The organism is Paenibacillus sp. FSL R7-0216, from assembly GCF_037969915.1.
GTDB classification, from domain to species: domain Bacteria; phylum Bacillota; class Bacilli; order Paenibacillales; family Paenibacillaceae; genus Fontibacillus; species Fontibacillus rhizolycopersici.
The window spans coordinates 736,715-794,385 of the sequence record NZ_CP150222.1 but is presented as its reverse complement, the minus strand read 5'-3'; the positions used below and the strand labels follow the sequence as shown (position 1 = coordinate 794,385).

Annotated in this window: 42 protein-coding genes, 2 tRNA genes, 1 pseudogene and 2 riboswitches (2 of these 47 running past the window's edge); of the genes and pseudogenes, 19 read left to right on the top strand and 26 right to left on the bottom strand. The window is 52.1% G+C overall.

Annotated features, from left to right (window positions below; translation table 11 throughout):
- Nucleotides 1-234, bottom strand: the 5' end (the start) of a protein-coding gene (gene map, locus MKZ15_RS03315; protein WP_193416643.1) for a type I methionyl aminopeptidase. The gene continues 522 nt to the left of window position 1, outside the view; 234 of the gene's 756 nt are visible here — the first part of the coding sequence; the start codon lies at nucleotides 232-234; its stop codon lies beyond the left edge, outside the window.
- Nucleotides 235-376: 142 nt separating this feature from the next.
- Nucleotides 377-565: a hypothetical protein gene (locus MKZ15_RS03310; RefSeq protein WP_059042463.1), complete on the bottom strand. Its 189-nt coding sequence runs from the start codon at nucleotides 563-565 to the stop codon at nucleotides 377-379.
- Nucleotides 566-835: 270 nt separating this feature from the next.
- Between MKZ15_RS03310 and MKZ15_RS03305 the strand changes: the two genes are divergently transcribed.
- Both MKZ15_RS03305 and MKZ15_RS03300 read left to right on the top strand, forming a co-directional pair.
- Nucleotides 836-2,002: a glycosyltransferase gene (locus tag MKZ15_RS03305; protein WP_339819825.1), complete on the top strand. Its 1,167-nt coding sequence runs from the start codon at nucleotides 836-838 to the stop codon at nucleotides 2,000-2,002.
- Nucleotides 2,003-2,061: 59 nt separating this feature from the next.
- Nucleotides 2,062-2,400 carry a hypothetical protein gene (locus MKZ15_RS03300; protein WP_155607289.1) on the top strand — a complete coding sequence of 113 codons (339 nt, stop codon included), beginning with the start codon at nucleotides 2,062-2,064 and terminating at the stop codon, nucleotides 2,398-2,400.
- Nucleotides 2,401-2,430: 30 nt separating this feature from the next.
- Here the strand turns inward: MKZ15_RS03300 and MKZ15_RS03295 are convergent, their stop codons facing one another.
- The 9 genes from MKZ15_RS03295 to MKZ15_RS03255 all read right to left on the bottom strand — a co-directional run bounded on the left by MKZ15_RS03295 (nucleotide 2,431) and on the right by MKZ15_RS03255 (nucleotide 14,825).
- A complete protein-coding gene (locus tag MKZ15_RS03295) occupies nucleotides 2,431-3,798 on the bottom strand; it encodes a nucleobase:cation symporter-2 family protein (protein WP_339819823.1) in 1,368 nt (455 codons plus the stop codon).
- Between the two features lie 35 nt (nucleotides 3,799-3,833).
- Nucleotides 3,834-4,424 carry a xanthine phosphoribosyltransferase gene (locus tag MKZ15_RS03290; RefSeq protein ID WP_339819821.1) on the bottom strand — a complete coding sequence of 197 codons (591 nt, stop codon included), beginning with the start codon at nucleotides 4,422-4,424 and terminating at the stop codon, nucleotides 3,834-3,836.
- A gap of 174 nt (nucleotides 4,425-4,598) precedes the next feature.
- A riboswitch (purine riboswitch) is annotated at nucleotides 4,599-4,698 on the bottom strand.
- A 117-nt stretch (nucleotides 4,699-4,815) separates the two neighbouring features.
- Nucleotides 4,816-5,121: a hypothetical protein gene (locus MKZ15_RS03285; RefSeq protein WP_339819819.1), complete on the bottom strand. Its 306-nt coding sequence runs from the start codon at nucleotides 5,119-5,121 to the stop codon at nucleotides 4,816-4,818.
- Nucleotides 5,122-5,376: 255 nt separating this feature from the next.
- Complete coding sequence (locus MKZ15_RS03280) at nucleotides 5,377-6,177, bottom strand: zinc ribbon domain-containing protein (RefSeq protein ID WP_339819817.1); 801 nt, start codon at nucleotides 6,175-6,177, stop codon at nucleotides 5,377-5,379.
- Nucleotides 6,178-6,681: 504 nt separating this feature from the next.
- The gene (locus MKZ15_RS03275) at nucleotides 6,682-7,545 is read right to left on the bottom strand and encodes a hypothetical protein (RefSeq protein ID WP_339819815.1); all 864 of its coding nucleotides are present in this window, start codon (nucleotides 7,543-7,545) and stop codon (nucleotides 6,682-6,684) included.
- A 54-nt stretch (nucleotides 7,546-7,599) separates the two neighbouring features.
- Nucleotides 7,600-10,767 carry a DEAD/DEAH box helicase gene (locus MKZ15_RS03270; RefSeq protein ID WP_339819812.1) on the bottom strand — a complete coding sequence of 1,056 codons (3,168 nt, stop codon included), beginning with the start codon at nucleotides 10,765-10,767 and terminating at the stop codon, nucleotides 7,600-7,602.
- A gap of 652 nt (nucleotides 10,768-11,419) precedes the next feature.
- Entirely contained in the window at nucleotides 11,420-11,797 is a 378-nt protein-coding gene (locus tag MKZ15_RS03265) for a RidA family protein (protein ID WP_339819809.1), read from the bottom strand.
- Nucleotides 11,798-11,864: 67 nt separating this feature from the next.
- The gene (locus tag MKZ15_RS03260) at nucleotides 11,865-13,286 is read right to left on the bottom strand and encodes an ATP-binding protein (RefSeq protein WP_339819807.1); all 1,422 of its coding nucleotides are present in this window, start codon (nucleotides 13,284-13,286) and stop codon (nucleotides 11,865-11,867) included.
- Nucleotides 13,287-13,325: 39 nt separating this feature from the next.
- Nucleotides 13,326-14,825 (bottom strand): HD domain-containing phosphohydrolase, encoded by a 1,500-nt coding sequence (locus tag MKZ15_RS03255; protein ID WP_336244878.1) that lies wholly within the window; start codon nucleotides 14,823-14,825, stop codon nucleotides 13,326-13,328.
- A gap of 531 nt (nucleotides 14,826-15,356) precedes the next feature.
- On the opposite strand from MKZ15_RS03255, the gene MKZ15_RS03250 reads away from it, so the two are divergent.
- The 5 genes from MKZ15_RS03250 (at nucleotide 15,357) to MKZ15_RS03230 (ending at nucleotide 20,812) form a co-directional block, all read left to right on the top strand.
- Nucleotides 15,357-16,265 carry an FMN-binding protein gene (locus tag MKZ15_RS03250; protein ID WP_339819804.1) on the top strand — a complete coding sequence of 303 codons (909 nt, stop codon included), beginning with the start codon at nucleotides 15,357-15,359 and terminating at the stop codon, nucleotides 16,263-16,265.
- Between the two features lie 41 nt (nucleotides 16,266-16,306).
- Nucleotides 16,307-18,184: an FAD-dependent oxidoreductase gene (locus MKZ15_RS03245; protein ID WP_339819801.1), complete on the top strand. Its 1,878-nt coding sequence runs from the start codon at nucleotides 16,307-16,309 to the stop codon at nucleotides 18,182-18,184.
- Nucleotides 18,185-18,390: 206 nt separating this feature from the next.
- Nucleotides 18,391-18,846 (top strand): hypothetical protein, encoded by a 456-nt coding sequence (locus tag MKZ15_RS03240; protein WP_155608247.1) that lies wholly within the window; start codon nucleotides 18,391-18,393, stop codon nucleotides 18,844-18,846.
- A gap of 90 nt (nucleotides 18,847-18,936) precedes the next feature.
- Nucleotides 18,937-19,917, top strand: coding sequence for a polyprenyl synthetase family protein (locus tag MKZ15_RS03235; RefSeq protein WP_339819799.1), 981 nt, complete (start codon nucleotides 18,937-18,939; stop codon nucleotides 19,915-19,917).
- A 130-nt stretch (nucleotides 19,918-20,047) separates the two neighbouring features.
- Nucleotides 20,048-20,812 (top strand): hypothetical protein, encoded by a 765-nt coding sequence (locus MKZ15_RS03230; RefSeq protein ID WP_339819797.1) that lies wholly within the window; start codon nucleotides 20,048-20,050, stop codon nucleotides 20,810-20,812.
- A 47-nt stretch (nucleotides 20,813-20,859) separates the two neighbouring features.
- Here MKZ15_RS03230 and MKZ15_RS03225 read toward each other — a convergent pair whose 3' ends face one another.
- The 8 genes from MKZ15_RS03225 to MKZ15_RS03190 all read right to left on the bottom strand — a co-directional run bounded on the left by MKZ15_RS03225 (nucleotide 20,860) and on the right by MKZ15_RS03190 (nucleotide 29,159).
- Complete coding sequence (locus MKZ15_RS03225) at nucleotides 20,860-21,735, bottom strand: UbiA-like polyprenyltransferase (protein ID WP_213623620.1); 876 nt, start codon at nucleotides 21,733-21,735, stop codon at nucleotides 20,860-20,862.
- 322 nt (nucleotides 21,736-22,057) lie between these two features.
- Nucleotides 22,058-23,341, bottom strand: a complete 1,284-nt coding sequence (locus MKZ15_RS03220) for an aspartate aminotransferase family protein (protein ID WP_213623621.1) — start codon at nucleotides 23,339-23,341, stop codon at nucleotides 22,058-22,060.
- Between the two features lie 23 nt (nucleotides 23,342-23,364).
- Entirely contained in the window at nucleotides 23,365-25,389 is a 2,025-nt protein-coding gene (locus MKZ15_RS03215) for a U32 family peptidase (RefSeq protein ID WP_339819794.1), read from the bottom strand.
- A 253-nt stretch (nucleotides 25,390-25,642) separates the two neighbouring features.
- The gene (locus MKZ15_RS03210) at nucleotides 25,643-26,443 is read right to left on the bottom strand and encodes an energy-coupling factor transporter transmembrane component T (protein WP_339819791.1); all 801 of its coding nucleotides are present in this window, start codon (nucleotides 26,441-26,443) and stop codon (nucleotides 25,643-25,645) included.
- Entirely contained in the window at nucleotides 26,436-27,365 is a 930-nt protein-coding gene (locus MKZ15_RS03205; RefSeq protein ID WP_339819788.1) for an energy-coupling factor transporter ATPase, read from the bottom strand. The genes MKZ15_RS03210 and MKZ15_RS03205 overlap by 8 nt, the downstream gene beginning before the upstream one ends.
- Nucleotides 27,365-28,186 (bottom strand): ATP-binding cassette domain-containing protein, encoded by an 822-nt coding sequence (locus MKZ15_RS03200; protein WP_155608254.1) that lies wholly within the window; start codon nucleotides 28,184-28,186, stop codon nucleotides 27,365-27,367. Before MKZ15_RS03200 ends, MKZ15_RS03205 begins: the two co-directional genes overlap by 1 nt.
- A 45-nt stretch (nucleotides 28,187-28,231) precedes the next feature.
- Nucleotides 28,232-28,786, bottom strand: a complete 555-nt coding sequence (locus MKZ15_RS03195; protein ID WP_193416659.1) for a Gx transporter family protein — start codon at nucleotides 28,784-28,786, stop codon at nucleotides 28,232-28,234.
- Nucleotides 28,770-29,159, bottom strand: coding sequence for a NusG domain II-containing protein (locus tag MKZ15_RS03190; RefSeq protein ID WP_193416660.1), 390 nt, complete (start codon nucleotides 29,157-29,159; stop codon nucleotides 28,770-28,772). Before MKZ15_RS03190 ends, MKZ15_RS03195 begins: the two co-directional genes overlap by 17 nt.
- 534 nt (nucleotides 29,160-29,693) lie before the next feature.
- Here MKZ15_RS03190 and MKZ15_RS03185 point away from each other — a divergent pair.
- From MKZ15_RS03185 to MKZ15_RS03170, 4 genes are all read left to right on the top strand, one after another.
- Nucleotides 29,694-29,852: an asparagine synthase gene (locus MKZ15_RS03185; RefSeq protein WP_068782850.1), complete on the top strand. Its 159-nt coding sequence runs from the start codon at nucleotides 29,694-29,696 to the stop codon at nucleotides 29,850-29,852.
- A gap of 130 nt (nucleotides 29,853-29,982) precedes the next feature.
- On the top strand, nucleotides 29,983-31,326 hold the full coding sequence (locus MKZ15_RS03180) for a spore germination protein (protein ID WP_193416661.1): 1,344 nt from the start codon (nucleotides 29,983-29,985) through the stop codon (nucleotides 31,324-31,326).
- Entirely contained in the window at nucleotides 31,319-32,398 is a 1,080-nt protein-coding gene (locus tag MKZ15_RS03175) for a GerAB/ArcD/ProY family transporter (RefSeq protein ID WP_193416662.1), read from the top strand. Before MKZ15_RS03180 ends, MKZ15_RS03175 begins: the two co-directional genes overlap by 8 nt.
- On the top strand, nucleotides 32,395-33,483 hold the full coding sequence (locus MKZ15_RS03170) for a Ger(x)C family spore germination protein (RefSeq protein WP_339819778.1): 1,089 nt from the start codon (nucleotides 32,395-32,397) through the stop codon (nucleotides 33,481-33,483). The genes MKZ15_RS03175 and MKZ15_RS03170 overlap by 4 nt, the downstream gene beginning before the upstream one ends.
- Nucleotides 33,484-33,558: 75 nt before the next feature.
- Here MKZ15_RS03170 and MKZ15_RS03165 read toward each other — a convergent pair whose 3' ends face one another.
- Nucleotides 33,559-33,978, bottom strand: a complete 420-nt coding sequence (locus MKZ15_RS03165; RefSeq protein ID WP_193416664.1) for a hypothetical protein — start codon at nucleotides 33,976-33,978, stop codon at nucleotides 33,559-33,561.
- 160 nt (nucleotides 33,979-34,138) lie between these two features.
- Here MKZ15_RS03165 and MKZ15_RS03160 point away from each other — a divergent pair, with 160 nt between their 5' ends.
- On the top strand, nucleotides 34,139-34,714 hold the full coding sequence (locus tag MKZ15_RS03160; protein WP_339819775.1) for a cupin domain-containing protein: 576 nt from the start codon (nucleotides 34,139-34,141) through the stop codon (nucleotides 34,712-34,714).
- A gap of 915 nt (nucleotides 34,715-35,629) precedes the next feature.
- Nucleotides 35,630-36,268: an HD domain-containing protein gene (locus tag MKZ15_RS03155; protein WP_339819772.1), complete on the top strand. Its 639-nt coding sequence runs from the start codon at nucleotides 35,630-35,632 to the stop codon at nucleotides 36,266-36,268.
- A gap of 97 nt (nucleotides 36,269-36,365) precedes the next feature.
- On the opposite strand, the gene MKZ15_RS03150 is transcribed toward MKZ15_RS03155, so the two are convergent.
- Nucleotides 36,366-36,422, bottom strand: a tRNA-Thr gene (locus MKZ15_RS03150).
- Nucleotides 36,423-36,718: 296 nt separating this feature from the next.
- Nucleotides 36,719-44,296 carry a hypothetical protein gene (locus MKZ15_RS03145; RefSeq protein ID WP_339819770.1) on the bottom strand — a complete coding sequence of 2,526 codons (7,578 nt, stop codon included), beginning with the start codon at nucleotides 44,294-44,296 and terminating at the stop codon, nucleotides 36,719-36,721.
- Between the two features lie 548 nt (nucleotides 44,297-44,844).
- Here MKZ15_RS03145 and MKZ15_RS03140 point away from each other — a divergent pair.
- Nucleotides 44,845-44,975: pseudogene (locus MKZ15_RS03140) on the top strand (site-specific integrase); the annotation flags it as partial.
- A gap of 273 nt (nucleotides 44,976-45,248) precedes the next feature.
- Here MKZ15_RS03140 and MKZ15_RS03135 read toward each other — a convergent pair.
- From MKZ15_RS03135 to MKZ15_RS03125, 3 genes are all read right to left on the bottom strand, one after another.
- The gene (locus MKZ15_RS03135) at nucleotides 45,249-45,569 is read right to left on the bottom strand and encodes a DUF5131 family protein (protein WP_339819768.1); all 321 of its coding nucleotides are present in this window, start codon (nucleotides 45,567-45,569) and stop codon (nucleotides 45,249-45,251) included.
- Nucleotides 45,570-45,792: 223 nt separating this feature from the next.
- Nucleotides 45,793-45,865 (bottom strand) — tRNA-Thr (locus MKZ15_RS03130).
- Between the two features lie 71 nt (nucleotides 45,866-45,936).
- Nucleotides 45,937-46,236 (bottom strand): MTH1187 family thiamine-binding protein, encoded by a 300-nt coding sequence (locus MKZ15_RS03125; protein ID WP_155608263.1) that lies wholly within the window; start codon nucleotides 46,234-46,236, stop codon nucleotides 45,937-45,939.
- Nucleotides 46,237-46,729: 493 nt separating this feature from the next.
- Nucleotides 46,730-46,981, top strand: a riboswitch (cobalamin riboswitch).
- Nucleotides 46,982-47,158: 177 nt separating this feature from the next.
- Between MKZ15_RS03125 and MKZ15_RS03120 the strand changes: the two genes are divergently transcribed.
- From MKZ15_RS03120 to MKZ15_RS03100, 5 genes are all read left to right on the top strand, one after another.
- Entirely contained in the window at nucleotides 47,159-49,135 is a 1,977-nt protein-coding gene (locus MKZ15_RS03120; RefSeq protein WP_339819766.1) for an anaerobic ribonucleoside triphosphate reductase, read from the top strand.
- Nucleotides 49,132-49,650, top strand: coding sequence for an anaerobic ribonucleoside-triphosphate reductase activating protein (gene nrdG, locus MKZ15_RS03115; RefSeq protein ID WP_339819764.1), 519 nt, complete (start codon nucleotides 49,132-49,134; stop codon nucleotides 49,648-49,650). The genes MKZ15_RS03120 and nrdG overlap by 4 nt, the downstream gene beginning before the upstream one ends.
- Nucleotides 49,651-49,878: 228 nt before the next feature.
- Nucleotides 49,879-52,212 (top strand): ribonucleoside-diphosphate reductase subunit alpha, encoded by a 2,334-nt coding sequence (locus MKZ15_RS03110; protein WP_193416669.1) that lies wholly within the window; start codon nucleotides 49,879-49,881, stop codon nucleotides 52,210-52,212.
- A gap of 754 nt (nucleotides 52,213-52,966) precedes the next feature.
- Nucleotides 52,967-53,998, top strand: a complete 1,032-nt coding sequence (locus MKZ15_RS03105) for a ribonucleotide-diphosphate reductase subunit beta (RefSeq protein ID WP_193416670.1) — start codon at nucleotides 52,967-52,969, stop codon at nucleotides 53,996-53,998.
- Nucleotides 53,999-54,170: 172 nt separating this feature from the next.
- A complete protein-coding gene (locus tag MKZ15_RS03100; RefSeq protein WP_339819760.1) occupies nucleotides 54,171-56,189 on the top strand; it encodes a Na+/H+ antiporter in 2,019 nt (672 codons plus the stop codon).
- A gap of 214 nt (nucleotides 56,190-56,403) precedes the next feature.
- On the opposite strand, the gene MKZ15_RS03095 is transcribed toward MKZ15_RS03100, so the two are convergent.
- Nucleotides 56,404-57,671: the end of a glycoside hydrolase family 2 protein gene (locus tag MKZ15_RS03095; protein ID WP_339819758.1), read on the bottom strand. Its footprint extends 1,408 nt past the window's final position; 1,268 of the gene's 2,676 nt are visible here — the last part of the coding sequence; its start codon lies beyond the right edge, outside the window; the stop codon is at nucleotides 56,404-56,406.

Genomic DNA, 57,671 nt, shown 5'->3' with positions numbered 1-57,671 from the left:
GTGGCATACCACGTCATTAATCGACGCGCAGGTGGCAAACGGAAACCCGTGGTAGCCTTTCTGCTCTGCCGTGGCTCCCCGCTTCTCCAAAAACGACTCCACAAAGGCGTCGATCTCCAATGTTGTGATTCCCGGTCCAATCATTTTGGCGATTTCGCGGTGGCACTCGGCCAATATCCGTCCCGCCTCGCGGATCCGCTCGATGTCCTCTTTTGATTTTAAACGTACCTTCATGCTCCGGTTCTCCTCCCGCTGCCGTCCGACGATTGATTTCGTGAGTTTCCGCCTGTTTCATTAATATATGTGGGAACGGACGAAAAAAACCGCCCCGAACGCCCAAGGCGACGGAACGGCGATATGCTAACATTCAAATGGTTCAGGAAACGGACGAATCCAATTTCCCGAGCTCATGCTCAACCAGGTGGGTCAATTCCTCTTCATAGCCGCCCATAATACGATACTTGCGGACATATTCTTTCACGAACTTCTTCGGATCCTTCGGTTTGAAGATTCGGGTCATTTCCCGTAAACTTTCTTTCACTTCGTCATGACCTTTCGTTGCCATAGTGATTCCCTCCCAGAACGCTTAAGGTAAATGCTCCGATTTTGCGATGCCGAAAAGTGTAGGTTCACAATCATGAAGTCGTGCCGGCTATTCAGTTGTATGGAATGACCTCCTATTCCCTTATTGTAACATATTCAGGATCAGGTTTCAGCTTTCTTCCAATCGTACATTTTTTATCCGTTCGATCTAAACATATTTATAAACGGGAGGAAGGGGCAAACTACAAGCAACTTAAGGACATGGATTGGACTTGAAGAGGAGTGATATTTCATGACTTCCCAAACTCCGAAAATCATTATTTTATATGCCAGTTACGGGGATGGGCATTACCAAGCTTCCAAAGCGGTCGAAGCCAGCTTGCGGAGCAGAGGCGTGACCGACGTTACGCTACTCGATTTGATGGCTGAGGCCCATCCGTTGATCAACGGCATCACGAGGTTCGTGTATTTGCAAAGCTTCAAAACAATTCCCCGCCTCTACGGTTGGGTTTATAACGCCACGAAAGAAATGCCTCAGGAAGCGCCTTTGCTTGAAGTGATAAATTCGCTTGGGGCCGGGAAGCTGCAACAAACGCTGAGGGAACTTAGGCCAGATTTGATTATTCATACCTTTCCCCAATTAGCAATGCCCCGGCTGTTAAAACGGACCGGTCAGTCATTGCCGCTCGTCAACATCGTGACCGACTTTGACTTGCACGGACGATGGATTCACCCGGGGGTTGACCGTTACTACGTGGCGACCGACGACATGAAGGCAGAAATGATGAACCGCGGCATTCCCGAAGACCGTATTCGGGTGAGCGGCATTCCCGTCAAACCGGAATTTGGCCGCCAATCTAAGACCAGCGAGAAGTCCTTCCCAGAGCCACTCCAAAGACTTCTCTCGGAGCGTCCCGTCGGCAAACCCACCGTTCTGTTGATGGCCGGAGCCTACGGGTCCATGCAAGGAGTACGCGAAGTCATCGAACGGTTAACTGCCCTGGATCGTTATCGAGTCATCACGGTATGCGGGTGGAATCGCGAGCTTTACCGGGGGCTTCAGGGGCAACTCCGCCCCCATCCGGACGTTCACCTCATCGGATACGTCAAACAGGTGGCCGAGCTGATGCGGAGCAGCGACTGCATCGTGACCAAGCCGGGCGGGATTACTTTGTCCGAAGCGTTGGCCTGCCAATTGCCGATATTCATCTATCGCCCCGTTCCCGGGCAAGAGCTCAATAACGCGCGATACCTGGCGCAAAAGGGCGTAGCTTGTATCACCCGTACCCCCGCAGAGTTGGCTCAGGAAATCGACGCGCTCTTCGGGGATGAATCCCGACTGACCGAGCTACGCCAGAAAATCGAAAGCCTCCGCCGGCCACAGGCCGCGGAGGTGATAGCAGATGATATATTACAGCAATGGTTCGCGCCCGAACGGGCCGAGCTGGTTCTTACGTGAGAGGGCTCGTCATACATTTAAGGTAAGACAATCCTCTCCCGAAAGAAGGTCATGTCCTTATGTCCCCTTTTAAATCATCCACCGGCCTCTACGAAAACGTCGCCGGCTTCCTGTGTTACCTGTTTGCGTTTGTCGGCGGCGTCGCTTTTCTTGCCCTGGAGCGGCGCAGCCGATTTGTGCTGTTTCACGCCCTGCAATCGGTCATGTTGTTTGGCGGCTTAATGCTGGCCCACGCCTTGTCCGGATTCCTGCCGGTCATCGGCATTGTCGTCAATCTGTTACTGAGCTTGCTTGGCGTGACGCTTTGGATCGTGCTGATGCTGGCCACGCTCCAAGGCAGATGGTTGAAGCTGCCCTGGATCGGCGAACTGGCTGAGAGACAGTTACAAAGGATGTAGCTACTCCCTCAATCCGTCAACTGCCGATAATTAAACCGTAGCTTGGGCTGTTTCGCTTGAATCGGTCTTAACTTCAGTCATGAATGCTTTACGTTTACCCCCTAGACCGTTAAACAGCAAATTCATCACAATCGCCGTAAAGCTGCCCGCGACGATTCCATTGTCTACGAGGATCCGAAGCGCGGCGGGCAGTCGATCAAATAGTTCGGGCATCACGGTTACTCCAAGTCCCATGCCGACGGAACAAGCGATGATCAACAGGTTCTCGTGCCGGTTCAAATCCACTTGGTCGCCCAGCATCCGGATGCCGGAAGACAAGACGAGCCCGAACAACGCGATCATCGCTCCGCCGAGCACCGACGTCGGTACCAACTGTGTCAAAGCGGCTATCTTTGGCACGAAGCCGATTAGAATCAGCAAACCGCCGGCCACCACGATCACGTCGCGAGTTTTCACCCGGCTCATTTGGACAAGCCCTACATTTTGCGAATACGTCGTATACGGGAAGGAGTTAAATATTCCCCCGAGCATGATCGCAAGGCCTTCCGCACGATATCCCCGTGTTAAATCCTTATCCGTAATCTCCTTATCCACGATCTTGCCCAGAGCCATAAACACGCCGGTTGATTCCGCGACGCTGACAATTGCCACAAGAATCATAGTTAGGATCGCCGAGGCATGAAAGGTTGGTTTGCCAAAATAAAACGGCTGCACGGCATGAAACCAACTGGCTTCCCTAAGCGGCGTCAGATCCACCTTGCCGGCGAGCGCCGCCACAAGGGTCCCGGCGATCAGTCCCAGCAGGACCGAGATCGAACGTGGAAAACCCTTAGCAAAGCGGTTCATCAAGATGACGAATAACAACACCCCGAAGCCAAGCGCAAGGTTGAGCGGGCTCCCGAAGTCGGGATTCTCGCCTGGACTGCCTCCGCCAAGATCGGAGATCGCCACAGGAATCAACGTGACCCCGATAATCGTGACTACAGAGCCGGTGACAACCGGTGGGAACAAAGCTATCAGCTTACCGAACAATCCGGCGAACAAGAAGACGAATAACCCAGAGGCGATGATCGCACCGTAAATGGCGGAGACCCCCGCACCGTCCGTCAGTCCGATGGCGATCATCGGCGATACGGCCTGAAAAGCACAACCCAGCATGACCGGGAGGCCGATCCCAAACCAGCGGTTCCCCCACACCTGAAGCAATGTGGCGACGCCGCAAGCCAGCAGATCGATAGCAATCAGATAGGTCAGCTGCTGAGGCGTGAAATGTAACGCGCCCCCTACAATCAGCGGTACGATAACCGCCCCGGCATACATCGCCAGCACGTGTTGCAAGCCGAGCGATAAGGTCTTCATCGGATGACGATGTTTCTGAAATATGCGTTCACGTTCCATATGGTTCAAGTTCCTCCCCTAGGTGATAATTAATCTCATGAATGAATGGGTGCATCCTCCAAAAAGGCAACCACTCCGTCTTCCAGCGAGGCAATTCGAACGAGCGATTCGACTTGGTATCCCGCTTCCGTGAGCAGCCGAGACCCTGGCTGGAACGACTTCTCAATGACGATCCCAATGCCGGCGACAGTTGCCCCGGCTTTTTCTACGATGCGGGCCAATCCGAAGGCTGCCTCGCCGTTTGCCAAGAAATCGTCCACGATCAACACCCGGTCGTCCGCACGCAGAAACTTTTTGGACACCGTGATCTCGTTCGTTTCCCGTTTGGTGAACGAGTAGACTTTTTCCACATAAATGTTGTCCTTCAACGTCAACGACTGATGCTTGCGCGCAAAGATCATCGGGACGCCAAGCTCCAACGCCGTCATGATCGCCGGGGCGATCCCCGAGGATTCGATTGTCAACACCTTCGTAATGCCTTCGTCGGCAAAACGCCGGGCGAACTCGGCCCCCATTTCCTTCATCAGCACCGGATCCATTTGATGATTAAGAAACGAATCCACCTTCAATACCTGGTTCCCCAGCACGATCCCCTCTGCCATCACCTTGTCCTTCAGCAACTTCATTCCTGTTGTCCCCTCTCCAAATCGATGATTTCTAAATATCAGCCAAACGCAAAAAAGCCCATCCCCTGACGGAAATGGACATGTAGACAGAAAGCACCCGATGCGGACCCGAAGAACCAAGCGAAACCGGTTAATCAGGCGTTAACCTACCTGAAGCCTCCGGTTCCCGGGTTTATGCGCGGCGTTACTTTCCGTAGTCCGATCATTCCGGTGATCAGGTAGAGACATGCAGGCCGATTCCTGCACTTATACGGAAAATCCAAAGATGAACACACAATGTTAGAAGTATAACGCATCCCGCCCGGGAAGAGGAAGAGGAATTTCGAGGGATTCGTGAAAACTTTGCAAAGCCTTGCAAGATGATCGCGGATAAACGGCGTTAAAGACCAGGTTAAAGCGGTTTAGGCTCCCGCGGCAATAGGTTGGTGAGCAGCGATTTCAACTCGCCGTCTTCCTTATAGCTCTTCTCACCCGTGTCGAGGCGGCGGACCCGGATCTCGCTGTAATTCGCGCCGGCTTCCGTCGGCTTGAACACGAGGTTTTGACGATCCTCCAGACGCAGCTTATATCCCATCTCTTCGAACATTTGCAGAAAGTCGCTTTCGGCCGGATCCTTCCCAGGATCGAGAAAAAGCAACCCCCGCAAGCTCTTTACTTCATCCTTATGTACGACGTCAAAATGTACGATGCATTCCATATGCTTCACGCTCCTGAACACAGAATTATGCGGTATAGCATCCCCTGCAAGGGGTGGAAGCATCCGCCGAAGCAGTGCATTCCCCTGGACCGGGGCGCCGCAAAAATAAAACCGGCATGACAGCTGCGGAGCGCTTCGATCGCTTTGCCCCTGGGCCGCCGTACCGGCGAATACCGCATGCTTACTTATTACTACGAAGGAGTGCTCTCCCGCGCCTGTTTACTTTATGACAACCTGATGAACTTTCGTTCCGCCTTAAATTTGTTCAGAGCCGCAATGCGGACACCATTTCGTGCCTTTCACTAACGTAGAAGAACAAATTTGGCATTTGACCGTGGTCACGCCACCGATCACCACTTCCACTTCCGAATTCTCGGTTTGTGGCGCAGCGGCGTTCTGCGACCAGCTGCGAATGCGCCGATCTAACTCTTCCTGGCGTTTGCGCTCCCGCTCCAGTTCGCGCTGCCGACGCTCCTCATCCTCGGGGCCAACCGGCTCCACCGGTTCAGACACCTGCTCCGGTTCCCGCGACTCCGTCTTCTCGCGAACCAGGGAAGCGGCAAGCACCAGCGTATCCATCTCGCCCACCGCCATCGACTCCATGACGGGCGGCTCGAAGCTAACCGCTGCCTCGCTCACTACCGGTGGTTGTACCGGTTCCGGAGCAGGCTTCAGCAGCTCCGCCGGGACGGATGGCTTAGCCTTGACCAGCTTATGCCCGCAATATTGGCAGAACAGGGCATCCTCCGCTACGTTCCGACCGCAGGCACCGCACAAGCGTTCATTTTTGAGCTCGGCGATTTTTAGCCGAATCTCATCGCGCTCTTCCGTCAGCAGATCACAGGTCTTGGCCAACTCGAGCATCTCTTTTTCCGCTGTTGCCATGTCCTTTTTCCGGTAAGCCTCATAAAACACTTCGCCCATTTTTTGAAAATATAAACCGAGTTCACGTTCGATATTTGAAATTTGGGTGTTCAGTTTACCGATCTCCACGACATTTTGCGCGCGATCGGTAACCTTGCCCGCACCGTCTTTCAACCGTTGTAAAATATTCATGACATGATTCCTCCCCGCGAAATATTCATTATCATACCAGATTTTGCCCCCCCATGAAACCGTCCTGCGACTCAGGAAGCGGCTTCTCCGGGTTTCCATTGGCGCCACGTTCCAAATCCGGGACAGCATGTTGTAATTTGTACAACATATGGGACACGGACGCGGGGATAGAACCTGAAATGTTGCTTTTGTTACAACATTTTTGTCCAGTTCAGCAACTGCAGGGGAGAAATGTTGCAAAAACTGCACAATTTCGACTGATACGTGAGCATGAAGGCTCAAATGTTGCAGGAAGTGCAACATTTCCGCCATTTCAGAGGCGGATGGGCCGAAAATGTTGCAGGAAATGCAACATTGGGTGCGGGGAGTGTCCTAAGGTGCGCATGGAGTGAGGGCAAAAGAGACAGCCGACCGCAGCGGTTGGCGGGTTCGGGGGCCTATCGCGGAGTGAGGCTCTAGCGGAGCCGGGCCTCACGAGGGGCCGTGCTGACCGTGCAGGGCAGGTCAGCGCGGCTTACGGCGCAGCGGGGCGGCAAGCTCCTCCGCCCGCTGCATGACCCGTTCGGCGACGAGCGACAGCCCCGTCGCCGCCCCCCGCACGCCGGGCAGCAGCGCAGCCCACGGCGCCGGGTCCGGGCCCGGCGGCGCGCTGGCCGCAGCCGGGCCCGCGGGGCCGAGTTCCACGTCGACGTCGTGGAACTCCGGCCCGGGCTCGTGCAGCCGGCCTTGCTCGGCTGCCTCCGCCAGCCGCTCGGCCAGCGGCTGGCCGCCCGGGCCGGCGGCCTCGCGCCGGGCGGCTTCGCGCGGCCCGGCGGCACGGCGCAGCGCCGCCTCGGCGTCCGCCAGCGGCGCATCGGCGGCCCAGGCCGCCCAGACGGCGGCGAGCAGCGCCTCGCGCGTCCAGCCGAGCCGGCTCAGCCGCAGCTCGGCGTCGGCCGCCCAGGCCGTCCGTGCGGCGGCCAGCGCTGGCGCGAGCCGGGCGCAGCCCGGGTCGCCGCACGCGCAGCGCGCGCCTGGGCTTGGCGTAGCGCCAACGCCAGCGCCGCTCTCGCCGCTCCCTGGCCCTTCGCCGCCGCGGCCCTCCGCGCCTACGAGCTCGCCCGCAGCTTCGCCTTCGCCAAGCGGCCACGGCGCGCGCTCCGCCGGCAGCTGCTTCGCGATGCCACCGGCCCCATGCTCGGCCAGCGCCGCCGCCAGGCGTGGCCGTTCCGCCAACCGCCGCAGCAGCGCCTGCTTCTCCCGCTCCGCCGATGGAGCCACCGGGATCAACACAACATGATCCGGTTCCAGCTCCACCCGCAGCCCATTCGCTTCATAGCGGACCCGCGGCTCTCCGGGTTCCAGCGCAACCGTCTTGGGCCTGGTCATGTGTATTCCTCCTCGTAGCAAGATATTTGTCTTCCTATGCGTGAACTCTTATTTTCAGCCGAACGCTCCTTCCGGAAACAGCCCGCCTTCCTGCAACACGATCAAGCTCCGCAGCTCCTCATCGCTCATTTCCGTCAGCCATTGCTCGCCAGAGCCAACCACCTGCTCGGACAGCGACTTTTTCCGCTCGATTAATTCGTCGATCCGCTCCTCCAGCGTTCCTTGGCAAATCAGCTTATGCACCTCAACGTTCTTCTGCTGTCCGATCCGGAACACCCGGTCCGTCGCCTGGTTCTCCACGGCCGGGTTCCACCACCGGTCATAGTGGACGACGTGGTTAGCCCGAGTCAGGTTGAGACCGACCCCACCCGCCTTCAGCGATAACACGAAGATCGGTGAGCCCTCGCCGTCCTGAAATGCCCGCACCATGGTATCCCTGTCCGCCTTCGGCACTCCGCCGTGAAGAAAAAACGGCCGGACGCCGTACCGCTCTGCAAGCCGCTCCTTCAGCAGCTCGCCCATCCGCACGTATTGGGTGAAAATCAACGCGGCTTCCCCACTGTCCATAATCAGATCGAGTAATTCGCCGAGCCGCTCCATCTTGCCCGAGCGCCCGAAAGCGACCGACTCCGATGTCCGGACTCCTTGAACCAGCTCGGGATGATCGCAGATTTGCTTCAGCCGCGTCAAGGAAGATAGCACCAAACCCTTGCGGGCAATGCCGTTATGGTTGCCGATCCGACCAAGCAGCTCCGCCGTCACCGTTTGGTATAAGCGGGCTTGTTCGACGGTTAGCGAGCAGTAGGATTTCAGCTCGATTTTCTCCGGCAGGTCCTTGCGGATGTCCGGATCGCTCTTGAGACGGCGCAGCAAGAACGGGGCGACCAGCTTCCGCAGCTTCTGCAGCTCAGCCGTTTGCTGCTCTCCCCCGGCTCCGGTATAACGTGTCCGAAACGAAGCGTGCGTGCCCAGGTACCCGGGATTGAGAAACTGAAAGATCGACCATAGCTCACTCAGCCGGTTTTCGACAGGGGTGCCCGTCATGGCGATCCGATGCGGCGCACTGAGCTTCATCACGCTTTGCGCCTGCTTGGTGCCATAATTTTTGATATATTGGGCTTCGTCCAGCACGACCGTCGTCCAATCCGCCGACCGGAGTTCCTTGGCATCTCGACCAGCCAACTGATACGTTGTCAGGATGACGTCGCATGCCTGGTACTCCTGCAGAAAGCGCTCGTCGCGGTAGCGGTCGCTCCCATGATGCACGTACAGGCGCAGCCCCGGAGCAAAACGGGTGAACTCGCGCTGCCAGTTGCCCAGCAGAGAGGTTGGGCAAATGATCAGGCTTTTCCCCCTCGTCTGCGAGGCGTCATCCAACAGCACGGAGATGACCTGGACCGTTTTTCCCAAGCCCATATCGTCGGCCAGCAAGGCGCCGAACCCGAGCTCGCGCATTGTGGTCAGCCACTGGTATCCCCTCTCTTGATAGGGCCGCAGCGTCCCGTTCAACCCGGGGGGCACAGGCCGCGGCCGAGGTTGACGGACCGCAGCACCGGTCATCAACAGGGATAACATCCCGGTGGTTTCGATCCCGGCGATATCTACGCCTTCCAGTTGGATATCCTCCTCACCGGAAGCTAAATGCATCAATTCCCGGAAGGTCAGGGTTCCATTCTCATGGCGCTTCATAAACTTGAGCACCTGACGAATTTCCTTCACATCTACTTCAATCCATTCGCCGCGAAAAAAAACGAGTGGCAGCTTCGCCGACGCCAACTCGGCCAGTTCTTCCCGGGTCAGTTCGCGGTCGCCAAGCAGCGCCTCCGCTTCAAAAGCGACCAGTTGGTCCACGCCCAGCTTCGACATTCCCGCCGTCCCGCTATCCGGCAATCCACCCGCAAAACCCTGGGTTTTGATACGAATGCTGGCGGGACGACGCCCCTCTCGGGTCCAGCGGCTTGGCATTTGCACGGTTACTCCGTGCTTTCGCAGCGCCGGTACCGACTTGCTTAAGAACGCAAACACTTCTTCCGGTTCCAGGATGAGTTCCTGCGGACGCGGGGCCTCCAGGGCAGCGGCGACTTCCCGGGATACGTCAGCCCCCTTGTTCAACCGCAGCAGGAAATTCTCCTGCACATTCCGGTACAGGAGACCGTGAATTTCCATGTCCGGCTCGGGGTAACTCCAGATAAGTCCAGCCGGCAGCAGCACGCGGGTGTCCTCGGCTCCTTCAGCCCAAAGGCTAAGCCGCCAGGTCGAAGTCGCTGCCGCAGCTCGATCCTCCTCCGTCGTTTCGCCGCCCCCTTGGTAAGGCTCCACGCGAAGACATAAGCGCAAGCTTCCGGTCGCCAGACCGTCGGCCTCGGGTTCCTCGGCCCGGGGACGTCCGCCTCCGGCAGCGGCAACGTCCGCACTCAGCTGCTCTAGCTCCGCCGCACTCCCTTGAATATCTGCGGGTTGCCCACCGGTTAGTAGGCCGTTCCACCACAGCTCGGATAGTGGCGAGGAACCCCGGTGATAGTCCGCCCGGCTGGGATTCAGCTTCCGCCCTAAATCCTGAACCGCCCCGCGCGTTTCGTGATCGATCATTGCGGTTAAAAACGAGTGCAGAACCGCCATCTGCCGGTCCTCTAGCGATCCCTCGTCTTCGGAGGATGCCCCGGCCCCCGTTTGAACCGCGGCTAAGCAAATCGGCGGCATCGCACCGGCAAGTCGCTGAAACCGGGCCGCATCCTCCGGCTCTGTCAGCGATGGCCCCCAGGCTGCCCGCATTTGCCCCTGCGCCCCGCGCCGCCGTCCGGTGGCAGCCACCGGGCGTATGTTCGGCGCGATCCGGCCGCGCAGCAGCAGTTCCAAGGCAAACCGGGCTGCTTTGCTCCAATAGCCCATTTCTGCTCCCGGTTTAATCCCTTGCTCCTCCCAGACCGATTCGTCCCATTGCAGCAGCAGGCGCCACGCCTCGGGTACGGGCAAAGCCAATCCCTCCAGCGACCGTCCGACTAAACTCCGCCGTTCTCCGCTCTTATAGGACCTCCGCACGGAAGAGACTGGATACCTGACCTCCGCGAGTCGCAGTACGGCATGCTGAAAAGGGCGGACTCCCGGCTCCAGCTCCTTGCGCCGGAGCACTGCGGTCCATGCATCCACCTTCGACTCCGATACTTCTCCGGAGAAGCAAAACAATATGTCGCCCAACCATATTCCGTAAAGACGTTGATTCATGATGATCTCCCGTCGGTTATCCTGATTCCTACCAAAATTCATTACTAACATCTTATACGAAAAACGCCGCTTATAAAACCGTCTTCCCTCCCGCCTTCTCTACTTCGCCAGAAGTGCCCTGATCTTTAGAAGAACCAACCGTGAGGTACGATCCATCGCACAACTTTAGTGCCGGCCTATTGTATTCGGTTTTTCGTATCTAATACCGTGCTAATGTCAATAAATTCTGCAATGTATTCGAAATTTCATACAGATTGTCGTCTAATGTCCCTTTAATGGGCAAATAAGTATGAAATTTCATATGCATTCCGTTGAAATCTCCGAATTTGCCCCAATGTGTTCGGTTTTTCGCATACATTAGCGCCTTACGTCCCTTACGCCCTTTCGGCTATCGTCTTCCTTACCGACTTTCGCCCTTTCCGCCTCATCGCCTTCCCCACCGCCATACATCTTTTCCGCCTCATTGCCTTCCCTATCGCCTTACACCTTTTCCGCCTCATCGCCATTCGCCATATTGCCATATCGCCTCATTCTTCGGGACCCTCCGACATTCAGGCAACTAGCGGTAATTCTTCTTGCGATAAAAAAGCCGCCGAAAGGCTTTCGCCTCCGGCAGCTTTCCCGACTCAACGAGCCGGATCTTGGGCTTTCGTTATTTGACCGCGATAACCTCGATTTCAACCAGGCCGTCCTTTGGCAGGCGCGCTACTTCAACAGCGCTGCGTGCAGGAAATGGCTCGGCAAAAAACGAGCCGTACACTTCGTTCACCTTCGCAAAATCATTCATGTCCTTCAGAAATACGGTCGTCTTGATGACCTTGTCCAATCCGCTCCCAGCAGCAGCCAGCACGGCCTGTACGTTCCGCAACGATTGTGCGGCCTGCGCTTCGACCCCTTCCGCGAGCTGACCGGTTTCCGGTACCAGCCCCAACTGACCGGAAGTAACGATCAGATCACCCAGCTGAATCCCTTGCGAATACGGGCCAATCGCACCCGGCGCGGACGTCGTGGAAATTACATGTTTCTCCATAACCTGTCATCCCATCCTTTCTACACCCATTTTAACGATAACCGGTCCCTTACGGCAACCCAGACAACTAACTTACCTCGCCGTTATGTTCCCGGGCTGGTTTTAACGGTAAATAGAAAGAAAACGCGCTGCCCTGGCCTTCCTTGCTGGTCATGCAAATGTGACCGCCCAGCAGTCGGGCCAGGTTACTGCTGATCGAAAGGCCCAATCCGGTCCCCCCGTATCGCCGGCTAATCGAACCGTCCGCCTGCTGAAACGCCTCGAAGACAGCCAACTGCTTGTCCTCGGCTACACCGATGCCCGTGTCCGATACGGTGAAGACGATCCATTCCGTTTCAGACGTATCGTCCGCCGGCGCTTTGCGGATATCCAGTTCCACCTGCCCCTTATGCGTGAACTTAAATGCGTTGGACAGCAAGTTTCGCAGGATTTGTATGATCCGCTGCGGATCGGAGATGATTGAATCGGGTAAGCCCGCTTCCTGCGTAATCTTGAATTCGATATTCTTCTGGGCGGCAACCCGCTCGAATTGTGCCTGCATCCAGACGGGAAGCTCGGCCAACACTACTTCTTCGGCCGTAATCTCCAGCCGCCCCGCCTCGACCTTGGACAAATCCAGAATGTCGTTGATAATCTGCAGCAGCTCATGTCCAGATTTATGAATAATGCGGCCGTATTCCGAGATCTCCTCTCCGGCCTCGTCCGATTCTCCGATCATTTCCGCCAGATTGATGATGCTGTTTAGCGGCGTACGCAGTTCATGTGACATCGTCGCCAGAAACTCCGATTTGTAACGGGAAGCTTGAGCTAGTTGCTTGGCCCGATCCTCCAGCCCGATCTTGGCCTTGTGCAGCTCATCCGTCTGTTTGCGAAGCAGCTCGTTGGCGTACTTCAGCTCCAGATTTTGCCTCGCTCCAAGTTGGAAATCGCGAAGAATCAAGGCAAACAGCAGGCTGAGTACGATGCTCATCGGCAGCGCAACCGGCATGACTTCAAACAAATAACGCTGCGCCGGCATGACACCGAATAAGGTGATGTTTAGACTATTCACCAAATTCACGACCAGAATCGTGACCATGCCTTTAACAACAAAGCGATGATGGGTGCGTCGCATCCAAATGTTTAAGCCGGCACAAACAAAGCCCAGGAGCGTTAGGTTCAGCAAGCCTACCATCGCCGCTTCGCTGTAGCCTAACGTCAACCGGGCCAAACCGATGCCGATCCCGATCAAGACCATTGTCAGCGGACTCGAATACACAAAAGCCGCAATAATCAGCGGTACCACGCGTAAATCATACAAAACGTCGTCCGCAAACCGGAAACCAAACTTCATGCAGATCCAGCCCGCTAAAATCATTAATAGAACGGACAGCACGTAAAGGGTGTTCTGCGACATTTTTCTCAAACCGTATTTATATAGGATATTGGCCAAATATGCCACTGTGATCAACAAACACAGATTCAACACAAAGGTATTACCGATCCCCATATCCCCACTCCTGTTGCCGAATCGGCTAGCTACTGAAGATCAGCCGGATTCTTTACTTTGGTTGTCCCGCCGATAATACTGCACGAACAATTCGGCGAAATACGGATCCCATTGGGTTCCGCGGCCTTGCTCCAGAATCTCGATGGCTTGGTCTCGCTCCAACCCCTTACGGTAAGGCCGGTCGGAGGTCATGGCATCAAAGGCGTCAGCCACGGCGATAATCCGTCCGAACAGCGAGATCTCTTCCCCGGCCAATCCATCCGGATAACCTCCTCCATCGTAACGTTCATGATGCGACCGGACCCCAGGCAAATAGGGAGCCATTGCATCCGCAGGCTCCACCTGCTTCAAAATCGCCTCTCCGAGCACAGGGTGCTGCTTCACCTGCTCCCATTCCTCTTCGGTCAAACGGCCTTCCTTCAACAAAACGGCATCGCGAATGCCGATCTTGCCGATATCATGGAGCAGTGCCGACTTACGCAATTCATCGATACGCTCCTCGGACAAATGGGCCAGTTGGCCGATTTTGACGGCGTATTCCGCAACTCGCAGGGAATGGCCGGCCGTATATGGATCGCGGGCATCCAGCGCTGCCGCCAGAGTAGCGAAATAGCTATCCACCAACTGGCTGTTCAGGGCCGCCTGGGTTTGCAACCCCCGCAACATATGATTAAATCCCGAGACCAGCCTCGAGAACTCGTCGGAAAACAAGTCGCTTGCTCCCGTTCGGATGTGGCCGGACTTCACTTCGGCCATCCGTTCGTATAAATGTTGAATAGGCAGCATAATTTCACGCGCCAGCAGCCGAGAGCCGATCAACGCAAAGACGATGCTCACGGCCAAAATATACCCGGCCCATTGCCAATAGGTATAGGCCCCATGGCCATAGTCCTCGAGTCGAAATTGCATCGATAAGCTGTACAGCAGCAAAGGAGCCATGCTCATCAAGAAAAAGCTCCATTTTAACTTTCGAGATACAGGGACGATAACCCTTCCATGAAGGGATAATTCCTTACCAAACATCTTGCGACTCCAGGCGATGAGTTCCTCCAGTACCGGTCGGATCGCATAGGAAGTTAAATAGTATTCAACCAAAGCGTGCATGCCGCTGACCAGCATACCGCCCAGGGCGGCAAGCAGCACATAATAAGGCGGAATAGACAAGCGGCCGGCATGGATCAATCCCAACGTTAAACCTGCACCGGGGACGACCAGACCAAATAAATGCGGACCGAGAATTCGCTTGACGGCAAGCGAAGGCAATCGGTGTGTGCGTATGTATACATTTTGAAGCGTTTGGTAGCTGCCGACTTCCTCCATGAATACAATATGGATCGGCTTGATCTGCCGGGTAAATACGAACCATTCCAGCCCCAGCATGCAGCAGAGCGACAGGCCCAAGATGCAGATCAGCCACGCATATTCCGATGGGGATATATCCAAGGGCGCAGCGGCGATCAGACTCGCGATCGCGATGAGCGCCAGCAAGGAGCCGGCTGCGTAATTAAGTAAGAGGCGCGAAATAAACGTCCTGTACACCGTCAAAGAGGATGCCTTCTTTCCGTTTCGCGATATTTTCGGGCATGCCCGCTTCTATCTATATCGGCAGCAATCATGACTATTTTCATAAGTCGATTGGAACTTTTTGTGTATAAGCCCTCATTCCGGATGGTCCGATGGCCGCTCGCATGAAAAACTTGCCGATATTTAGTCTTTAAGAACTAGGCACTCAGACCGATTAAGGATTAGAGGCAACCTGTTCTTTTCGCCTTCTTATCAGCGCCATCTTAAAAAAATAAATATTTTAAAAATTAGGTAATCGCTTTCAATTGTTGGATCCCTTACGGGGCGCCGTCTCCGCCGATTTGGGAAGTTGTTTTATGTCACACCTCATGTGATTTATTTCACATTAACACCTATTTTAATATGCTAAAATTCCATCGAACAAAGGTTTTGGGACTCCCGGATCCCCCATAAAATCGGCCTTTTTTACCGCCCCGACACTGATTTCCGTTATTAAAATGTCTTCACATTTTAATATATATATTTCATTCACTGGAGGTCTCTATCATGAAGAAAGCTTCAATCATCCTTAGCAGTGCCCTGCTGCTCGGTGTATTGGCCGGCTGCGGGTCGAACAATGACGCGAACAACGCGAATACGGCAGAACCGGCAAACAACGCGGCGGCGACTAACGAAACAAACGCGGGAAGCAACAATGCGGCTGCAGAGCAAGGCAAGTATCAAGACGGCGTATACTTTGCCAAAGGTGAAGTGGATGCGGAATCCGGCTGGCAATCCTACGTTACCCTGACGGTATCCGGCGGCAAGATCACGGAAGCCAAATGGAACGGGTTGAGCGAGAAAGCTCCTGTCGATAAAGTGACTTACTCCAAAGAAGGCAAATACGGAATGAAAGCTGGCGGCGCTTCTTCGGAATGGCATGAGCAAGCCGAGAAAGTCGAGCAATTCCTGATGGAGAAACAAGATCCTAAAGCAGTCACTTTGAACGATGAAGGCAAAACCGACGCAATTTCCGGTGTTTCCGTCCATGTAAGTGAATTCTTTAACTTGGCGGATCAAGCGTTGGCTGCCGGTCCAGTTGAAGCTGGTCCTTACAAAGACGGTACCTACCATGCGGAAGGAGCCGCTTTCGACGAACATTCCGGCTGGAAAGATACCGTTGATGTCGTTGTTGCCGCAGGTAAGATCGTTAAAGTCAACTTCAGTGGCGTAAACGACAAAGGGGAAGACAAGAAGCAATACTCGATCGACGGCAAATATGGCATGAAAGCCGGCGGCGCGCAAGCCGAATGGCATGAAGAAGCGGCTAAAGCCGAAGCTTATTTGGTTGAAAAACAAGATCCGGCATCCGTCACATTTAACGCAGAAGGCAAAACCGATGCTATCGCCGGCGCTTCGATCACGCTGCAACCTTTCTTCGAACTCGTTACCAAGGCACTTGAATCCGCGAAATAATCGCATATTACCACCCACCCTAAAATGAGAAGGTGAATCTCTTGAAGAAAATCGTAGTTTTGGGCGGCGGTTATGGCGGTGTTGTTACTTCCAAGCATCTGGCCAAACTGTTCAAAAAAGAAAAAGACGTGGAGATCCAGCTGATTGACCGGAACCCCTATCACACGTTGCTGACCGAACTGCATGAAGTCGCAGCGAACCGGGCACCCGAAGATTCGGTCAAAATTGAACTGAAGAAGATTTTTGCCGGGCAAAAAGTCGACGTAGTTCTGGATTCTATCGATGCCATTGATTTTAGCGCCAAAGAACTTCGTTCCGAGCTAAATACCTATAAATACGATTACCTCGTTATCGGTACCGGTTGTAAACCGACCTTCTTCGGGATCCCGGGCGCTGAAGAACATGCGTTAACCCTGTGGTCCTATGAAGACGCCGTGCGTCTGAAAGAGCAAGTACGCAACAAGTTTAGCGAAGCAGCCAAGGTTCGCAATGCAGCCAAACGCCGCAAAATGCTGTCCTTCGTCGTGGTAGGTGCCGGCTTCACCGGCGTGGAATTGGTTGGCGAATTGGCCGAATTCCGTGACGAGCTCTGCAAAGAGTTTTTTATTGATCCGAGCGAGGTGCGTCTGGTCGTCGCCGATATGGCTCCGAAAATCCTGCCGATTTTGCCGGACAAATTGATCCAAAAAGCTGCGAAACGACTGCACAAGATGAACGTAGAAATCATTACGAGCGCCAAGATCACCGGCGTTACGCCAACCAGCGTACAGCTTGGCGAAGGCCAAGAACTGGAAGCTGATACGATCGTTTGGACGGCTGGGGTCGAAGGCTCCGAGCTCGTCGGCAAGCTCGATGTGAAACAGGAAGGCCGCAAACGGATCGTGACCAACGATAAGCTGCAAAGCATCGATCACGAGAACGTTTATATCGTCGGCGACAACATCTTCTTCATTCCGGAAGGCGAAACCCGTCCGGTACCGCAGATGGTTGAAAACGCCGAGCAAGCCGGTCCTCTTATCGCACATAACATTCATGCGGACATTCACGGCAAACCGAAGAAGTCTTATAAACCGGGCTTCCACGGAACCATGGTATGTATCGGCAGCCGCTACGGCGTAGCGAATGTCGGCCTGCCGAATAAAATGTTTATGCTCAGCGGCTTCATGGCGATGTTCAGCAAGCACTTGATCAATATGTACTATCTTTTCACCGTGGCTGGTTTTGCCAAAGTATGGACTTATATGATGCATGAATTCTTCCATGTGAACAATCGCAGAAGCTTTGTTGGCGGTCACTTTGCGAAGCGTTCGCCCAACTTCTGGCTCTTGCCGCTGCGGATCTTCGTTGGCTACAAATGGCTGGAGGAAGGCATCGACAAGCTTCCGAAAGTGTGGAAAGATCCTTCGAACATCTTCCTGATCCCGGCTTCGCCAAATGCTGACGTCATCTCGGCGGCCAGTGAAGCAGCCGGTGAAGTAACCAAAACCGTAGATGCCCAAACCGCAGCTTCGGCTGTAGAAAGCGCCTCGACGGCAGTTACCGCCTTACCGGTGCCAGGATTTATCAAATCGATCGTTGGCTGGTTTATGGATGTGTTCTTCTACACTTCAGACGGCGGTTACACCGCTCTGGCCACCGTATTCCAATTCTTCATGGTCTTTGCGGAGATCGCGCTTGGCGTCATGATTATCGTGGGTCTGTTCACCGCAATCGCTTCGGCAGCCACTGTCGCGCTCGGCGTCATGATCTGGTCCTCCAGCATGGCTTCGACGGAAATGCTGTGGTACATGACCGCAGGCGTCGCTTTGATCGGTGGATCGGGCAGCGCGTTTGGCTTGGATTACTACGTACTCCCTTGGCTCAAGAAACAATGGAAACGAATCCCGCTCGTGCGAAGATGGTATCTCTACACGGAATAATGACAGCTCTTTATAAAACCTTGAACCGGAGTAATGAGCGCTTGGCGCCCATTACTCCCCTTTTTCTCCTTTGCCGAAATCGGTGTCAGGGTCCCTGCAAGCCTACCTGCTTTTAGGTGCAAGTTCAAAAAGTCAGGTTTTGAGTTCTTGCTTCGTGGTTGAAAGATGACTTTTTTGAACTACCTCTTTAAGGAGTGTGTGTCTTTATGAATCATCCTAAGCTCATCCAAGACGCTTATCGCTTATTGCAGGGCGAAATCTCGCCCGAGGCCGGCATAAAGTTAGATTTACCCCATGAAGAAGTAACCCCACTAGCCGTTCTACTGGAGCAATACGACATGACGCCGGTACGCCAGTGCCAGCTGTTATCCATTTACATCGCAATCAAGCTCGCTCTTCAACGCCACAGCGAATGCAGCTCCCTCGCCCCTGGTGAAACGCTGACCCGCAAGGTGTTGGACGGCGACTATCTATACAGTTTTTACGTCGAGCTTTGCCTCAAGTGGGAAGAATACGACCTGCTGACGCATCTTGCTCCTATTATCAAGCAAATGCAAATCAAACGCGTCGAGGGACGCCCCGAGGACGAGCGCTTGATCAAGGCCTTGGAACTATTTCTACAGCTAGAGAACAACCGCAGCACCGCCACAAAGGCAATGTGAGACGCAAAATTGCCATCTGTCGTCTTCGCACAGCAACCGCCGCTACGGATCTGGAACGCAGACCGCTAATCCATGCCAGGAGGGATCGCCATGAAGCTTGAGGAATCGCTGAACATCTCTTTGAATACGGTCGATCGGGAAATCGAAAACATGGTGAAATACGACCGTGACGTCCCCCGTTCCTCCCAGCTTGCCAAAAGCATCGTGGAGCTGATCCGTTCAGGCGGTAAGCGGGTTCGCCCCCTGATGGTCATCGTCGGCAGCCGGTTTGGTCCGAGTCCCGATCCCAAGAAGGTATGGCGGCTCGCTGCCGCTGCAGAGTTTATTCACGCCGCTTCTCTGATCCATGATGACATCATTGACGATTCGACGCTGCGCCGCGGACAGAAAGCGATGCATATCAAGCTGGGCGTCAGTAGCGCCCTGCATGTCGGCAATTATATGTCCGCCAGAGTCATCGAGCTGATCTCCGTCTATTCCGCGGAACGGGAGAAATTCGTTTACGACCTCTCCTCCCTGGCTACGACGAAGCTTTGTTTAGGCGAATACCAGCAACTCTCCCATCTGTTTGATTACGACGTGACGATTCCGGAATACTTGGAGAAGTCCAAGAACAAAACCGCTCAACTCATGGCGACCTGCCTGCAGATCGGCGCGAAGGCCGCCGGCGCGAACGCAGAGACTGCTCAGTTGCTGTATACCTTCGGCGAAAAGCTTGGCATGTCTTTCCAAATCCGCGACGATGTGCTCGACTTTACCCAATCTTCCGAGAAGCTGGGCAAGCCGGCCGGCAGCGACCTGCGCAGTGGTCAGGTGACGCTTCCCGTCCTGTACGCCCTTCAGAACAAGGCGCTGGCGCCATCGATCCGGGCGATTACGGCAGACAGCCCCTCTGCGGAAGTGGATGCCGTTGTAGCGGCGATCCAGGCGAGCGGCGCACTGGAGCAAACCGAGAAGCTGAGCCGCCGGTACCTTGGTGAAGCACAGGACATCATTGATCAGTTGAGTCCGTATCCGGCGCACCGGGATCTGCAAGCGCTTCTGGATTATTTTGGCGGACGGGAGAAGTAATTCATACGATAAAGCGCGAATCTCAGGGATGAATGTCCTTGAGGTTCGCGCCTTTTTTTGCGTTATAAACAATTTCCTTGATTTTCCGATATATGGGCTAGAGTGATTTCGAATAGGGGGTTGCGTTCATATGCGAATCACACCTATGAGTCAAAACCAGAAGAATTCCAATGCGCTGCATCAAGTTGTTTCCATGCTGAATGAACGTGCGCAGCAGAAAGATTGCGGAGTCGAGCAAGAGCTTCTCACCCAGAAACTAGCATTGGCCGAGACGACGAAGAGCGATCAGCAACAAAGCAACCCAACAGGGGTAACGATAAGTGTCGGTGCCTCAAATTTAAACCGGGCGATATCCACCTACGATAACTTATTGAACGGGTTGGAGCCGGTGGAGAAATATATCGCTGTACTGGATAAGCGAGAACAGGCCTTACAAGATGCCCGGGACAACCCACAAACGAGTGCGGAAGAACTGGCAACGCTTGAGCAAAGCGTAAGTCTGGTCAAATCCCGCATCCAGGATCAGGTTAACCTGATGACCGACTTTTATGGCAAATTCTATATTGGCGTGAGTCGGCTGAATCAGCAGGCTCCCCTGCTGCCGCCGGGACATAACTCCCTATCGGCCCAAGATTTGGGATGGAGTAATTTAACGGGGAAAAGCGCTGCCGAGATCGGAGATCTGTACCGCCGCACCGTGACGGAACTGTCCGATTATCAAGCGCAGCTCGAACAAACAGCCGGGATCATCTCGAAACCCCGCAACAACACAGTGGATCGCAACTCACAAGAATGGCAGGCTGAAATCGAGGAACTGGACCGTTCCCTCCGGCCCTTTAAAGTCATCGAAAAGATGGAAGTCGACTACTCCCAGCATATTAATATCCGAATCTAAGTTAACCCCCCACGTCTGTCGCTAGGCGCGGGGGGTTTTTAGCTTAGCTATTTCAACAGAAAGTAATCGGCGAGCGCAAAGAACAAAATCACCATGCTGATTACCTGGTTTAAATTGTATGAGGCCACGTTCATGCGTTTTCGGTTCGACGGTTTGATGATTTTGTGCTCCGTCATCAACAGCAGGATGGCCAAGATGATTCCCGTGATATACAGCCCCCCCAGGTGGCGTATGGGGATTAAAGCAATCAGCAGCAGAACCATGATGAAATGCAACCCTGCAGCGATACGCAAGCCGTTCCTCAACCCAAAGGCGCTGGGAATGGACCAAAGGCGGTGACTACGGTCAAAATCGATATCCTGAGAGCCGTAGATAATATCAAACCCGGCGATCCACAACATGACGATCGTGCCGAGAATAAACGGCGTAAACGCAAACTGGCCGGTGACGGCGAACCAGGCGCCGATCGGAGCCGAAGCGATCGTAAACCCAAGGTACAGATGACTGAGATACGTAAACCGCTTCGTATAGGAGTAAGACGAGATGAGGAAGATAGCGACCGGCGACAGGATCAGGCACAGGATGTTCAACATCCCCGCGGCAAAAATAAAGATCGCATAGTTGATGACAACAAACACCAGCACCTCCTTCGACTCCAGCAGCTTCCGCGGCAGATGGCGATGCGCCGTGCGCGGGTTTTGCGCGTCAAAGACGCGGTCGACCACGCGGTTAAAGGCGTTTGCCCCGTTTCGGGCCCCGATCAGGGCGATCAGCCCCCACAGCATCACGCGCCATGACGGGAACCCTTCCGCGGCCCAAATCATCGAGATGATAGCGAAGGGCAGCGAAAACAATGTATGCGAAAACATCACCAATTCGCTGTACAACCGGATTTTGGTGCCGATTTTACGGGCTACTTCCATGGGATGGTCACTCTCCTTTAAAGCATTCTGAATTAAGCCCCAACACTACAGCGCCCAGCCCCTTCGAGCCATCCCTACTAGCCGCCAGATAAATAGCGGTAAAATGTACCGCTATTTATTGGAAAACTGCCGGTATGACCGAAATAGCGGTATTTTCTACCCTTATATCGCGTCTAAAGTCGGGTTATTCCGGCTTAGTCGGTAAATAAGGGTACTTTATACCGCTATTCGGGCGACCAGAGGTTGGGAGCGGCGAAATAACGGTATTATTTACCGTTATTTCGCCGGCCGGGGCGTTGGCGGGGCCGGGGCGTGGGGGCCGTTACGCCAGCTCCGCCAGTACGGCTTCGAGCGCATCCAGCATGCCGCGCACGTCGTCCTCGGCGATGACCAGCGGCGGTTGGAAGGCTAGAACGTTGCGGTTTACGCCGTTCTTGCCGATGATATAACCGCGGTCCAGCATCCCCTCCAGCACGTCGTCGACGAGCTGCGCGCCGCGTTCGGGCTCCTCGGCGCAGAGCTCCGCGCCGAGCATCAGCCCCGCGCCGCGCACTTCGGAGACGTGCTGCGGGAACCGCGCGGCGAGGCGCGTCAGGCCGCCGCGCAGCAGCTCGCCGAGGCGCTCTGCCCGCTCGGGCAGGCGATGCGCCTCGATGTAGTCCAGGACCGCGAGCGCGGTCACGGACGAGACGGGATTGCCGCCGAACGTGGAGGCGGATGGCCGGTTCAGGCTGGCTGCGATCTCGTCGGTGGTGGCGAAGCCCGCCACCGGGATGCCGCTGCCGAGCGCTTTGGCCATCGTCAGGATGTCCGGCGTGACACCGTACCGGTCCATGGCGAACATCCGGCCCGTCCGGCCAAACCCGGTCTGAATCTCATCGGCGATCAGCAGCACGCCGTGCTGCTCCAGCAGCCGTTTCACTTCAGCGAAATACCAGTCCGCCGGCGCAATGATACCGGCGTTGCCCTGGATCGGCTCGGCGATCATTGCGGCGATGGTATCGCCCTTATCCGCCAGTGCCGCCTCCAGCGCCGCGAGGGAGCGGCGTGCCGCTTCATCGGCGCTAAGCCCCCGCTCGTACGGCCGGGGGATAAACGTGACGTCCGTGTCCTGCGCCAGCTGTGGATCGGTCCGCCACATCTGGAGACCGGTCACGCTCATCGTCAGGTACGTCCGGCCGTGCAGCCCCTGCTCCAGCGCCAGGAATCCCCGCCGCCCCGTATGCATGCGGGCCAGCAGCAGGGCGCCTTCATTCGCCTCCGAGCCGCTGTTGACGAAGAACGTCCGGCGCAGATTCCCCGGCAGCACATCGGCTAGCCGCTCCGCCAAATCCACGTTGGGCTGCGTCAAATAGATCGTGCAGGTATGCTGCAGCATCCGCAGCTGCTCGGCTGTCCGTTCGGCGATTTCCGGGTTGCAGTGGCCGCTGGCCACAACGGATACGCCGGCAAAAAAGTCCGTATACCGCTTGCCGTCATGCCCGTACAAATACTGCATTTCTCCCTTCACCAGCTGCGGTGGGTTCCGATAAAAGTGGCTGGTGCATGGATAGAAATATTGCTCCCGCTTCTTCAACACTTGTTCCGGTCCAATATAGCTCTGCATATCCCTTCGCTTCCTTTCCCCCGTTAGGCTCGGCTTACTGCTGCTTCCGCCTCGTTAGCCGAAGCCTCTTCTCCGGCGCCTGCTGCCCCACTGGCGCTGCCGCCGTCAAATTGCAGCACGCCCAGCGTATAGCCGGCATAAACCGGCGTCATTCGACCAAATTGATCCCTAGCAGCATCCGGATTAGCCAGCGCCGCCTTGTAAGAACGCACGATCTCGGCCAACTGCTCTGGCTTGTAGGTTGCGCCTTCGATGCGGAAGACCGACAAGCCTGCCTCAAGCAGCTCTTTCAGGACCGGCATCAAGCAGAGTTCCTTAGCCATCATTAAATGATTGCGGCCATGGACGTCCCGGTAGACCGGGTTTTCGCCTTTATCTGTCTTCAGCACAAGGATACTGTTATCGACATAGTGGTTATCTTCCTCCGCAATGGCTTGGTACACTTCGGCGTTCTCGTACAAGTCATGCTCCATATACATGATCGCAGGCGAACCGTGTACGATGGCCTCCAGCGGTCCTGGCGCATGTGCCAGCAGCCCCGCCAGATCCTTCAGCGGCAGCTCCATCGATGCCGTCAACCGACCAACGCCAAGCCCACGGTAAAAATCGGCCGACAGACGATTGTACACATTCAGATTGAAATCGCCCACCAGTGGGTAACCTTTGCCGACAAACTTGCGAATGGCGCCCAGATTAGTTACCATCAGGCCGTCGATCGGCAACCGCTCTCCAAACAGCAATCCTTCATAGAGATCGAAATGCTGCTCCGTCATCATCCGCGGCAAGCCAAGGTACAGCTTGGCATTCCCCTTCAACGCCGCCAGTTCCTTCACGTCTTCCTTCGTAAACGGCCGATCCGGCTCGAATACGTCACCGGACAGATAGAGATGATCGGCTCCTGCCTCCAGTGCGGCTTTGGCCTGTGCCATGTTATTCACATGCACGGATATGCCCGCAACAACTCCATTCTGCCGTCCTGCCCCCTTCTTCTCTTGAGCAACGGCTACGAGCGCCTCACGGATAGCCTCAACGCGCTTCTCGCCAAGCTCACGCTCCTCTGTCGGCGTGCTGAACACCTTGCCCGTGCTGTAGAACTTGCCCGTCCCTTCATATCGCCGGTTGATGTTGGACAACCCCGGACGGCCAAACGCGTACCCTGTAGAGAAATCACGCTTGCGGTTTTCGTGCAGCAGCTTCGTGTCCCGGCTGCGATCAAAGCCAACCGGATCGTTGATGTAGCGATCGATCGCGTCCCCATACGCCTTCACGAGCATGATGACGAATGCCGCGTCACGCATGCGTCCTTCGATCTTGAAGGAGGTAATCCCACCGTGGATGAGCTCCGGAATGTGCTCGTACATGAACATGTCTTTGACGGCCAGCGGGTATTCCGCCGGATAGACGTTGCCGTCTTTTTTCACACGATAATCCCAACGGCACGGCTTCAGGCATTTGCCCCGGTTGCTGCTCATGCCGAACACCATCGAGCTAAAATAGCAGTTCGCCCCATGCACCGAGCACATATCCCCATGCACGAAGTACTCTAACTCCATACCGGTCGCCTGTTGCAGATAGCGGGTAGTCATCAGATCCATCTCGCGCGACGTGACGACACGGGTCACTCCCATCTCCTGCAGGGCCCGAACCATTTCCACGTTGTGCACGTTCATCATGACGGAGGAATGGACCTTGATGTTTAGGCCCATTTCACGGACCAAGGACAAAACGGCGAAATCCTGTACGATAATCGCATCCGGACCCGCCGATTCCAAAAATCGCAAATACGCCTCCGCTTCCTCCAGCTCGCCTTCGTTCAGCAGATTGTTGACGGTGACGTACACTTTTTTGCCGAGGCCGTGCGCAATCTTGACCGCCTCCGTGATTTCCTCCAGGCTAAAATTGAAGCCTTTACGCATCAAGCGCATATTCAGGCTAGGCCCCCCGAAATAGACCGCGTCGCAGTTCTCTCCAATCACTTGTTTGAAAATTTCAAATGTTCCCGTGGGCGCAAGCAGCTCGACTTCTTTCCCATTAAAAAAACGTGCCACAGTCGTTTCCCCCTCACATGATTAAATGCCAACCTATCAACCTATCCATCCAATTCTATCTACCTTCTTGTATTGCAGGAAATACAACATTCTTACGCTATCCTCGCTTGCCCACTCCAAATGTTGCAGAAAATGCAACAATCCGCGCAGGGGAGGGCATGCAAGCCGAGGTGCAGCACAGGTGCGCAAGGCACAGCGCCAGGAGCTATGATGCAACGTGTTAGCGCAGATGCGCGAAGCACCAGCTCCCGGTTCAAATCAAGCGGTACACCACGGCCGCTGCCGCCAGAATGATGTAGGATGCAACAAACCAGGTGTCCCGTCCCTTCCAGGCCAGCAGGTGATATTCGGAACGCGGCGCGCCGATCGTGTAGCCGCGGGACTCCATGGATAAGACCAGCTCCTCCGCTCGCCGGAAGGCGCTGACCGTGACCGGGACGAGCAGCGATACGAGCATGCGCCCCTTCTCCTTCCAAGGCAGCTCCTTCAGATCCGCACCGCGGGCAGCCTGCGCCTTGAGGATTTTGTGCGTTTCGTCCAAAATCGTCGGAATAAAACGCAGCGCAATGCTCATCATCAACGTTAGGCGTTCGGAGGAAATACCCACCCGTTGCAACGGCTTCAACACGCCGCTGAGCCCCTGGTTCAGCAGCCCCGGCGTCGTCGTAAACGTCAGGATCGCCGTGAACGATACCAACAGCCCCATGCGAAAGGCGGCGATCAGCCCGCTGCTCACTCCTCCGCTGTACAACGTCCAGGATCCGATGCGCCAGAGCGCCGCCCCGGATTCCACCGTCAAACACTGAACGACGAAGATAAACACCATCAGGACCCACAGCGGTTTGGCTGCCTTCAGGTAATATTTCAGCGGAATCTTGGTCGACAGCATGTAGGCGATTGAGAATGTGGCAGCCACAGCCAACGCAGGCCAAGAGCCCACGGCCACAATCGCGACCAGGTAGAGGACCATCCCGGTCAACTTGGCCCGAGGGTCAACACCGTGTACCCAGGAGCCGGTATCGATGCTGCGGCCAAACAGCAGTTTATTACGCATCTCCATCGCCTCCTTCCCCGAAAGCGCCGGCTGGGACGAACTCTTCCATACGGCCCGCCGCTGTCCGCTCTGTCTGCAGCCGGGCCAACCGTTCCGCCAGCGCCGCCGCCGTCAGACACGGCGGCTCACCCGTCAAGCCGAATTGTGCCGCCGCCTTATTCCAGTAACGAATGCACGCCGGAATCGCCAGTCCTTCGGCCTCCAGACGCGGCGCCTCTCGTGCCAGCTCCGCGGCGCTGCCTTGAAACGATTTCCGCCCCTCTTTCATCACGATCCACTGCTCCGCGAACGGGAGCATCTCTTCCATCCGGTGCGTGACCACGATCACCGTTTTTCCCGCTTCGCGGTGCAGCCGGGACAGCATTTCGGCCAATTCGGCCCGGCTTTGCGGATCCAGCGTCGCCGTCGGTTCGTCGAGGGCAAGAACGTCCGGCTCCATCGCCAGCACCGAGGCAATCGCTACTTTGCGCATCTGTCCACCGCTCAGGTGAAACGGGTTGCGGTCGAGGAACGAATCATCCAGGCCGACCTGCGCTAACGCGCGGCTAGCTCGCTCCTTCGCTTCGTCTAAGGAACAGCCGAAATTGAGCGGCCCAAAGCAAAGATCCTTTTCCACCGTATCCTCGAACAGCTGTTGCTCCGGGAACTGGAAGACGAGTCCGACGCGGCGCCGCAGTTCGCGCATCGGCGGCGTCTTGCCTCCGGCTCGCATCGTCACATCCAGTACGCGAACCGTACCGCCTGTCGGCTTCAGAATGCCGTTAAAATGCTGCATCAACGTCGATTTACCCGATCCGGAGGCCCCGGCTATTCCGGCAAACACCCCGTCTGCCAGGTACAGGTCGACCTCCTCCAGCGCGCTATGCCGCCATAGGCTGCGCTCATCATAGGCAAAGTGCACTTGTTTGAACTCGATGGCCATCAGAGATCCGCCTCCTCGTCGCCGACCCGTCCTAAGCCGACAGGAAACGGTACTCCTCGCCGCTTCAACTCCTGCTGTAATCGTATCCGGTACGGGGCAATCAACCGGCAATCGGCCATCAGCGTTTCATTGCGAAACAGTTCGCCCGGCGTCAGGTCGGCAGCGACCGTCCCGCCACCCAGTACGATCGCTCGGTCAGATGCCAGGATCTCGTCGGCATCATGAGTGATCGACACCATCGTGTAACGGCCGCTTTGCTTCATCTCTCGCAGGATGGCGAGCAGCTCGCCGCGGGCTTTCTCGTCCAGCATCGAAGAAGCCTCGTCGAAAATCACGATGCCCGGTTCCATCGCCAATATCGAAGCGACGGCCACCCGCTGTTTTTGCCCTCCCGACAGCTCAGCGGGATGTTTGGGCAGCAGATGGCCGATTTGCAGTTTATCCGCATATTCCCGCACGCGGGTCACCATTTCCTCCCGCGGCAGGTTGCGCCCCTCCAGACCGAAGGCGATATCCTCTTCAACAGTGGCGCCGATAAATTGATTATCCGGATTTTGAAACACCATCCCGATCCGCGGGCGCAACCGCTGGACCGTGTCCCGATTCAGCGGGGTTCCTTCCACATCAACCGTGCCGCCATTGACGGCTAACAGTCCGCCTAGCAGCTTGGCTAGCGTCGATTTGCCGCAGCCATTGGGGCCCACCAACGAAACCCAGCTGCCCGAAGGGATACTCAGTGTGATTTCGTGAAGCACGGGATGCGCCGGGTGATACGCGAAGGAAACCTCCCGAAGTTCATAAGCCATTCCGGTTTCGCCCATTTCTCTCTCCCCCCTCAGGTATGCTAAGCACAGGGCCGCCCCGGCTTAAGCCGTTTCCGCCAAAAAGCCTTCAAATAAAGATAGCTTCGACAGAGATGGAATCAAATATCTTACAGCGATGCCGACAGCAATACCGGTCAAGACCCCCATAATCAACAGCATCGGTAAATAATAAAAGATCTTCGACGTATTGAAGTACAGGGCAGCAGCCGTCAACTGCCCGATATTATGGGCGATCCCCCCGACGATACTGATCCCGATCACGCTCAGTCGCTTGCGGCCAACTAGCAGCAGGAACCACATCGCCGCAAAGCTGAACAGCGCCCCCATAATACTAAACAAGAAACTGGAAAAGGTCCCGAATATAAATGCAGTGAGCAGCGTCTTCAACAGTACCATCATCAAGGCGTCCCGGGCCCGCAGGAAATAGAGACAGGTCAGCACCATAATATTGGCTAGCCCCAGCTTCGCGCCCGGTACGCTCATGTTTACCGGAATCACGGATTCGACCAGACTAAGCACAACCGCTACCGCCGCGAAAATCGCCACGATCACCGTTCTTTTTAACATTAGATTGGATTGTTCATTTAACGAGCGCATCGACATCGTCTCCTTCTCCCGAGGATACCACTTCGACCATTAACTTATGTGGTAGGCATACGATCGTCCCGCCGTTCCGGTCGATAAACCCGAAGGTCAGGCACAATTTGTCCGGGCAATCGGCGTCAATCATCTCAATGCCGTAATCATGCACCTTCAAAATGTTGTAACCGTACTCCGTTTGGATGTCCACGGTCTGTTCTTCTCCGGTCAACTGAACCGTTTTAAACAGCTTCCCGTCAACCGTAATTCTCGCTACCCGGTTCTCATTGTTGTGATTGTTTTCACTTGAATTGCCAAGCCATCTCGGTACCAAGAACACTAAAGCGACGGCAACGATTAACCCGATCAACAGGATATCTCCGCGTTTCATGGCAAACTCCCTTATTTTTTGATTATATAAATCTTAGATGAACTCATTATACATGGTGCTTCCCGCGCTCTAGTGTGACAAATATCTCACCTCATGGAGTTTTCCCAGGGTTTCACAAAATCATCACTTTAGTAGGGATTTTATGGATAACTATTGCATTTTTAAAATATTCAAAGTATAATATTAAATTAGATTGTTATGACCACGTTGCAGTTCCTCAAAAGATTATAACTCTCCTTATACCAATCCGGTATGAAATTCCTATTTGAATGACCCAAGATAAGTAAGAATTTTGACGAATTTCTGATTCACACTGGCGCGGTCATCGGAGCCGCAAGGACAATTGAGAGGTAGGGCTTTTGTTGTTTTAGAAACAGGCAGTTTGTTGTAGTCGAGGCAGGAACAATAGGCCAGTCTTCACGTGTACATGAAGGCTTGGATAACAATACGAAGCGGGCATTGGCGCGAATAGCCGATGCCTGTTTTGCTTACACTAACGTTGTCTTTCCAAACAAAACCAAAGGGGTGTGTGAAATGCGCGAAGGTTTGATTCCTACCGTTCTTGGAGCTGTAGTATCCGCTTCAGCCGCATCACTGCTTGGAAGCAAGTATAAGCTTGCCGCTACCGGCGTACTTGGATTCGGTTTGGCCCATATTGTACTGGGTACGATCGACCTCATCGAGCACCGTTAGCATTCCGTTTGGGGGACGGACGACCCGGGAGCACTTGGCTTCCGGGTTATTTTTGTGGGGCAGTCGAGAGTATATTCCCAGCGCTTCCAACAAATAATGGGGATAATCCATAGAGAAAGAGGATTGCCCTATGAAGCTTACGGACCGAATTCGCAACCGTTTTGAGCATGACGGCGATTTTATTATGGAAGAGCATATTCTGGCCGGGCGGCCTGTACAAATCATGGGATTTAAGTCATTGATCGATCTGCCAAAAACGTGGGCAAATCTACAGTCCCGTGTCCGGGAGGCGGACCTTGATTTCTCGCTAGATACCGATTCGGCCTTGATCGTACTCAATAAGCTCGGTCAAATCATATCCGAACCTGACGAGGCCTCTCTGCTTGCCGTAATGACGTCCGGTGACCTCATCATCTGCTATGAGGATCCCGAAACTTACCTGGATGTCGTGCCCGTTCCAACCGCCTTAACCCGCAGCATCGAACAACCGTTAAATGAAAACGTGCTGCAGGGTTCGGCTAGCGCCTTTAACGACGATATTGCCACGAATATCGGCCTACTGAAGAAGGAATTGAACACCGCGTCTTTACGCACCAAGGTCTACGTCTCCGGGAATCACTCGCCCCGAAAATTGGCCTTGTTGTACTTGGAAGGCCAGGTTGAACCGGCTCTTCTCCGAGAAGTCATGGAGCGACTTGAAGCCAATAAAAACCGAGATCTCTATAACTTGCAGCGGGTTTGCAAAGCGCTGGGCTTTCAACCCTGGAAGGCGGTACCCAAATTCTACACCACCGAGTTGCCGACGGAAGCCGCCCATACGCTGCGTCAGGGGCGAGTCGTTCTCTTCCTGGACCGGTTTCCGTTTGCTATGATCTTGCCTGCACTGGTCGGCGACATCTTCATGATGGAGAACGATCGGAATTACCCGATCTTGTTTATGTACCTGATTCGAGGGCTGCGCATTGCCGGCATCATGCTCAATCTCATTATGCCTAGCCTTTACGTAGCTCTCGTTTCTGTAAATCCGGAAGTGCTCCGCATCGAGCTGGCGCTTTCCATCGCCGAGAGCCGTTCCGGGGTACCCTATCCGGCTTTCGTGGAGACTCTATTGCTACTAGTCGTACTTGAGCTCATCATCGTCGCCAGCGTCCGGCTGCCGAAAAGCATTGGTCCGACGCTAACCGTAGTCGGAGGGATTATATTAGGACAAGCCGTCGTCGAGGCCAAGCTCGTCAGCAGCCTGCTTATCATTATTCTTGCGGCGACTACGATTGCCAATTCGGCCGTGGTCGGCTTTCAAAATTCGCTGCCTATCCGCCTGTTTAAGTATCTCACGCTGATTTTGGCTTCATTATTTGGTGTCCTCGGAATCCTATCCGGTCTGGTCATTATATGCGCCTATTTGGCTAGCGTAACAACCTATGGCATCCCCTACTTATATTTCATCAAATCAAAGGATGATTCAAATGGATAAAAGCCTACAAGTTGTGCTCGTACATATCCTGACCCACATCGGTCTGATCTTCTTTATCTTTCCGACGAACATCATCGATAGCACCGAATCGGCTCAATGGATACCCATCCTGCTCGGCTTCCTGCTTCATTGGATCCTAATTTCCCTATATACCAAAGGGTTAAGCCAATTTGAAAGTCAGAATCTGCTGGATATTTATAGCCAATTTGGCAAACCCGTCGCCGTGATTTTCTTATTGCCCCTGTTCATTTACATGTTTATGGTGATATCCGTGACGATCCGGGCGTACGCGGAGACGATCTCCCTCGTGTTTCTGTCCAATACGCCGTTATGGGCGATTATGTTGTTGACCTTGTTGATTTCAGCCTACATCACCTCACTGGGGGTGCAGGCTCTTTTTCGTACTGGCGTGCTCATGGCCCTGATCTTCTTTCCGCTGATCGTCTTCGTCTTGTGCATGTCTTTCCAAAACGTCGATTGGCACTACATCTTCCCCTTATGGAACAGCCGTTTTTCATTTCTTACGGATCCGGATTACCTGGAAAGCTCATTTGCGTTTTTCGGTGGGTTTATGTATCTCGGGTTCATTCAGCCAAAAGTGCTTTATAACCGAAAAAAAGTCATTTGGGGGAGCCTGTTGCTGCTCCCGTTCTTTCTTATCGCCGTTTATATTCCGGTCCTCACCTTTGGGGAGAATACAACCTCTCAATACCATTTTCCGTTTATCGTCGCGGTGGACACAATTGATATCACCTGGCTGATGTTCGACCGGATCACCATGTTCTTTCTGCTCTGCACCGTAACGTTTGTTATGTTGTTTACGGCTTTGACGGCTTGGGTCAATGTGGAAATCTTGAGGCGCTGCCTGCCGAAATCGATCCGGACCTCTTACATCGTTATCGGTCTGACCCTGCTTACGTTTATCATGGGCATCAACATCCCGGATTGGCAGGACGTCGATCTCCTATTTGGGTTGAACGCTTGGATGCGATTATATGTATACCTAACGATCCCCTCTTCGATCTTTATCCTGGGATGGATCTCCCGTCGAAAGGAAGCAACTGCTGCATGATATCCCGTCGTCTTCTTCTGAAACTCGCGATGGTTGCCTGCTGTACCTTAACCCTTAGCGGCTGCTGGGATAACCGGGATATCAATCATCGCTCTCTACCGGTCGTCATGGGGATCTCCCGGGAAGATTCCAAATACAAGGTGTTCCTTGATATCCCGCAAACGAGCGAGAACGGGACCCGTTCCATGCTCGTTACGCGTACGGGGCAAACGATTACGCAAGTAGTCGACGAAATTAGCTCAAATATGGAGACCCGCGTCGATCTGCTGCATTTGAAGGTCATCATTTTTGACCGGAAATATGCCGAGGAAGGACTTACCGACAGCATCTCCAGCTTCATGCGTTCTCGCGAGATTTCTGCCAAAGCGATGGTTGCCATTTGCGACGAGGATTTAGAGACTTTTTTTACCAAGCTCCAGAAGAATTCATCAACGGATCAAACCGTGCTTTACAATTTTTTTGAAAAAAATGCGGGTTGGAGCCCGTCCGTCGCAGTAACGCGAACCTGGGAAATATTTCGCAGCATCCATTCTTATACCCGGGATATCGCCATCCCGATTATTAAATCGGGAACAAGCACGGTCATCGAAAACGTCGGAGCAGCCATTATTAAGAACGGCCGGATGGTTGGACAAATTACCGCGGACGAAACCCTGCTGATGAACGCCTTTAACGAAGAAAGTGCGCACGGCAAGATCGAGGTCATGAACCACGCCAGCGTGTTAATTGTCAGCAACTCCATGAAACACCGCGTTGCGCTGAAGGACGGAGACCCGTACATGCGCAGCCAAATCAACTTAAAGGTATCCGTTCTGGAAACCCGCGGGGGGCCTACCGTGGATGTAATCAAGGATGAACTAGAGACTCTGTTGACCCAACGCTTCAACAAGATGTTTAAAAATATCCTGAAGCACGAGGCGGACATCCTAGGGGTGGGCCAGTATTTTCGAACTCGAATCCCTCGGGACAAGTTGGCCCATTGGCGTACGGAATATCTGCCTCGTTTGAAGATCGATTTGGACGTGAAAACAACGATTCAAAATGAAGGCAATCTGAAAACCGTCAGGGATAAGCCCTTCAAATGAGGCTGCGTTCTACATCACAAACGCAAAAAAACCCCTCCGGCAGGCCGTGAGGGGATGATCCATGATGAAGGCAGCTTATCCGCCGATCGCCATAGCCGAGAAGACAATCGGCCCTACTACTCTGGCTGTGCTATTGTTATCCTGATTTTCTACGATCAACTGATAGTTTTGGACGCCGAGCGGGGCATGTTCTACAAAATGCACGCTAATGAGACCCCAGTCGTTGAAGGCATCCTCCAGCTCTACCAACCCATAGAAAATTTCGGTGCCTGCTCTCCAAATGCGCACCAGGACATTCGGCGTATCTGACAACGCTTCAACACCGATGGTCGCCTTCAGTTCGACACGGTTGGTTGTGGATGCCGGATTGGCCGGATCAATAAATACAGAAACCGCCGCAATTTGCACGCCACCGACTACCGGAATCGGAATGTTCACCCCGTTCGTTACCGGGGTCACGACAGTAGAGTTGTAATCCAAAATCGTCTTTGCCATATCTTCTTCTCTCCTTTACTAGGTTATGCTCTATTCTATGTAAGGGAGATTTCAGATTCCTAGATGATTGCATCAGTAGATTTGACTCATTTTTGCAAACAAGCACGAGGGCGGAGGATAGGCATATGATGGGTAATAAACCTTGGAGGTCAAAATTCAAATGAATGATTATCCCAGACCGTACCCTTACTCTGCGTATTCCGTAGCTTCCCTGCCCCCCCACGCTTATCCTTACGGAGTGAATGCAGCTCCACCGTTTCTTTCCCCAGGCTCGAACCCAGGGATTACTCCCTATCCTTCGCGCTTTGCGTCCTGGGGCGAGCTGCCGCTTCAAGATTACGGGCAACAGCCGTTGGTTCTTAACATCAACCGGGCTGCCAAGCAAAACGAAACGTTCCGCACGGCATTATGGACAGGGAAACATTTTCAGGTTACCTTGATGAGCATTCCCGTTGGAGAAGATATCGGACTCGAGGTCCATCCTCACACCGACCAATTTGTACGGATCGAGGAAGGCCAAGGGGTTACACAAATGGGGGATACACCGGAAAAGCTGGATTTCGTACAAAATGTTCACGATGACGACGCCGTCTTCGTCCCCGCCGGGAAATGGCACAATATCACCAATACTGGCACCGTTCCCCTCAAGGTCTATGTGATTTACGCGCCGCCCCAGCATCCGTTCGGCACCGTGCATCAGACGAAGAAGGATGCAATGGAGGAAGAACGAGTTTAACGAGAATTCGGGAGGTTATTTAACCTCCCGATTTTTTATTGGCTCCTAGGCCCATTTATTAATAATTTATATCCATGCTCGCACACATTTCATAGGGAGAACAACCTACAATCGATTTCTCCTTATTGATCACAATCCCTAGAAACGTTTCCCTATTTCTGCTATAGAAAGTAATATGTAACTCTTTAGTCGGCAAACTTCTTAATAACGTGTCGATTTCACTTTTTAGTAACTCCCCCTGCTGGGTCTTTACCAATATTATCGTTACTCTTACACCGTATTTATAGGTTTGCTTTTTGCTCTCCTTAATATCGATTTCAAACGGAAGCTGCTTCTGTTCTAAGATTGTTGTGATTTCCTCGACAGTGTTGTTTATTGGACTTGGGAAAGGCAATGAGACAAGCTTGTTTAGATGGTCATCAGAAATGGAGATATAAACAGGAAGAGAACGAACAAGGTTATATTGAGAAGAACCATATCCGTTTTCACTTTCTCATGTCGCCAGCGCAGGAAGTAATAATAGGCTATGCCAATAACAATTAGGGTGATAACCCTAGGAATAACAGAGCCATCTTGATGCCGTGAAAAAATGATACCCCCGATCATTAAGCTGCACGATCCTCCAAATAGACAGCTCACTAGGATGACCCAGAAATTTGTTTTCACCGATCTCTCCCTCTCCTCCTGTCACAAATACGATCCTTCAGATGTCTTCTAGGATGTACTAAACAAAATAAAACTGGAGGAACCAATAATGAGGCGAATAGCTAAGATGATATGGATAATATCACAATTGCTAAGGAAACCTTCAAATACAATGCAAATGGATCCGTTGGCCTTTTTTACAGATAGCTTATAAAGAAGCCGAAGCAACAGTCATACAATGCGCTTAAATGACGAAAGGGGAAGTTTTAGATGACAAATTTCATCGCGGATATCAAAATTCCAGATAGCAAACTAGCCGTAGAAGCTGCCGAATTATTGCGCGATCACGGCGACGACCTTTTGTGGAACCACTCGAACCGCGTCTTTCTGTTTGCGGCGATGAAGGGAAATTCGAGTCAAATCAAATACGATGCCGAGTTGCTTTATATCAGCTCGCTCTTCCACGATCTCGGCTTGACACCCGCCTTCCGAAGCCCGGACAAACGCTTTGAGGTCGATGGGGCGAATGCGGCCCGCGACTTTCTGAGAAGCCGCGGCATTCCGGAAGAATCCATTCGATTGGTATGGAATGCGGTTGCCCTGCACACCACCGTCGGAATTGTCGAATATATGGAAACCGAGGCGGCTCTGATGAATTTCGGCGTCGGTTATGACGTTGTCGGGAAGAACTTTGATTTCATTCCGGCAGAAGTGCGGAAGAAAGTCGTCGAAGCTTTTCCTCGCGACCAGTTCAAACACAACATCTTGCATGCATTCTGGGAAGGCTTCAAGCACAAACCGGAAACGACATACGGTACGATGAACGCCGACGTGTGCGAGATGTTTCTTCCGGGCTATCAACGCCCGAACTTTTGCCATCATGTCCTTCACTCCAAGTGGGAGGAATAAGGGGATTGAGTAACTTTCCGGCAGAAGTTTAACTTTAATCGCAAAAACGCGCCCCCCGAGACCTCGGAGGGCGCGTTTCCACTTGCATTAAGGATGCTGGTGAAGGGATTCGAACCCCCGACCTACGCATTACGAATGCGTTGCCGTAGTGACTTATTGGGTGTTATACGGTGTTAGTAGCCCGTAAAATAAGGGGATTTTATGTCTTAGGTGATTTCAAAGTTTAATATATTTGCTTGCCGTTAGAAGTTCGGTTAGAAGAATTCAAGCAGTATATATCTCTTGTTTTACATAAACAATATATTTCAAGCAGATAACACTAACATTATAATGCTGTTCGTTCATAAAAAACCATCTAATTATTTCTTTACATGATAACGCTCTGGCACTGATTCTTTTGTACGATTTAGCCCCCCCTTTCTAAGCATTACTTTGAAAGGGGGGTTCTTTTTATTCCGTCACTTCTTCTGATAATTCCTTTTTCCTTAGATAAATAACTTGAATACTTTCCTGTGTTATTTCATCGTCAAGAATAAAAGTAAGCTCGAAATCACCTCCAGTATTCTCGATCATTAGGTTGCTAAAAATTGCATATCCACTTTCATTTGTTAATACCACCGTATTTCCAACTAATTGTCCCTCACCACGGCTAAGAATAACTTTGATTGATCGACCTACAGCTGGATTTCCTAAATGATCCACTACTGCCAGTAATGGTGATACATCAAATTCACCTTGATCATTTACATATGTCGGCAGTGTATTAAAGTACACTTGAAGATCATTGGGTGAATTGTCCATTACCAATTCCTCATCGAATGGACTTTTTTCTGTTGGCGGCTCTATGATCGGCTCCATTATTTGTTGTTCTTCAGTTGGTTTTTCTTCCGCTTTTTCTTCAGCAGACTGATCTAGATCACGTTGAACATCAACTTCGACTATTCCTATTACATTAGTTTCAATCAAACGGAAAGAAAGAATTTGCTTTCCATTCGAGAAAAATATAAAAGGAATAGTGGCAACACCATCTTTGAACTCAATATCAACTACGGTAGCGCCCGTAGTCGAAAGGTTAGTACTTCCAATCCTACCTGGGCTACCTTCAGCAGAAAACAGATACCCAAGCAACTCGATTTTTTGTAGACCAGTGAAAGAAGTATCTACTGAGTTATCAGGTCCATAGACACTTAACGTTACTGTTGCTTCTTTATTAATCTTTATTCCATGTTCATTACCGGTACTTACGATGAGTTGTTTTGGTAAACTATTTAAGGTTGATCCTAAATAATTAATCCAACCAGTGTTTGTCCAATCCGACCATACACTTTCATCCCGTACCCTTACGCGTACCTGTAACGCTTGGCTCGAAGGCAAAGCACCGTTCACTGTCCAAGTGCCACTGTTCACCGTCACAGACTGGCTTACTTCACCCGAATCCGCTACCACTTCTCCTGTCGCACTCAGAACTTGTACCTGATATCTTGTAAACACGGTCAACGCCGCATCATTCTGCTCCCATAAGATCGATGGGTATTCTACATTCGTTACCGATGGCGATGCTTCCATTCCTAGTGGATACGTCAGGCTCACTACCGGAGCACGGTTCTCTTGCATTTGTACCGGAGTCAGTTGTCTCGTTACTGTGCCGTCGCCTAATTGCCCCTTATTATTTTCGCCCCATGTCCAAATGCTACCATCTGCCTTCGATACCGCACTAAAGTACATCCCCCCTGCCACTGCACTAACTTCTGTTAGTCCACTTACCCGCACAGGAACGGTACGACTTGTGGTTGTTCCATCTCCGAGTTGACCAGTTGCATTATACCCCCATGCCCAAACCTTTCCGTCCATGACAGCTAAGCTCGAGCCATTTCCTGCTCCTACTGCAGTCACTCCGCTTAGGCCGGCCACCTTCGTCGGAGTACCAATTGCTCGATCAGCAGTTCCCCAATGCCAAACCGTTCCATCATTTTTTAACGCTAAACCATGGCTAAGGCCGGCGGCTATCCGGGTAATCCCACTTAGCCCTGTAATAATTCCGGGGGTTGTCCGGTTCGCCGATCCATTTCCAAACTGATAATTCGATCCCGCTCCCCAACCCCAAACCGTTCCGTCACTCTTCAACGCAAGAGTAAAGTTTAAGCCGCTTGCTATTGCGCTCACTCCGTTCAAACCAGTAACCTGTACTGGGCTAGTGCGAGTAGAGGTTGTTCCGTCGCCCAATTGCCCTATGTTATTCAACCCCCATGCCCACACTGTCCCATCACTCTTTAACGCATAGCTACTGTAACTACCGTTATAGCCACTGCTGGCTATGGCAATTACCCCTCTTAATTCGGGAACCTGAACAGGTCTCAACGTAGACGTTGTATTTCCTGTCCCCAATTGACCATAAGCATTATCCCCCCACGCCCACACTGTCCCATCACTCTTAAGCGCTAGGCTATAATTTCCACCTGCCGCTCCCGAAACCACTTGTTCCAATCCCTCAACCTTCACCGCAGTTGTTTTGTTTGTAATTGTTCCATCCCCAAGTTGACCACTAGTATTAGATCCCCAAGTCCACACACTGCCATCTGCTTTAACATAGATCCCATGACTACCCAAGGACAGTGATGTTGCTGTTTGTGTCACACCTACCTTTAGCCAACCTACTGGCGTCCAATCCGACCATACACTTTCATCCCGTACCCTTACGCGTACCTGTAACGCTTGACTCGAAGGCAAAGCACCGTTCACTGTCCAAGTGCCACTGTTCACCGTCACAGACTGGCTTACTTCACCCGAATCCGCTACCACTTCTCCTGTCGCACTCAGAACTTGTACCTGATATCTTGTAAACACGGTCAACGCCGCATCATTCTGCTCCCATAAGATCGATGGGTATTCTACATTCGTTACCGATGGCGATGCTTCCATTCCTAGTGGATACGTCAGGCTCACTACCGGAGCACGGTTCTCTTGCATTTGTACCGGAGTCAGTTGTCTCGTTACTGTGCCGTCGCCTAATTGCCCCTTATTATTTTCGCCCCATGTCCAAATGCTACCATCTGCCTTCGATACCGCACTAAAGTACATCCCCCCTGCCACTGCACTAACTTCTGTTAGTCCACTTACCCGCACAGGAACGGTACGACTTGTGGTTGTTCCATCTCCGAGTTGACCAGTTGCATTATACCCCCATGCCCAAACCTTTCCGTCCATGACAGCTAAGCTCGAGCCATTTCCTGCTCCTACTGCAGTCACTCCGCTTAGGCCGGCCACCTTCGTCGGAGTACCAATTGCTCGATCAGCAGTTCCCCAATGCCAAACCGTTCCATCATTTTTTAACGCTAAACCATGGCTAAGGCCGGCGGCTATCCGGGTAATCCCACTTAGCCCTGTAATAATTCCGGGGGTTGTCCGGTTCGCCGATCCATTTCCAAACTGATAATTCGATCCCGCTCCCCAACCCCAAACCGTTCCATCACTCTTCAACGCAAGAGTAAAGTTTAAGCCGCTTGCTATTGCGCTCACTCCGTTCAAACCAGTAACCTGTACTGGGCTAGTGCGAGTAGAGGTTGTTCCGTCGCCCAATTGCCCTATGTTATTCAACCCCCATGCCCACACTGTCCCATCACTCTTTAACGCATAGCTACTGTAACTACCGTTATAGCCACTGCTGGCTATGGCAATTACCCCTCTTAATTCGGGAACCTGAACAGGTCTCAACGTAGACGTTGTATTTCCTGTCCCCAATTGACCATAAGCATTATCCCCCCACGCCCACACTGTCCCATCACTCTTAAGCGCTAGGCTATAATTTCCACCTGCCGCTCCCGAAACCACTTGTTCCAATCCCTCAACCTTCACCGCAGTTGTTTTGTTTGTAATTGTTCCATCCCCAAGTTGACCACTAGTATTAGATCCCCAAGTCCACACACTGCCATCTGCTTTAACATAGATCCCATGACTACCCAAGGACAGTGATGTTGCTGTTTGTGTCACACCTACCTTTAGCCAACCTACTGGCGTCCAATCCGACCATACACTTTCATCCCGTACCCTTACGCGTACCTGTAACGCTTGACTCGAAGGCAAAGCACCGTTCACTGTCCAAGTGCCACTGTTCACCGTCACAGACTGGCTTACTTCACCCGAATCCGCTACCACTTCTCCTGTCGCACTCAGAACTTGTACCTGATATCTTGTAAACACGGTCAACGCCGCATCATTCTGCTCCCATAAGATCGATGGGTATTCTACATTCGTTACCGATGGCGATGCTTCCATTCCTAGTGGATACGTCAGGCTCACTACCGGAGCACGGTTCTCTTGCATTTGTACCGGAGTCAGTTGTCTCGTTACTGTGCCGTCGCCTAATTGCCCCTTATTATTTTCGCCCCATGTCCAAATGCTACCATCTGCCTTCGATACCGCACTAAAGTACATCCCCCCTGCCACTGCACTAACTTCTGTTAGTCCACTTACCCGCACAGGAACGGTACGACTTGTGGTTGTTCCATCTCCGAGTTGACCAGTTGCATTATACCCCCATGCCCAAACCTTTCCGTCCATGACAGCTAAGCTCGAGCCATTTCCTGCTCCTACTGCAGTCACTCCGCTTAGGCCGGCCACCTTCGTCGGAGTACCAATTGCTCGATCAGCAGTTCCCCAATGCCAAACCGTTCCATCATTTTTTAACGCTAAACCATGGCTAAGGCCGGCGGCTATCCGGGTAATCCCACTTAGCCCTGTAATAATTCCGGGGGTTGTCCGGTTCGCCGATCCATTTCCAAACTGATAATTCGATCCCGCTCCCCAACCCCAAACCGTTCCGTCACTCTTCAACGCAAGAGTAAAGTTTAAGCCGCTTGCTATTGCGCTCACTCCGTTCAAACCAGTAACCTGTACTGGGCTAGTGCGAGTAGAGGTTGTTCCGTCGCCCAATTGCCCTATGTTATTCAACCCCCATGCCCACACTGTCCCATCACTCTTTAACGCATAGCTACTGTAACTACCGTTATAGCCACTGCTGGCTATGGCAATTACCCCTCTTAATTCGGGAACCTGAACAGGTCTCAACGTAGACGTTGTATTTCCTGTCCCCAATTGACCATAAGCATTATCCCCCCACGCCCACACTGTCCCATCACTCTTAAGCGCTAGGCTATAATTTCCACCTGCCGCTCCCGAAACCACTTGTTCCAATCCCTCAACCTTCACCGCAGTTGTTTTGTTTGTAATTGTTCCATCCCCAAGTTGACCACTAGTATTAGATCCCCAAGTCCACACACTGCCATCTGCTTTAACATAGATAGTATGATTTGCAGAACCGATAAGACTTAGTGGTGTTTTATCGTAATATATTCCATCATCAGAGAAATTGCCTGCTTCATCTCTTGCAATTATTTTGAATTTATAAGTTGTATTTAGTGTAAGATTGGAAAAAATATATTCGGTATCTGTTATAGTATCTAGATATACAGTATCTAGATAGATATCATATCCAGTAACTTCAACATTATCTGTTGAAGGCATCCAAGATATTTTGATTTCGTTATAATTCCTTAAATGTGTTTCGAATCCGCTAGGTGTCGAAGGCCTCGTTTTGTCAACTTTGGCATCACCTACAACTTCTTCACTTAAATTGAATACATTATCTACAGCCCTCGCGTAGACATTATATAAACCCTCAGTATCAATAATTATAGGATCTATATAATCCTTCCATTCACCATCCTTGCCTATTTTATATTGATATTTTTGGAACCCACTATCAGCATCCTGAGAATTGGATAAAGTAATACTTACAAATTGATTTGTCCATTTTAATGGGACAATAGTCATCGTAGGTTTTGTTGGATTTGTCGTGTCTACTTTCACTGTTTCAGTATGTATCTCGGAGTCGTTTCGATTCTTATCTCTAACAAAAGACTTGAAATAGTAAATTCCTGTATCGGGCAACGCAATTGGTTGGCTGTACTCTTGAATATTTGATTCGTTAAGATCATAGTATGTTTTGTATACACCCGACGAGTCATCTTGTCCAATTAAGTTGTAGTATACGCCTACTCCATACCATTCATTTACCCCTTTTACTCCGTCAATATGTGAAGTAAGAGTGGGAATCGTCTCGTCTTGAGTTCCATCAAGATCTAATTCGACAGATGGTGAAAGGGTTTGGTCAATAACTCCATCACCATTAGCGTCAACTTCAAGAATAATTTGACCTTCCTTACTAGTACCTGAGGTAAAGACAGAACTAGGAGTTACGTTGATTTCATCAAACCGAACTGTCTTCTCCTCAATATCATCTTCATTGGACCATGTCAGAGAGTATATCATCTCACCATAGCCGGTTCCTTTAAGCCGAACGTTATAGTCCCCTTCTTCTAAGAAAGCAAACTTTGTTTCACCGTCCGAATAATACTCCCCGTATGGAATAGTGGTTTCATATGTATCCGTACCCGTTGGACCAGTGTGATTTCCCGCCGCATCATAAACGTTTAACTCTACTGGACATTCTATTTTTAATTTTAGTGCTTTAGTAGGCTTTGAAATTTTACGAATATTAGGCGCAAGTTGTTCCGGACTTCCTTTTAATATATTTGCAACTTGCTGTTGAACGCTTGTATTTCCAGGTAATTCCGAATGTTCTTCTTTAATGTAATATGATTTGTTTTGATCTAATTTAGATCCTACAGTAGCACTAATTAATGGAACCGTGCCGTCCCCCTGAATACTTTCAATATCAGAAACTGCTCCTTGCCTGTATTCAGGTATAACTACTCCTCCAGGTGTTGGAACTTGATCTCCAATAATGAAATATGAATCTACTGAATTTAAAGTAGATAATATATTTTGATCTTTAGGAGATTGCATGACTTTATAAATCAAGCCATTATTAGCCCAGTCGCGTTTATTTAAAAAGTTCATTGATTCACTGTATGTGTTTAATTTTGTTCTTTTAAAGCTACTTGTTTTCGTCCATGAAAAGCTATCATCAATCTTTTCAGTAGTCAAATATCTTGAATTATTATATGTGAAGTAGTTTTCAGAAGGTAATAGTTGATACGCAGATATAATATTAGGCATGATGCTTTTTATAGCATTATGGATGATTATATCTTGATAAGGTACTCCAGAAGCATAACCTGTTTCAAAAATAAAAGTAGCTTTGGGTGCTCCCAAATACGGAGTCCCAATTGTTATTAATTTGTCAATACTGCTTGCGTTACCTTGTTTAATATACTCAGATGCAACTAGCCCCCCCATACTGTGTGCAACTATATATATTTTACTGTAGGGTGAAGCAGCACGCTCTTTATCAATTCTCTGCTTTAAACTCTTAGCGTTTTCTGTAATATCCATCCGCCAATCATAGCCAAAATTTACAACATGATAATTTTGTTTAGAAAGAAACAGACTAATACTTTCATAAAAGTCAGCAACAGGTTCCCTTGGTTCAACCGCATCATATTCACTCACTCCATTTTCTTTCATAGCAAGCTTCTTAATATTATTAAGAAGCTCGAGATTTTTATTGGGGATCCATGCCTTTACGTTATCAACATATAAATCGGTTCCCATAATCCCAGGAATAAAAATAACTCGGTCTTTATATACAGTTACAGAACACTCTCCTCCGAAATCACTTGCGTCGATAGGTTCAACTATAAATTTATAGGAACCTTCTTCTATCGCATTGTATTCAAAAACACTGCTTAAATTCCCAGAAGAATCATAATAGTCTCTCAACCAAGAACCATTTAAATACACTTCTATCTTTACAGTGTGCGGTTCATCATCAAATCTATAATGTACTTTAATTTTATTTCCAAATCTAACTATTGATTGTTCAGCCCAAACACTTGTGCTTAAAATACCAATATTGTTATCTGCACTTGCCACACTGTCAGTTCTAAAAAGATTCTTTTCACTATTACTGTAATTGGAAGTGAAACTTCCAGAATGTGCAAATGCCAGATTACAGAACGTTGAAATTTGAACTACAAAGCACAAAATAATAGCAAGTATTCTTTTCATTAAGTTTTACCTCTTCTCCTTATTTAAAATTAGAATGTATTGAACTACGGAGTATTTTAAACTTAATACATTTAGAGACTATAAAATGTAAAAATAACTGAAGCAACGAAAACAATAATACTTGCCATATACAATAAAAGCTGTTTTTTCCTTCTGAACCAACGAAGAATCAAATAAAAGATTCCCAAGGTGATTAATAAATACAAGATAGATATATAAAAATCATAAGGATCCCTGTCTCCTAACCCCCGAGTGCTAAAAGCAATCACTATCAAAAAGTAACAGCTAATTCTTCCTAATACGGGAGTCAATAAAAAAAGGAAAAAATTAAAAAGTAAATACTTTATTTTCAATATAGTCCCCCTACCTCCTTTTTCATTCTCGAAAGTAAATATTCTCCAAACCCTTTATAATCCCTTCCTTATTAATCGACTTTTTACAACATAGGAAAAAGAACCGCGCTAGAGCAACTGTCATCGTGGATTGGTTAACTTTAAGTCTTAATTAGATTCCCGTTCTTAAGATCAGATTTTGAACAAGATCATTAAAGAACATCCCAATTTCCTAAAATTCATTTTCAGGATTTAAGATATTCACAAGCTACCCTGCTTCTTAAGGCCGGAATCCATCCTAAAGTAGTTCAGGAAAGAATAAGGTATTCCTCACAATTAAAGTTACATAAGATACTTATTTTCACTTCTTCCTAACCTTCAGGCAGCGTTCTTAAAAGGATCGGGAAATTGATACTAGGTGATAATGATCCGAAGAGCGAAGAGGTATTATAGAAATATAAGCTTAAGGGTATTAGGGTCAGACAGATTTAAATATGATTAACCCTCAATACAAATAAGCGCGTTCTCCGAAAAACCATGGAAGCCGCGCTACCCTAGAATAGTAAAATTATCACTTTCAAAACAAAGATCCTGCATAATAAAATCGGTGAAAAAATGCTTTAATTTTGTTTATTCGCCAAAGTTGTGTCATCAGGATACTCATCCCATGCTTGACCGTCAAGTAGCCTTCCAATCCGAAACTTTTGGACTCCTCCCCATTGTTTAAAAAAGAAGGCGTTATTCTGCTCCAGGCATTGATCTTTTATTTCACATACCAATTCTTCCTTCATTGGACGAGCCTTAGGCCCCGACTCGCCACCAATAATAACCCAGTAAATACCCGTAAGATCTAAGTTCAAAATTGGGCCAAGATGTGGTTCACACGACAAAAGCTTTATTTTAACCGGTGTTTCTCTAAGATGTTCAACTCTTTGTAACACCTTATGATTTTCAACGTGACCCCTTGCCAGATATTTGAGGTCCATTTCAACAGTGGGGCAAGTTCTAGTAACCTCTTTGATCTATTAGTGAGTATTTGGAAAGTATGCCAATGTTCTCTATAAGGTGAAGCTTTAAAGCGTAAAAGGTTAGAAATTCCCTTATTGCACAAAAAAAACGCGCCCCCCGAGACCTCGGAGGGCGCGTTTCCACTTGCATTAAGGATGCTGGTGAAGGGATTCGAACCCCCGACCTACGCATTACGAATGCGTTGCTCTACCAGCTGAGCTACACCAGCAAGTTCGTTTTTAGCGAACAAAAATTATTATAACTCGTTTTCAAAATAATGCAAGCGCCAATGCTTGGTAATTACAATTTCTCGCGAACGGAGCGCAGCTTCTGCTCCGAGGAGCTGGCTTTGTCGCGGCGGTCGTCGATCTTGATCGACGTCGACACGCGGCCGGCACCCGACTGGAACGGCGCTTCATGGATGGCACGAATGGCGGCGAACACGTCGTCCAACGGCCCTTCAATAATCGTGCTCATTGAGGTTAGGGTAAACGTAATTCCCGTCTGCTTCTCCAGCACCCGATGCAACTCAGCGACATAAGCGCTCAGGCTGGTGCTACCCGTTCCGATCGGAATGACGGTTACTTCAGCGATGGCCATAATCGATCCCTTCTTTCTGGTAGTGGTTTTGTTTTCAATCACGAGCTTGTTATTCAACCTACCTCCATTCTACCCATCCTTGCACTTGAAGATCAACCGATCTCTAACGGACTGTAGTGACCTTATTTGTCCCGGGAATCCGAACTTCGCTTTCTAACGGACCTTGGAGCCGCTATTTGCCTAGAATCTGCCCCATTTATACGTCTTCGCACCAAATAAGGGCCTTGGGGTCCGTTAGATTTCTTATTCGTCAGAAATTGCAGAAATAACGACTTCTCAGTCCGTTAGCCAACACCGTTCGAAAAACAGTTGCCGCCCCCAACCATCCTCCTAGTTCCTCAGTCCCATTCATAAATGTTCACAATTCTCCCTCGTCCCCCACTCTCCGCATCGTTATAAGGACTGGAGATTTTCACGACGTTTTCAGGTCATTTACATGGTAAAAATTCGGTTTACAAACACAACATCTTGGGCTATCCTTAGATCAACGCAACAAAATATAGTGTGAACGGGTGATCCGGCGGACAAGCCTCCGGACCTTAAAAGGGAAGTGCGGTGCAAAGCCGCTGCGGTCCCGCCACTGTAATCGGTAGCTAGGCGCTAGAGACGAAACGTTCATCGAATCGTCTTGAAGGCCCAGCCGTTCGTCTGACCTTTATGCCACTGCGGCTTGATTCTAAGGCTGCGGGAAGGCGTCAGCAATGACCCGAAAGCCAGGAGACCTGCCCGTTTGGAAGACACCGACGGAAAACCTGCGAGGAACAGGGATGGTGTCCGCTTGCCGCTGAACCTTAGGGCTTCTATTTCTATGCCCAACGTGATCGTTATGATGCAGCGCATTCGGGCATGTCCACCCTCGTCGGGTTGGACATGCCCTTTTATATGAAGTAAAAACTCAGTTTATCGGGAGGAGAACTTTGTTATGGCATTGCTAAACCAGACGTATACCGGCCGAGACACCTTGCTGGATGAAGTCATTCAATTAGGCGAGGAAATCGTGCACAGTCGAAATCTCGAGGTGCTGCGTGAGAACGCCAATTTGAACGGGGAGAGCTTCTCCGGCAAGATGAGTAAATTCGGAAGCGAGTATGCTAAATGGTACGCAAACCATTTCGTGATGCCGGCCCGCTTGGTCCAAGCCATCCAGGACAATATTGTCTACGTCCACGATCTGGACCAATACGCCATCGGCACAACCAACTGCATCTTTATCCCTTTCGATAAGCTGCTGCGCGAAGGCTTCAATACCGGGAACGGCAGCGTACGCCCGCCATCCTCCATCATGACGGCGATGGCGCTGGTGGCGATCATTTTTCAATCCCAGCAAAACTCCCAATACGGCGGCGTATCCGCGAACAAACTGGACTTCGATCTCGCCCCGTACGTGGCCAAATCATTCGCCAAGTACTTCCGCAAAGGGTTGGATTACTTTGAGGAAGGCGATGCCAGCGCCGAGTTGGGCGACATTGCCATGAGCCGCAGCGACCTCCGAGACGGGTATCCGAAAGCCTTCAAATATGCGTTAAAGGAAACCGAAAGCGAAACGCTGCAGGCAGCCGAGAGCCTGGTCCATAACCTAAACACCATGTCGAGCCGGGCCGGCGGACAAATCCCGTTCACCAGCATTAACTACGGAACCTGCACCTCGCCGGAAGGACAGCTGGTAATCAGCTCCCTGCTCACCGCGACCATGCGTGGGCTAGGCAGCGGGGAGACGCCGATTTTTCCGATTCAGATTTTCAAATGCAAGCAAGGGATCAATCAAAATCCAGGAGAACCAAACTACTCCCTGTTCCTGAAAGCTGCGGAATGCTCAGCCAAACGGCTGTATCCGAATTTCGCCAACCTGGATGCCCCGCTGAACCTGATGTATTACGATCCGACGAATCCGGATACGGAATTCGCTACGATGGGCTGCCGCACCCGGGTGCTGGCCGACCGTTTCGGACGGAACCATCTGTCCGGCAAAGGAAATCTATCCTTTAATACGCTAAACCTCGTCAAAATAGGCCTGGAGCACGGGATCGAATTGGGCCATCGCAAGGAGGCCGATGAGCGCGGCTTCTACCGGGAGCTGACGCATTATATGGATATCGCGCTGGAGGGTCTGCTGCACCGTTTCAACATCCAAGCCTCTCAGAAGGCGAAGGCTTCGGATTTCATGATGCGTGAAGGGGTCTGGGAGGGCGGCGAGGCGCTGGCACCGGACGACGCGGTTGGCGATCTGCTCAAACACGGTAGCTTGTCCATTGGATTCATCGGCTTGGCCGAATGCATGAAGGCCATGTACGGCAAACACCACGGCGAAGACGAAGCGGTGTATCAGAAAGCGTATGATCTGATCGCCTACATGCGCGACTATTGCGACCGCCAAAGCGAAATCCATAATCTGAACATCACGTTGTTCGCCACCCCGGCGGAGGGCCTGTCCGGCAAATTCACTAAACGGGACCGTGCGGTATACGGCCCGATTCCCGGAGTCGTGGATCGCGAATACTACACGAATTCATTTCATATCCCGGTCTACTACAACCTCAGTGCCGCGCGAAAAATCGAACTGGAAGCCAAGTTCCACGGGCTTTGCAACGCGGGTGCGATCTCTTATATCGAGCTAAACGGCAATGCCCGCAGCAACCCGGCAGCGTTCCTGAAAATCGTGCAATTCGCCCTGCAGCAGCAGGTCAGCTATTTCAGCATCAACCATCCGATCGACCGGTGCTCGGCTTGCGGCTTCGAAGGGATTATCGGGGCAACCTGCCCTTCCTGCGGCAGCCATGAGAACGATGTGCATATCCGCCGCTTGCGCCGGGTGACGGGCTACCTGACCGGCGATTTCCAAACGCGGTTTAATGCAGCCAAACAAGCGGAAGTGCGCGACCGGGTCAAACACGACGTATGAATCTTTGCGGCTACTATCCCGAATCTATTAATGAAGGCGAAGGCTTGAGGGCGGCGATTTTTATCAGCGGTTGCCGTCATTATTGCAAGGGCTGCTTCAGCCCGAAGACCTGGAACTTCGATTACGGCGAACCGTTTACTTTGGAACGCGAAGCCGAAATCATTCATGACGTTAAAAATAACCCCCTGCTAAGCGGCTTATCGATCCTTGGCGGGGACCCTTTCTTCTCCGCCGCTGAAGTCAGCGGGTTTATCGACCGACTGGTTGCGGAGACAGGGCCTGTGTCGATTTGGATTTACAGCGGTTATACCTACGAAGAAATCATAGAACGCTCTGGCTCACCTGCATACGAGCTGCTAAGGCGCTGCGAGGTGCTGGTTGACGGAAGATTCGTAGAAGAGCTTCGCGACCCTTCCCTCCTCTATCGCGGGAGCTCCAACCAGCGGCTGGTCGATATTCAGCAAAGCCTGCGGCAGGGAAAGCCCGTATTATGGGAGTCCATGTTCTCTTTCTAGGTACCTCTAAAAAGCTGACTTTTTGATCACGAACAATAGAAGTTTCTGGTATAATTAAAAGCCTGTGACCTTTGTCACAGTTTGACAACATTCATCACGGAGCGCGAGTACCCTTGCGCCCCCTTTTTTCACCCGTTATCTGCAATTTGAAAATTCAAGATTTGCGGTAAACACAGGCGGACTGCAGCATTCATTCCAACTTATTTCACGAAAGCGAGGATTCCTCTCATGCCCACTCTAGTGACCAAACCAAACAACCGACAACTTGCGTTTGACGGCGAGCGCCTTGGCGTCTATGCCGACCGTATTTTGCAAGGATTACATAACCTCGATAAAGAACGCCTATTACGCGGCGTGAATGCCAAGCTCCGTCGCGACGAAGTGAACGGCGAAGAGATCAGCAATGCCTTTACGATGTCCGCCCTGGAGCTCGTCAGCAAAGACGAACCGGATTGGAAATTTGCGGCTGCCCGTTCCCTGCTCACTTCCCTTTATAAAAAAGCAGCGGTCAACCGCCGTTACAAAGCTTACCCCGAGGAGCCGTACGGCTCGTTCCACCACCTCATCTCCGAGCTGTGCAAGCTGGGCATCTACCGCGAAGAGCTGCTCGAGTGCTACACGAAAGAGCAAATTGAAGAGCTGGGCCGCACGATCGACCCTTCCTGCGATTTGCTGTTCGACTACATTGGCCTACTGACGCTGACCGAGCGTTACCTCGCTACCGATTTCGACGGACGGACGATGGAGCTGCCGCAGGAGCGCTATATGGTCATCGCGATGTACCTGATGCACAAGGAGCCGGAAGAGAAACGCCTGGAATTGGTGAAGGAAGCGTATTGGGCGATGAGCAACATTTATATGACCGCCGCAACCCCAACCATGTCCAATGCCGGTAAAAAAGTCGCCGGTCAGCTCTCCAGCTGCTTTATCGATACCGTAGACGATTCCCTTGAGGGCATCTTCGACTCCAACACCGACGTGGCTCGACTGAGCAAAATGGGCGGCGGCATCGGCGTCTACCTCGGCAAAGTCCGCGCTCGCGGCTCCGATATCCGCGGCCATAAGAATACCAGCTCCGGCGTCATCCCTTGGATCCGCCAGTTGAACAACACCGCCGTCAGCGTCGACCAACTCGGAACGCGAAAAGGCGCGATCGCGGTTTATCTGGACGTTTTCCACAAGGATATTCTCGCCTTCCTCGACTTGAAGCTGAACAACGGGGACGAGCGGATGCGTGCGCATGACGTTTTCCACGGCGTTTGCCTGCCTGACCTATTCATGGAGGCGGTAGAAGCTCGCGGCGAATGGAATCTATTCTGCCCGCATGAAGTGAAGAAGACGATGGGCTGGAAGGATGAGAACGGACGTCCGTTGGGTCTGGAGGACTTCTATGATGAGGAGTTCGGAAAGGGCAGCTTCCGCGAAAAATACGCCGAAGCCGTCGCCCACCCTACCCTCTCGCGCATCACGATGCCGGCGATCGATATCATGAAGCGGATTTTGAAATCACAGTTGGAGACCGGTACGCCTTACATGTTCTATCGCGATACGGTCAACCGAGCGAACCCGAACCGCACGCACGGGATGGTTTACTCCTCCAACCTGTGTACGGAAATCATGCAGAACCAATCGCCGACGGTCGTCGAGCAAGAGGAACTGGTAACGAAGGACGGGCAAACCCGGATCGTCGTGTCCAAAATTCCGGGCGACTTCGTCGTCTGCAACCTGAACTCGATCCACCTGGCCCGCGCGGTGCCGGCTGGCGTGCTGGAGCGGCTCGTACCGATCCAGACGCGGATGCTGGACAACGTCATCGATATCAACAATATCGAAGTGCTGCAGGCGCAATACACGAACAGCCAATATCGGGCAATTGGCCTTGGCACGTTTGGCTTGCACCATCTGCTCGCGCTCGAGGGCATCCGTTGGGAATCCAAGGAGGCCGTGGAGTACAACGATGCGCTTTATGAGAAAATCAACTACCTGCTGGTCAAATCCAGCATGGAGCTTGCCATAGAAAAAGGGAAATATCCGAAGTTTGCCGGTTCCGACTGGGAAACGGGGCATTACTTTGAAGCTCGGAACTACACGGACGGCACGCGCGAAGGCAAATACGTAACGACCGAACAGTGGCGCGCGCTGCAGAAGGAAGTGAGCTTGAACGGCGTCCGTAACGCCTGGATGTTCGCCATCGCGCCAAACGGCTCGACCTCGATCATCGCCGGTTCCACCGCCAGCATCGATCCGTTGTATGAGCTGCTCTCCTATGAGGAGAAGACGACGTACAAGATCGCTAACCCGGCACCGGATCTGTCCGAAAAAACGATCTGGTATTACAAGACAGCGTTCCTGATCGACCAACACTGGTCGATCGACATGGCCGGCGCTCGCCAGCGCCACGTCGACCAAGGGCAAAGCTTCAACCTGTACGTGCGGCCGGACATCAAAGCCACCGAATTCCTGGAGCTGCACCTGCATGCTTGGAAGGCCGGGCTGAAGTCGACGTATTATGTGCGCAGTCGGGCGTTGACGATTGAGGAGTGCGAAAGTTGTGCCTCATAGGGGACTCATCCCTCCCCACCCCTCCCTTACCGTAAGGGAGGGCGCCCGAGGGCCTGCTGCCCTCTGGGCTCCCGCAATGAGAGGAACGTTGGAGTGACTGAGGCGCTCCTGCACGCTCTCCCCTGCGGGGATACGCTTTAGGTTGGCTCGTGGAACGCTTTTCCCCCTTCGGGTACGTCTTACTTTGGGCGCACCCGGGTGACCTGGTAAACCGTGCTGCTCATAACTGCTGCTGTCGGCGCACCCGAGGGACTTTGGCGGGATGAGCCGCTTCTCGCCCTTCGGGCCCGCTCTACTTCAGGCGCTCCTGCAGGGCGGTGACTGCGACTTTGGGGCGTTTTGGCGAGAACCGAGTGCGAATGAGTCGTTGTCCCTTCGGGATGCACTTACTTTTAATGAAATTGAGCGGCAGGGGCGTTTGAAATGCCACTGCGTGCTAGGCGGCGCCATCCCCTGCGGGGGATGCGCTCACGGCTTTGTAATAATACATGCGGGGAATGGGCCAAAGGGTTCAATGAGCTAGGACACAGATCTTAAGCTCATTGAACCGAGGTGAAATGATTCTGAAGAAGCTAAAAGCTTTCTGAAAGAAAGCTACTTCGGAAGCATGCGCTAGGTCGCCTTTGCGAGTGGATTTCTACAACTTCTGAATCCAGTTCAATCAGAGAAATCCGCGAGCAACAGCGATCGTAAGAACATTTCAGCCGGCGGCCCCCTCCCGCATGATCCACTACAAATTAAGGAGCGAAATCCCATGCAACTTCAAACGATATTCAACACCGAAGCCCCCAACAAATCAACGCGGATCATCGGCGGCGAAAGCTCGGGCATCTTGAACTGGAATGACATCCGCATGCCGCATATGTACAAGCTGTACAAAGTGCTGCTGCTCAACCACTGGATCGCGGATGAGATCCCGATGGCCAAGGACGCGCAGCAATTTGCCCTGCTCGATTCGGAAGAGCAGCGCACCTTTAAGATCAACATCTCGCTGCTGGCGGTACTCGATTCGATGCAAACGATGTTCGTTGGCGACGTAAAACGTTACTTCACCGACTCGTCGCTGGAGGCGATTTCGGCGATCATCGGTCAGCAGGAAGTGGTACACAACCAATCCTACTCCTACGTGTTGTCCTCGATCGTATCGGAGCAGGAGCAGAAAGAGATTTTCGAATACTGGAAGCATGATCCGGTGCTGCTGGATCGCAACAAGTTCATCTCCGACATCTATCAGAACTTCCGTAATAACGCGACGCCGCAGACGTTTTTTGAAGCCCTGGTTGCTGACCTTATTCTTGAAGGCATCTTCTTCTACAGTACATTCGCCTTCTTCTACAACCTGGCGCGCGATCAGAAAATGATGGGCACCAGCCAAATGATTTCGTATATCCAGCGGGACGAGAATCAGCATTGCTACTTCTTTGCCGAAGTGTTCAAGCAATTGCTGGTCGATTATCCGGAGCTGAACACGAAAGAAAACATCGACTACGCCTATCGCACGATCGACCGGGCGGTCGAGCTGGAAACGAATTGGGCGCATTATACGCTAAAAGATGTGCAAGGCATCGACTTGAACGAATTGTCCGATTACATCAAATATATCGCCAACAAGCGACTGACGTTGATGGGTCTGGACAAAGCGTACCAAGGCGTCGATATCAACTGCATGCCGTGGATCAAGCCGTTCTCCGACGAGGCGCTGAACGCGACGAAAACGGACTTTTTCGAGGCCAAATCCCGTAATTATGGCAAGGTTGGCGACGACAACGGGTTCGACGACCTGTAAGGACAAGAACGGCGCAATAAATGATGGCGGCTCTTCTGCATTAGCTCTGCGGAAGAGCATTTTTTCGCAAAAAAAGTTTGTCCCATTTAACTTCGGTTTAAAAAAACGGGATATGCTATGATTAACTACCAAATCGGCCCAGTGCCGGAACATCGGAAGGACGTTAGCATTTATGGATTTACTGATTACCGTAATTATGCTTCTGATCTGTCTTGTAGCCTCCAACATCATCAGCCACTATATCCCGTTGATCCCTACCGCGTTGACGCAAATCGCTCTTGGGATTCTGATTGCGCTAGCCTTTAACGGGTTTTCACTGGAACTCGAGACAGAATGGTTCTTGCTGCTGTTCGTTGCACCCCTGTTGTACAACGACGGCAGGTATTTCCCCCGCGACCAACTATGGAATATGCGCGGGGCGATTCTGGGGAACGCAATTATCTTGGTGGTATTAACTACATTGGGTGGCGGTTACCTCATTCATGCGGTGATTCCCGACATTCCACTGGTCGCGGCATTCGCACTGGCCGCGATTCTGTCCCCTACCGATCCGGTGGCCGTCAACGGGATCGCCAAGCGAATTCATCTCCCCGAGAAGGTGCTGAATCTCGTCCGAGGGGAATCGCTGATCAACGACGCCTCGGGCCTGGTAGCCTTTAACTACGCGGTTGCTGCGGTTGTTACGGGGTATTTTTCGCTGCGGGAAGCCGTGTTCGATTTCTCCTATATGTTCGTGACCGGAGCCTTACTGGGACTGGTGCTCAGCTTAATCATGACCTGGATTCGGTTCTCCCTGCTCAAACAAGGGATCAAGGATGCCACGCTGCATTCCCTGCTGCAAATTCTGACGCCGTTCCTGATCTTTATCGTCACGGAGGAGTTCCTGCACGCTTCCGGTGTTATTGCTGTGGTTGTGGGCGGTATCGTGCATTCCCTATTGCGGGAGCGAACGGAAACGATGCTGGCGGAGGAACAGGTGTTAACGGAAAATATCTGGTCCACCGTGCTCTTCATCCTGAACGGGATTGTCTTCCTGCTGCTTGGGTTGAACATCCCGTCATCGATGCAGGCTACCGTCGACAACCCGAATATTAACAATGTGCTGGCAGTCGGTTACGCGCTTGTTGTTGGGATCGGGATTTTGGCGATTCGCTTCATCTGGTCGCATTTCTTTGCCATTTATGAATACCGGAAGGCTAAAGTCGGCGAGGTTGACAAACCTACGATAAAATCCAGCTTGGTTCTGACCCTGACCGGGGTTCGCGGCGCAGTCACGATGGCCGGGGTATTGTCGATCCCTTATGTAGTCGCCAGCGGCGGTCCGTTCCCGGAACGATCGTTGATCTTGTTCTTGGCGGCAGGCGTCATCTTGTTTACGTTGATTGTGGCCACGATCTTTTTGCCTATGCTTAGCAAAGGGGGCGCGCCCGGCGAAGAGACCGACGAGTTTCTCGATATGAATGAAGCCCGTACCCGCGTGCTGCGGGTAGCGATAAACAAGATCAAGGAAGAAATGAACGACGACAACAAGACAGCGGCCTACCAGCTCATGGACGAATATAGCCGGCTGCTTCAGCCGGCCTTGGATCAATGGGGAGCTCAGCGTCCGGATCGTCCGGCCATGCTGGGTAAAATCACCGAATTGCACCGTGTTGCACTGAAGGTGGAACGCGGCTACATCCAACAGGTGATGGCAAACGGAGGCATGGACAAAGAGATGTTCGAGGCTTTCGAGAAGGCGCTGGAGTTACGGGAAGAGAAGCTGTCGCAAAGCGGCCGTGCTCGCTTCTTTTTCCTGGTTGGCAGTGCGGTTCGAGACTTTCGGCGCGCGAAACGAAAATACAAGGAGTTCGCCATGAAGGCCGAGGGAAGAACCATCCAAATCCACGCGCTGCAAGCCGCACTCGAGCACTTGCAGGGACTGAAGAAAGGGAACGAATCGGACAACCTGATCCAATTCGTCATCCTGGATTACAAGCGTGGGATCGCCCGGCTTAAAGGCACCGCGGATCCATTCAGCGAGAAAACGGAAGCTCAGAAGGAAGAGCTGCGGTTGCTGGTCATGGACGCTGAACGCGCGGAAATCAGCCGCATGTTCGAGAATGGCGACATTAACCGGGAACAAGCCCGGGAACTGCGCCGAGCGATTAACCAGATCGAAAGCCTCACCCTCTATGAGCACGAGGAATAGCGATGATTAAGGAGACGGCGGTGCCGCGCGAGCGTAACGAAACGTAACGCGCTTATTCGGCGAAGAATGGGCAACACAGAAATCTAACGGAACCAGAAGACGCTATTGGGACTATTTAGCCTGGGATCAGGCCTTAAATAGCCAAATAGCGTCTTTTCGTTCCGTTAGACTGGGTAACTGGCGTTTTTCGCCGAAATAAGGTCTGCTCGTTCCGTTACGCGAGCGTTCCAGCGTTGAGCGCGCCGACGCGCAGCTCCGCCCACGGGAGCGGTAAACCGCCGGGATGCCGCAGGCGGACCGTCCGGCTCTCGCCAGGCAGCAGGTCGAAGAAGTTGTCGCTGAAGCGGACCCCGCCCAGCGGCAGCTCCAGCTTGACCAGCCGGGCAACGCCCTGGCCGGAGGCCGTGACCGTGACGGTCTGCGCTGCTTCATCAATCTGCACGTCCAGCTCGGCGGCAGGCAAGCGCAGCTCCTTCGGGTCGCGCAGATAATAGCGATTCACCGGTGCGGCGAATCCGGTGGCGCTCAGCTCCACCAGCACCTCTTCCGGCGCCAAACCGGCCAGCGCCTTCGCCTCTTCCAAGCCTCCGAGCGACAGCGCCGTTTGCGGCGGGATCTTCGCCGCAAACGAAAACCGACGAACGCCTCCCGGAGGAGTGTCCTGCACGCCTGCGGATCCGCCTCCCATTCCCCCGACTTCCTGCGCCCCCGCCAGATCGCCGCCCTGTACCAAGGGATGCACCGTTACCGTCACAGTTCCCTCCAACTCCTCCAACGTGTCGTTGACCACCCACACGCGTAGCGGCTCGCCCGGCTCATGCTCCAGGGACAGGAGTATGGGATGAAAGAAGGTCTTGCCATAATAATACGAAGCCTTCGGTAGCAGCTCGTAATCGATCATCGACCAGCTCGTCCCCGGCCAGCTGTCATTCAGTTGCCACACCAGCGCGCCGCTGTTGCGGTGACGGTGGCGGCGGAAATGCTCGATTCCGTACTTCAGCCCTTCCGCTTGGGTCAGCATGGAGAAATTCATGTACTCCTCGATGTCCTGCGGAATCCCCGTGTAGCCTTCCATCAGCAAAATCCCTTTGCGATGGTTCGTATCCTTGTTCCGATACGCCATCTCGGCGCTCCCCCAGGTAAACTTCCCTTCGGGAATGTTCTTCGCCAACGTATATCGATTCGCCGAAGCATGCATACCGAACTCACTGCTAAACAAAGCAAGGTCTTGCTTATAGTTCTTAAACGTAACCCCTTCGATGCTATAATCGAGCCGCGGCTTCTCGCCTTGCATACGCGGGTACACCGACCCATGCCACACTTGCCAGTTATGGCGGTCCCCCTGATTCGGATCGTTGGCGTCATACCCGTCCTGCGCGCCATAGGGCGACGAAGGCCAATACGGACGATACGGGTCCAGTTCGGCCAAAAGTCCGGGGATCAGTTCATGATAGATCGTCTCGCCGAAAAAAGCTCCGGTAA

What these genes read in the sequence shown, in the direction of transcription:
- MKZ15_RS03310 (WP_059042463.1), bottom strand. Translation starts at nt 565, where the DNA reads ATGGCAACGAAAGGTCATGACGAAGTGAAAGAAAGTTTACGGGAAATG.
- MKZ15_RS03305 (WP_339819825.1), top strand. Translation starts at nt 836, where the DNA reads ATGACTTCCCAAACTCCGAAAATCATTATTTTATATGCCAGTTACGGG.
- MKZ15_RS03300 (WP_155607289.1), top strand. Translation starts at nt 2,062, where the DNA reads ATGTCCCCTTTTAAATCATCCACCGGCCTCTACGAAAACGTCGCCGGC.
- MKZ15_RS03295 (WP_339819823.1), bottom strand. Translation starts at nt 3,798, where the DNA reads ATGGAACGTGAACGCATATTTCAGAAACATCGTCATCCGATGAAGACC.
- MKZ15_RS03290 (WP_339819821.1), bottom strand. Translation starts at nt 4,424, where the DNA reads ATGAAGTTGCTGAAGGACAAGGTGATGGCAGAGGGGATCGTGCTGGGG.
- MKZ15_RS03285 (WP_339819819.1), bottom strand. Translation starts at nt 5,121, where the DNA reads ATGGAATGCATCGTACATTTTGACGTCGTACATAAGGATGAAGTAAAG.
- MKZ15_RS03280 (WP_339819817.1), bottom strand. Translation starts at nt 6,177, where the DNA reads ATGAATATTTTACAACGGTTGAAAGACGGTGCGGGCAAGGTTACCGAT.
- MKZ15_RS03275 (WP_339819815.1), bottom strand. Translation starts at nt 7,545, where the DNA reads ATGACCAGGCCCAAGACGGTTGCGCTGGAACCCGGAGAGCCGCGGGTC.
- MKZ15_RS03270 (WP_339819812.1), bottom strand. Translation starts at nt 10,767, where the DNA reads ATGAATCAACGTCTTTACGGAATATGGTTGGGCGACATATTGTTTTGC.
- MKZ15_RS03265 (WP_339819809.1), bottom strand. Translation starts at nt 11,797, where the DNA reads ATGGAGAAACATGTAATTTCCACGACGTCCGCGCCGGGTGCGATTGGC.
- MKZ15_RS03260 (WP_339819807.1), bottom strand. Translation starts at nt 13,286, where the DNA reads ATGGGGATCGGTAATACCTTTGTGTTGAATCTGTGTTTGTTGATCACA.
- MKZ15_RS03250 (WP_339819804.1), top strand. Translation starts at nt 15,357, where the DNA reads ATGAAGAAAGCTTCAATCATCCTTAGCAGTGCCCTGCTGCTCGGTGTA.
- MKZ15_RS03240 (WP_155608247.1), top strand. Translation starts at nt 18,391, where the DNA reads ATGAATCATCCTAAGCTCATCCAAGACGCTTATCGCTTATTGCAGGGC.
- MKZ15_RS03235 (WP_339819799.1), top strand. Translation starts at nt 18,937, where the DNA reads ATGAAGCTTGAGGAATCGCTGAACATCTCTTTGAATACGGTCGATCGG.
- MKZ15_RS03230 (WP_339819797.1), top strand. Translation starts at nt 20,048, where the DNA reads ATGCGAATCACACCTATGAGTCAAAACCAGAAGAATTCCAATGCGCTG.
- MKZ15_RS03225 (WP_213623620.1), bottom strand. Translation starts at nt 21,735, where the DNA reads ATGGAAGTAGCCCGTAAAATCGGCACCAAAATCCGGTTGTACAGCGAA.
- MKZ15_RS03220 (WP_213623621.1), bottom strand. Translation starts at nt 23,341, where the DNA reads ATGCAGAGCTATATTGGACCGGAACAAGTGTTGAAGAAGCGGGAGCAA.
- MKZ15_RS03210 (WP_339819791.1), bottom strand. Translation starts at nt 26,443, where the DNA reads ATGCGTAATAAACTGCTGTTTGGCCGCAGCATCGATACCGGCTCCTGG.
- MKZ15_RS03205 (WP_339819788.1), bottom strand. Translation starts at nt 27,365, where the DNA reads ATGGCCATCGAGTTCAAACAAGTGCACTTTGCCTATGATGAGCGCAGC.
- MKZ15_RS03200 (WP_155608254.1), bottom strand. Translation starts at nt 28,186, where the DNA reads ATGGGCGAAACCGGAATGGCTTATGAACTTCGGGAGGTTTCCTTCGCG.
- MKZ15_RS03195 (WP_193416659.1), bottom strand. Translation starts at nt 28,786, where the DNA reads ATGCGCTCGTTAAATGAACAATCCAATCTAATGTTAAAAAGAACGGTG.
- MKZ15_RS03190 (WP_193416660.1), bottom strand. Translation starts at nt 29,159, where the DNA reads ATGAAACGCGGAGATATCCTGTTGATCGGGTTAATCGTTGCCGTCGCT.
- MKZ15_RS03185 (WP_068782850.1), top strand. Translation starts at nt 29,694, where the DNA reads ATGCGCGAAGGTTTGATTCCTACCGTTCTTGGAGCTGTAGTATCCGCT.
- MKZ15_RS03180 (WP_193416661.1), top strand. Translation starts at nt 29,983, where the DNA reads ATGAAGCTTACGGACCGAATTCGCAACCGTTTTGAGCATGACGGCGAT.
- MKZ15_RS03175 (WP_193416662.1), top strand. Translation starts at nt 31,319, where the DNA reads ATGGATAAAAGCCTACAAGTTGTGCTCGTACATATCCTGACCCACATC.
- MKZ15_RS03170 (WP_339819778.1), top strand. Translation starts at nt 32,395, where the DNA reads ATGATATCCCGTCGTCTTCTTCTGAAACTCGCGATGGTTGCCTGCTGT.
- MKZ15_RS03165 (WP_193416664.1), bottom strand. Translation starts at nt 33,978, where the DNA reads ATGGCAAAGACGATTTTGGATTACAACTCTACTGTCGTGACCCCGGTA.
- MKZ15_RS03160 (WP_339819775.1), top strand. Translation starts at nt 34,139, where the DNA reads ATGAATGATTATCCCAGACCGTACCCTTACTCTGCGTATTCCGTAGCT.
- MKZ15_RS03155 (WP_339819772.1), top strand. Translation starts at nt 35,630, where the DNA reads ATGACAAATTTCATCGCGGATATCAAAATTCCAGATAGCAAACTAGCC.
- MKZ15_RS03145 (WP_339819770.1), bottom strand. Translation starts at nt 44,296, where the DNA reads ATGAAAAGAATACTTGCTATTATTTTGTGCTTTGTAGTTCAAATTTCA.
- MKZ15_RS03125 (WP_155608263.1), bottom strand. Translation starts at nt 46,236, where the DNA reads ATGGCCATCGCTGAAGTAACCGTCATTCCGATCGGAACGGGTAGCACC.
- MKZ15_RS03120 (WP_339819766.1), top strand. Translation starts at nt 47,159, where the DNA reads ATGGCATTGCTAAACCAGACGTATACCGGCCGAGACACCTTGCTGGAT.
- nrdG (WP_339819764.1), top strand. Translation starts at nt 49,132, where the DNA reads ATGAATCTTTGCGGCTACTATCCCGAATCTATTAATGAAGGCGAAGGC.
- MKZ15_RS03110 (WP_193416669.1), top strand. Translation starts at nt 49,879, where the DNA reads ATGCCCACTCTAGTGACCAAACCAAACAACCGACAACTTGCGTTTGAC.
- MKZ15_RS03105 (WP_193416670.1), top strand. Translation starts at nt 52,967, where the DNA reads ATGCAACTTCAAACGATATTCAACACCGAAGCCCCCAACAAATCAACG.
- MKZ15_RS03100 (WP_339819760.1), top strand. Translation starts at nt 54,171, where the DNA reads ATGGATTTACTGATTACCGTAATTATGCTTCTGATCTGTCTTGTAGCC.